Genomic DNA, 57,454 nt, shown 5'->3' with positions numbered 1-57,454 from the left:
CTGATGCCTATCAGGGCGCCACCCGCGCGCTTGTGGTGTCGCCACGGGCTCCGTACGGTGGGTGGCGCAGCGGTTGAGCCAACAGCCGCGCCGGGAAGTCCGGCTAGCGGGGAATTGTTTCCGCCACGCTGCGGTTCAGTGCTGCGCGCACACTTCGTGCGCCCGGGCTTCCCACCCAGCGGTTCCAGCTGAAGAGGAGTGCCTCGTGACGGTTCAGGATCCGGACGTCGTGGCGACGAGCGGAGCCGAGTCCGCCGCGGTCGACAGCCCGCGAGCCGGGCAGCTCGGACTCGACGTCCGCACGGCGGCCCAGGGCGTCACCGTGGTGTCGGTGAGCGGTGAGGTCGACATGCTCACCGCGCCGCAACTGCGGGCGTCCGCTTTGCAGCACCTCGACGCCGGCAGCACGCTGGTGCTGGACCTGTCGGGGGTGAGCTTCCTCGGCTCGGCCGGCCTGGCCGTGCTGGTGGAGGCGTCGCAGCAGGCCGCCCGCCGCGAGGCGGAGTTCCGCGTCGTGGCGGTGGAGCGCGCCGTGACGCGCCCGCTGGCCGCCACCGGCCTGGGTGAGGTGTTCAGCGTGTTCGAGTCGGTCGAGCAGGCGCTGGGGGCCGGCGAGTCCCGCTGAGCCGGGCGACGGAGCGCTAGACGTGCGGCACCAGGTCGACGACTTGGTCCACGCCCGCCGCGACGAGCGCGCGGCGGGCGTGGCCGTGCTCGGGTGCGCGCACCACGAGCCGGTTGCCGGCCGCGGCGGCGGCCTCGGCGACCGCGCGCAGGCTGCGGACCAGGCCCTCGCTGTGCTCGCCCAGGGCGAGCAGGTCCACGACCACGGGCACGGTCCCGCCCCGCGCGGCGGTGAGGATGCGCCGGCGGACGGCGGGCGCGGCGTGCGCCGGGACGTCGCCGCGCACGTGCACCTCGACCCAGCCGTCCCGGGCGGTGACGTCCACCGGGTCGAGCGGCGCGGGCGCGGCCAGGTACGTGCCGCCCACCGTGTGCCGCGGCGCGAGGACCAGGGTGACGGTGGTGCCGCCGGCGCCTCGGTCGACCAGCACCTCGTCGACGTTCTCGCGCATCAGCAGCAGCCCCCGACCGCGGGCGGTCAGGGTGGGCGGCGGCACGCGCCAACCGCCGTGGTCGGTGACGACCACGCGCACGCTGCCGTCGGGCCGCGCGCTGGCGTCGATGTGCACCAGACCCTGCTCGTCCGGCCCGTACGCGTGCTCCACGGCGTTGCTGGCCGCCTCGTTCACCGCGACCAGCAGGTCGTAGCGGTCGTCCTCGGACAACCCCTCGGCGGCCAGCCAGGCGTCCAGCCGGGCACGGACCGCCGCGAGCTGCCCGGCTTGGGCCGGGAACTCCACTCCCCAGTGGTGGTCCGCGAGTTGATCGGTCAAAGGGCCTCCCCCGTCGCACCAGTCAGTCTTCCCAGCCCGCGCGTCGCCTACACGTGTGAACGACGATCAATTCGGGTACCGATAGCTTCAGCAGCACAACGAGACAGAACGGACGACGAGGTGAGCGTGTCGCACACTGAGCCGCGAAGCGGTGAGTCGGATAACGCCCTGGCCGGGGTCGAGTTGCGGATGGCGGCCGACCCCACGCAGCTGTCGATCGTCCGTGCCGTGGCGGCGGACATCGCCATGCGGCAGGACTTCGACCTGGACTCCATCGAGGACTTGAAGCTGGCGGTGGACGAGGCGTGTTCGACGCTCATCTCGCTGGCCTCGCAGGGCGCTGTGCTCAGCGCCCAGTTCGTGGTGGTGGACGGGTCGGTCCAGGTGTTCACCAAGGTGGGGTCGCAGCGGTCCGCGCCGCCGGACCGGGACAGCTTCGGCTGGCGGGTGCTGAGCGCGCTGGTCGACTCGGTGACGACCTGGGTCGCGCCGCAGGCGGAGGCGTTCGAGGTGCACATCGACCTGGTCAAGAGGTCGTTGGGGACGGTGGATGCGTGACGGGGTCGGACGGGGGCACGACGCGGTCCGGCACACAGGGTGACTACGACCACCTGGCGCCGCTGTTCGTGCGGCTCGCCGCGACCGCGAAGGGCGACCCGGAGCGGGAGCGGCTGCGCGACGAGCTGGTGACCGAGCACCTGCCGGTCGCCAAGCACATCGCCCGGCGGTTCGGGCACCGCGGTGAGCCGCACGACGACCTGGTGCAGGTGGCCACGGTCGGGCTGATCAACGCGGTGGACCGGTTCGACCCGGAGCGCGGCAGCGACTTCCTGTCGTTCGCGGTGCCGACGATCATGGGCGAGGTCCGGAAGTACTTCCGGGACTCCAGCTGGTCGGTGCGCATGCCGCGGCGGCTCAAGGAGCTGCACCTGGCGATCAACGCGGGGTCGGCGCGGCTGTCGCAGGAGCTGGGCCGGGCGCCGACGCCGAGCGAGCTGGCGCAGCACCTGGGCCTGAGCCGGGAGGAGATCCACGAGGGGCTGGCGGCGGGCAACGCCTACCACAGCGCGTCGCTGGACGACCTGCTCGTGGCCGACGACAGCTCCATCTCGCTGGGCAGCACGCTCGGCGAGGAGGACCCGGAGCTGGAGGCGATCGAGCAGCGGGAGGCGCTGCACCCGCTGCTGGAGAAGCTGCCGGAGCGGGAGCGCAAGATCGTGGTGATGCGGTTCTTCGGGAACATGACGCAGACCCAGATCGCGCAGAAGGTCGGCATCTCGCAGATGCACGTGTCGCGGCTGCTGGCCAAGACGCTGCGGCAGTTGCGCGAGGGTCTGACCGAATAGGACGTGACGACGACGAGAGGCCGCCTGGCACGGGGTGTCAGGCGGCCTTTTCGCGTTCGGTGGGGCCCGGCGGCCGGTGGGGGTGGGAGCGGCTCGGCGGCGGGCCCGGTGGGGTCTCCGAGGGGTGCCGGTCGGTGGGGCTCAGCGGCAGGTCGGCCGGTCGGTGCGTCGGTCGGTGCGGGTGGCAGGGCGGGTCAGGCGGCGGAACGGCGGCGGTCGGCGATGATGCGGCGGCGCTCGTCCTCGCCCATGCCGCCCCACACGCCGTACGGCTCCTGGACCGCCAGCGCGTGCTCGCGGCACGGGTCCACCACGGGGCAGCGGGCGCAGAGCTGCTTGGCCTTGTCCTCGCGGGCGGCCCTGGCCGAGCCCCGTTCGTTGTCCGGGTGGAAGAAGACCGCGCTGTCACGGCCTCGGCACAGCCCTTCCTTCTGCCAGTCCCAGACGTCGGTCACGGGCTTGGGCAAGCGCGCGGTGCTGGTCATCGGATGAACCCCCTTGCGGTGTCACAGGTGCTTGATCACGGCTTACCCGCTGGTCCCCGGGGGGCAAACGTGGTGCGCCTCATCGGATGGATTACCGGGCGGGTGGATTCGGGCCCGCAGCGTCACGCGTCGCGCAGCGCGGGCGCCACCGACTCCGCCCAGAACGCGAAGAACTGCTCCTGGTCGGGCCCGATCTGGCTCACGTACACCTCGTCGTAGCCCGCGTCGGCGAACTCGCGCACCCGGTCCGCGTACGGCCGCGGGTCGGGCCCCACGGGCAGCGCCGAGGCCACCATCTCCTCGGTGACCAGCGTCGACGCCTGCTCGAAGTGCCTGGGCGTCGGCAGGACCTGCGCCAGCTCACCGGGCAGCTGCTCGTTGGCCCACAGCCGGTGCGCCGTCTTCACGCCCGCCTCGGCCGAGGACGCGTGGCAGACCTTGAACCCGGCCTGGGTCGGTTTGCCGCCGCCGCCCGCCTCGCGGAACTTCGCCAGCAGCGACTCGTCCGGGATCGTGGAGCACAGGCCGTCGCCGATGCGCCCGGCGACCTCCGCCGCCTTCGGCCCGAACGCCGACACGTACACCGGAACGGGTGACGGTGGCACGGTGTAGAGCCGCGCGTTCTCGACCGTGTAGTGCTTGCCGCGGTGGCTGACCTCCTCGCCCGTCCACAGCGCGCGCATCACCTCGACGGCCTCTTCCAGCATCTCCAGCCGTTGCGGCGCGGACGGCCACGGGTCGCCGAAGATGTGCTCGTTCAACGCCTCGCCGGAGCCCACGCCGAGGGTGAACCCGCCCTGGCACTGGACGGCGGCGGTCGCGGCGGCCTGCGCGACCACGGCCGGGTGAATCCGGACCGTCGGACAGGTGACGGCGGTCGTGATGGGCAGCGACGTGACCTCGGACAGCGCCCCGATGACGGACCACACGAACGGGCTGTTCCCCTGCTCGTCGTTCCACGGGTGGTAGTGGTCGGAGATCCACAGGCGCTCGAACCCGGCCTGCTCCGCCCACCGCGCCTGCCGCACCAGGTCGCGCGGCCCGTGCTCCTCGCTGGAGAGGAAGTAACCGATGCTCACCATGGCCCCCGGTTACCCGCGCAGGAACTCCTGAACCTTGGTGGCCACCCCGCGCCGGACGACGTCCCACGCGTCCGGGTCGCCCTTCAGCATCGCCTCGGCGGTGGCCTTGGCCTGCTCGAACGTCGTGTGCGGCGGGATCGGCGGCGTGTTCGGGTCGCACCGCACGTCCAGCACCGCGGGCCGGGGCGCGGACAGGGCGCGCTCCCACGCACCGCCCAGGTCCTCCGGGTCGTCCACGGCGACGCCGTCCAGGCCCAGCGATCGGGCGAACGCCGCGTAGTCCACGTCCGGCAGCACCTGCGACTGCTCGAACTTCGGCGCGCCGCCCATGGACCGCAGCTCCCACGTCACCTGGTTGAGGTCGTTGTTGTGCAACACGCACACGACGCAGCGCGGGTCGGCCCACTCCTCCCAGTAGCGGGCGATGGTGATCAGCTCGGCCAGCCCGTTCATCTGCATGGCGCCGTCGCCGACCAGCGCCACCACCGGCCGCCCCGGATGGGCGAACTTCGCCCCGATCGCGTACGGCACCCCGGCGCCCATGGTCGCCAGCGTGCCGGACAGCGACCCGCGCATGTCGCCGCGCAGCTTCACCAGCCGCGCGTACCAGTTCGCCGCCGACCCCGAGTCGGCGGTCACGACCACGTCCTCGGGCAGCCGCGGTGACAGCTCCCACATGATCCGCATCGGGTTCACCGGGTCGGCGTCCACGAAGGACTGACGCCGCAACGTCTCCCACCACTCCACGACGTCGCGCTCCACCTTGTCCCGCCACGACCGGTCTTCCTTGCGCCGCAACAGCGGAACCATCGCGCGCAACGTCGCCCCGGCGTCACCCACCAGGTTGACCTCGGTCGGGTAGCGCATGCCGATGAACCGCCCGTCGACGTCCACCTGCACCGCCCGCGCCTTGCCGAACTCCGGCAGGAACTGCGAGTACGGGAAGCTCGACCCGACGATCAGCAACGTGTCGCAGTCGCGCATCAGCTCGTAGCTCGGCCGGGTGCCCAGCAACCCGATCGCGCCGGTCACCCACGGCTCGTCGTCGGGCAGCACGTCCTTGCCCAGCAACGCCTTCGCCACACCCGCGCCGAGCAGGTCGGCCACCTGGCGCACCTCGTCGGCCGCACCGCGCGCGCCCTGCCCGACCAGCACCGCGACGCGCTCGCCGGCGTTCAGCACCTCCACGGCGCGCGCCACGTCGTCCTCGGACGGCACGGCCGTCGCCCACGACCGGCTGGGCGCGCTCGACGGCACGTGCTTGAACGCGTGCTCGGGCGGCGAGTACTCCAGCTCCTGCACGTCGGCCGGGATGATCAGCGCGGTGGGCGCGCGCTGCGCCTCGGCGGTGCGGATGGCCCGGTCCAGCGCGTTGGGCAGCTGCTCGGGCACGACCACGTCCACCAGGTACTCCGAGGCGACGTCCTTGAACAGCGCGTGCAGGTCGACTTCCTGCTGGTAGCTGCCCCCGATCGCGGTGCGCGCCGTCTGCCCCACGATCGCGACCACCGGCACGTGGTCCAGCTTGGCGTCGTACAGGCCGTTGAGCAGGTGGATAGCCCCGGGCCCGGACGTCGCCAGGCACACCCCGACCCGCCCGCTGAACTTCGCGTAGCCCACGGCTTCGAGGGCGGACATCTCCTCGTGCCGCGACTGGATGAACCGCGGCCGGTCGTCACTGCGCCCGAAGGCGGCCACCAACCCGTTGATGCCGTCACCCGGATAGGCGAACACGTGCTCGACACCCCAGTTGCGGAGCCGGCGGAGCACGAAATCGGCGACAGTGTCGGTCATGGCCGTCCTCCCTCGAAAGGAAGGGAGTACCCGACCGGAAACCCACCACACTTCTCCCCACTTCAACATATAGCGCACAGGGGGCCTTGCGGCAAGACCCCTGTGGTGCCGCAGAATCTCCGGCCTGAGCCCACTACCTGCGGAAATGGGCTGACGGAAAGGTGAGTGAATGGGACGCCACGTGCTCGGTCTCCACGAGGTCGACCGGACGGAGGTCGCCCTCGTCGGGGGCAAGGGCGCACACCTGGGTGAACTCTCGCGGATCGAAGGCGTCCGCGTGCCACCCGGGTTCTGCGTGACGACGGACGCCTTCCGCCGCGTCGTCGAACCGGCCATCGGCGGTGCGGGCCCGGTCGGCGCGGACCTCCGCCGGCGGATCGAGGAGATCCCCATCCCCGACGACATCGCGGAGGAGATCACCGACGCCCTCGCGCGGCTCGGCGACGAGGGGACCGCCTGGGCCGTCCGGTCGAGCGCGACGGCGGAGGACCTGCCGGGGGCCTCGTTCGCGGGCCAGCAGGACAGCTACCTGAACGTGGTGGGCCCGGAGGCGGTGCTCCGCCACGTCAGCCGGTGCTGGGCCTCGCTGTTCACCGAGCGGGCCGTCGCCTACCGGGAGCACCGCGGCTTCGACCACGCCGCGGTCCGCATGGCCGTCGTCGTGCAGCGGATGGTGTTCCCGCGGGCCGCCGGCGTGCTGTTCACCGCCGACCCGGTGACGTCCAACCGGAAGGTCGCCTCGGTCGAAGCGACCTTCGGCCTCGGTGAAGCCCTGGTGTCGGGGCTGGTCAACGCCGACTCCTTCAAGGTGCGCGACGACGAGGTCGTCTCCCGGGCCATCGCCACCAAGGAGATCGCCACCGTCGCCGCGCCGACCGGCGGCACCCGCACCGACACCGTCGACCCCGCGCGCCGGGACGAGCCCGCGCTGACCGACGCGCAGGCGGTCCGCCTGGTGCGCCTGGGCCGGCGGATCGAGGCCCGCTTCGGCCGTCCCCAGGACATCGAGTGGTGCCTGGTGGACGACGAGTTCCACATCGTCCAGAGCCGGCCGATCACCACGCTGTTCCCCGTGCCGGAGACCGACGACGCGGAGAACCACGTCTACGTCTCGGTCGGCCACCAGCAGATGATGACCGACGCCATGCGACCGCTGGGGATCTCCCTGTGGGGCCTGGCTTCACCGATGCCCCGCGCCGAGGCGGGCGGCAGGCTGTTCGTGGACGTCACCCGGGTGCTGGCGTCCCCCAAGAGCCGGGCCGACCTCATGCAGGTGCTGGGCAAGTCCGACCCGCTCATCGGGGACGCGCTGCGGACCGTGGTCGAGCGCGACGGCTTCCTCCCCCCGCCCGCCGACGACGGTCCGATCCGGCCGATCCCCGGCGCGGCGCCCGCCACCATCGAGACCGACCCGGCCGTCGTCACCGAGCTGATCGCCCGCGGGGACGCCTCCAACGCCGCCGCGAGGCGCGCCATCGAGGGCAAGTCGGGGCCGGAGCTGCTCGACTTCATCATCGCGGACCAGGAGGAGCTGCGGCGGTTCCTGCACGACCCGCAGAGCTACCAGGCGATCATGGCCGGGATGCAGACGACGTGGTGGCTCAACGACCACCTGAAGGAGTGGCTGGGCGAGAAGAACGCGGCCGACACGCTCACCCAGTCCGTCCCGCACAACGTCACGTCGGAGATGGGCCTGGAACTCCTCGACGTCGCCGACGTCATCCGCCCGCACCCGGAGGTCGTCGCCTTCCTGCACGACGTCGAGGACGACGACTTCCTGGACCGGCTGCCCGAGCTGCCCGGCGGCCGGGAGGCGCGTGACGCGATCCTGTCCTACTTGGACAAGTACGGCATGCGCTGCGTCGGCGAGATCGACATCACCAGGCCGCGGTGGAGCGAGCGCCCCACCACGCTGCTGCCGATCATCCTCACCAACATCAAGAACTTCGAGCCGGGTTCCGGCAAGCACCGCTTCGAGCAGGGGCTGCGGGAGGCGCGCATGAAGGAGGAGGACGTCCTGGCCCGCCTGCGCACGCTGCCCGACGGCGACCGGAAGGCCGAGGAGACCAAGCAGAAGATCGACCGCGTCCGCACCTTCACCGGCTACCGCGAGTACCCGAAGTACTTCCTGATCAGCCGCTACTTCATCTACAAGCAGGCGCTGACGGCCGAGGCCGACCGGCTCGTGCGCGCCGGCGTCCTCACCGACCGGGAGGACGTCTTCTACCTGTCCCTGCCGGAACTCCGGGAGGTCGTGCGCACCAACGAGGTCGACCACGACCTCATCCGCCACCGCCGGGAAGCCTTCGCGTCCTACCAAGCGCTCACGCCACCCCGCGTGCTCACCTCGGACGGCGAGGCCATCACCGGCTCCTACCGCCGCGACGACCTGCCCGCCGGCGCCCTCGTCGGCCTCCCGGTCTCCGTCGGCACCGTCGAAGGACGCGCCCGCGTCATCCTCGACGTCGCCGACGCCGACCTCGAACCGGGCGACATCCTCGTCACCGCCCACACCGATCCGAGCTGGTCACCGCTGTTCGTCGCCATCGCGGGCCTGGTCACCGAGGTCGGCGGCCTGATGACCCACGGCGCGGTCATCGCCCGGGAGTACGGCCTGCCCGCCATCGTCGGCGTCGAGCGGGCCACGCACCTGATCGAAGACGGTCAGCGGATCCGCCTCAACGGGACCGACGGCTACGTCGAGATCCTCGGCTGACCCGGCGACCGGTGTCCCGACCGGGAGGTCGGGGCACCCGACCCGGCGCCCTCACAGCGGCAGCAGCAACTTCCCGCCGAGCACCAGCGTCCCCACCGTCACCGCGGCGAACAGCAGCACCCACACCAGCCCCGGCACCCGCGTGATCCGGGCGAGCTGGTCGGCGTCCGACTGCCGCGCCAGGCCCCGCACCCGCCGCTGCTGCAACTCCCCCACCGGCCGCACGCCGCCCAGCAGCAGGAACCACGTCACGAACAACGCGAACGCCGCCTGCCACTGCGCGGTCGCGTACCAGGACACGGCGAACATCACCGCCCCGGTCAGCACCACCGACACCACGCCGAACACGTTGCGGATCATGACCAGCATCCCGACCAGCAGCGCCACCGTCGCCCACAGCAGCGGCCGGACCTGGTCGGCCGTCACCAGCGCCGCCGCGCCCAGCCCGAGCAACGACGGCGTCACGTACCCGGCGAAGTACATGAGCACCACGGCCACCCCGGTGGGCCGCCCGCGCGACACCGTCACCCCCGACGTGTCCGAGTTGAGCTTGATGCCCTCCAGCCGTCGGCCGGTGAGCAGCGCGACGAGGGCGTGCCCGGCCTCGTGCGCGATCGTGATGACGTGCCTGCTGTACCGCCACACGCCGGGACTGGCCACCAGGACCAGCGCCAGCACGGCGGGGGCCCACTTCGTCAGAGTCAGAGTCGACATCGACCGCCAGCATGCCACGCCACCCGGCGTGCCCGACCCGGGTGCGCGGCGGGGGCTTGACCTGGAGCGCGCTCCAGCACCCAGGCTGACCGCCATGAAACGACAGCGCATCGGATCACTGGAAGTCAGCGCCCTGGCCCTGGGCACGCTGCCGTTCGGCAAGTCGGTGGACCAGCGGACCTCGTTCGCGATCATGGACCGCTTCGCCGAGGCGGGCGGCACGTTCCTGGACACGGCGAACAACTACGTGTTCTGGGACGGCGGCACGGGCGACGAGAGCGAGCTGACCGTGGGCCGCTGGCTGGCCGAGCGCGGCAACCGGGACGCGATGGTGGTGGCCACCAAGATGGGCGCGCGACCGCTGACCCCCGGCACCGGGCTGGAGAACGCCGAGGGGCTGTCCGGCGACACGGTCCGCAGCGCCGCCGCGGCGAGCCTGAAGCGGCTCGGCGTCGACCACATCGACCTGTACTACAGCCACATCGAGGACCGCAGCGTCACGTTCGAGGACACGCTCGGCGGGTTCGCGTCCCTCGTGGACGCGGGTCGGGTCCGGGAGATCGGGGCCAGCAACCACGCCACCTGGCGGTTCGACCGGGCGCGGGCGGTGTCGCGGGCCAACGGCTGGCCGGTCTACCGCGCCGTGCAGCAGCGGTACAGCTACCTGCGGCCCCGGCCGAACGTGAAGCTGCCCGAGGGCGGTCACGTGCACATGACCGACGAACTGCTCGACTACGCCGCCGCGGAGGGTGACGTGACGCTGGTGGCGTACTCGGCGCTGCTCGCGGGCCGGTACCGGGACAAGCCGCTCGGCGAGGCGTACGACCACCCTGGCACCACGCGGCGGCTGAAGGTGCTGCACGAGGTCGCCGACGAACTCGGCGCGACGGTGAACCAGGTCGTGCTGGCCTGGTTGCTGCGCCAGGACATCGTGCCGCTGGTGGGCGCGACCTCCGTGGCGCAGCTGGAGGAGACGTTGGGGGCGCTCGACCTCAAGCTGGACGACGACCAGGTAGAGCGCATGGACGCCGCGGCCTGACCCTCCTCGCGCGAAGCGGTGCACGGCCCTTCACGGACCGTGCACCGCTTCGTCACCGCCTGTCTTCACTGCCTGTCTGTCAGCGCGTCACCGGCTGAACCGCGACTTGTGCTGCTCCGCGATGGCCGGGTCGATCGGCTGGGCCTGCCGCGGGTGCACGGTCGGGTCCATCGACTCGATGCGCTCGTCGGCGTGCGCGCCGTGCCGCGAGTCGTCGACCCGCTGCGTCGGCATCTCCTGCGTCACCGGGTCGGCCTTCGGGTCGCGGATGCTCGCTTCCCGCTCGTAGCGGGCCTGCTCGCGACGCCGCTGCACCAGGGTCTCGTCGTGGTCGGCCACCGGGGCGATCGGCTCCCCGGTCCGCTCGTCCACCGGGGCCTCGGTCACGATCTTGCGCCGCGCGGGCAGCACGGCGATCAGCAGGCCGACGGCGGCGAGGCCGAGGTGCAGCCAGTTGTCGTTCACGTTGAGCGCCAGGGGGTTGCCCAGGCCGGCGACCGGGTTGGTGGAGAACACACCGGCCAGGGCCAGACCCCACAGCAGCACCGCGCCGTAGGCGATGAACAGGAGCCAGCCGTACAGCCGGGCCAGGCCGGACGTGCTCGCCATGAGCAGGCCGAGCACACCGAACGCCAGGTGGACGACGTTGTGCAGCGGGTTCAGCGTGAACCCGAGCAGCATCGCGTGCTGGTCGCCCGCGAAGTCGCCGAACCCGGTGCGCACGAAGCCCAGCACACCCAACGCGAGGAAGACCAGGCCGACCAAGCCTGCCAGCACCTGGGCGGGTTGCAGGCCCGCGACCTTGACGCGACCGACGGTCGAGTGGTGGGTCATCTCGCCCTCCAACTGAGGACCACGAGCCCGTCTGACCGGGCTCCGGACGCCCACCGACTACCCGTCCGGTCCGAGCCGCAAACAGGACCGGGCCACCCGGACCGCGCGGGGCGGCCGAATGGGGGCGGGGGACGGGCGCACGAACCCGTCCCCCCTTTCCCGACAGGAGTCACACGCCCCGTCGTGCCGGGTTTTATCCGCCCCGACCCACCCCATGAAGGTCGGGCCGCCACACCGCGCCGAATGCGCGGTCGATCATCGTCGCCAATAGGTCGATACGATTTCCGAATAATTACCGACCGTATCGCCCAACTCGGCGTACGGGCAGGTCAGGAGCGCTGGCCCCGGTCACCGGACGCGCGCGTCGCGGAGCCGTTCCACTCGGTCTCCCTGCTGTTCACGAAGGTCCCCTTTGTGGTCGTCGCACACCACTGCGGTGTTGGCCGACACTATCTCCGAAGAGACCGCTCGCGGTCAAAGCAATTACGACGTCCGCTAATTGGTCGAACCGGCTCGCCAGACCATCGAGTAGCGCCAGAAGAGGTGCCGCCGGATGCGCGCGCCGGGCAGCACGGAGGCCGCCTCGGCCCGGATCTCGCGCAGCGTCAGCACCGCGTCGCGGGTGGGCGCGTCGCTCCTCGGGTCGTCGTGGACCAGGCGCGCGACGAAGTTCAGGGGCACCGACGCCAGGGTCAGCGCCCAGTCGGCGGCGCTCTCCTCCCGGGCCAACCCGAGCACCGCCACGACCCCGCCGGGCCGCACGAGCGACCGCATCCGCTCCAACGCGGGCCGGAGCGGCATGTGGTGCAGCGCGGCGAGGCAGGAGACGAAGTCGTACGGCCCGCCGACGTCGTCCACCACCGCGTCCGCCCGCCGGAACGCGACGCCCGGCACGTCGGCCTCCACCTGCCGGTCCACCGCCGTCACCGCGAGCCCGCGCGCCGCCAGCCTGCCCGCGAACACCCCGTGGCCGCAGCCGATGTCCAGCGCCGTTCGCGCGCCCGGCGGCACCTGCCGGAGCAGGAATTGGTGGTAGTGCGCGTTGTGGTCGAAGTGCTTCACACCCCAGGCGACGCCTAGGACGGGCGCCGGGTTGCCCGGGGACCGCGCGGAACCACGCCGACCAAGATCGCTTGACCTCCAGTTAACTCGAACTCCTAGCGTGGCGGCGGTAGACCTGAGAGGGGATCACGTCATGCACGCCATCGTTCAACACGAGTTCGGTCCGGCCGAGAACCTGCGCCACGAGCAGACCCCCGACCCCGAACCGGGCGCCGGCCAGGTGCGGATCGCGGTGTCCGCGGCCGGGGTGCACCTGCTCGACACGTCGATCCGACGTGGTGAGCACGGCGGGCCGTTCCCCCTGCCCGAGCTGCCCATGACGCCGGGGCGGGAGGTGGCCGGGGTCGTCACCGCGCTCGGCGAGGGCGTGGACGCGCACTGGCTCGGCAAGCGGGTCGTCGCCCACCTCGGGCAGGCCAGTGGCGGGTACGCGGAGCAGGCCGCGGCGAACGCCGCGTCGCTGCACGAGCTGCCCGACCACGTCTCCGACGACGCCGCCGTGGCCATGATCGGCACCGGTCGGACCGCCGTCGGCGTGCTGCGCGTCGCCGAGCTCACGCCCGACGACGTCGTCCTCGTGACGTCCGCCGCCGGTGGGCTGGGCTCGTTGTTCGTGCAGGAGGCCAAGGCGGTCGGGGCCAGGGTGGTGGGCGTCGCGAGCACCGCCAAGCTCGACCTGGTCCGCCGGTTGGGTGCGGACGTGGTGGCCGACTACACGCGGCCGGGCTGGGAGGACGGCATCGGCGAGGTCACCGCGGTGCTCGACGGCGTCGGCGGTGAAGCGGGCCGCAAGGCGCTGGAGCTGCTGGGCGTCGGCGGGCGCATCCTGCTGTTCGGCTGGACCGCGGGCGAGCCGACCCGGATCGAGACCGCCGACCTGTACCGCCTCGGCATCACCGCGTCGGTCGTCGTCGGACCCCGGATGATGAAGGGCACGACCCTGCGCGGGCTGGAGGAGCTGTCCCTCCGCGCCCTCGCCGACGGCCGCCTCACCCCGCTGACCACGACGTTCCCGCTCAGCGAGGCCGCCAAGGCGCACGCCGCGCTGGAGGGCCGCGCCACCGTGGGCAAGGTCGTGCTCAAGCCCTGACCGCGGGCGGCCCCCGTGCGCGACGACCGCGCACGGGGGCCGCGCCGGTCACACCGGCACCGTGACGATCCGCTCGTCGTCGAAGGTGCGCACCTCGACCGCCACCACGTCCTCGGGCGCGACGAGCGCCGAGCCGTCGAGGTTGGTGCCGTCCCGCTCCCCGACCGCCGAGACGAGCCAGCTGCCCGCCTCCTGCCTGCTGCCGTCCCTGGCCACGACGAACAGCCGGCACCTCTCGTCCTGAGCGACACCCGCCACCGACGCGTTGACCCGCACCCACCCGGCGGCGGGCCGGACCTGCACGGTCATCCGCGCGCCGGTCACCGGGTCGGTGGCCGACCCGAGCCTGGTCCCGGCGGGCGGCGCGGGCGGCGCGGTCGACGGCTGGACGACCGTCACGTCCGGCGCGGTGCCGCGACCGACCGCGAAACCGCCGCCGAGCACGACCGCCGCCACGGCCGCCGCGACCAACCCCACGCCGACCCGTCGGCGGCGCACCTGCCCGCCGCGCTCGGACCGCACCTGCCGCAACGTGCGTTGCAGCAGCAGGTCACCGCCCTCCGGCGGACCGTCGAGCACCACCTCGGACGGCACCTCGCCCATGGCCTCCTCCATCGCCCGCAGTTCGGTCGACTCGGCGCGGCAACGCGGGCAGGACGCCAGGTGCTCCTCCACGGCACGCGCCTCCCGCTCGTCGAGCACGCCCAGCACGTAAGCGCCGAGCAGCTGTGGTTCGTGGTTGGTGGTCATCCGGCCACCCCCTTCAGCGCGACCTGTTGCCCGACGAACGTCTCTCGCAACGCCCGCAGCGCGTAGTGGGACCTCGACTTCACCGTGCCCGGTGGCACCCCTAACGCCTCGGCCGCCTCGGTCACGCTGCGACCGCGGAAGTAGATCTCCATCAGCACGTCGCGGTGGTCGGACGACAGCCGGTCCAGGGCTTCGAGCACGACCACCGAGTCCACCACGGAGTCGGCGTGGTCCCGCTGCACCGGCGGGGTCGTCGGCGCCTCGGCCACCTCCTGCGGCCGGGCCGCCCTCGCCCGGAACCGGTCGGTGACGATGTTGCGCGCCACGGTGAGCAGCCACCCCCGGACCGAGCCCTTGCCGTTCACCAGGGCGTCCGGGTGCCGCCAGGCGCGCACGAGGGTTTCCTGGACGACGTCCTCGGCCGCAGCCCGGTCACCGGTCAGCCGCGTCGCGTACGCCAGCAGCGCCCGACCGTGCTCCTCGTAGAGCGACCGGATCAGGGCCTCGTCGGCCGCGGCCTCCCGTTTCCGGGACCACAGAGCCGCCATCCACCCACTCCTCTCGTGAACTCCCTCCCCGGACACGAGCACCGGGTGGTTCCGGTTCACCGAGAGGCGGGAAAACTTCCTAGGAGCAGGTCCGGCCGGTGTTCAGGCAGGCCGTGACGCGGTCCATCAGCTCGACCGGCATGACGTTGACGAACATCGCGTGGTCGGTGCGCGGGTCGTGGTGCTGCTCGGGGAAGCTGTCGATGGCGTAGGGCCGCCCGGCGGGCACGTCGTAGGCGACCCGCACCCGCAGCTTCGGCACCGGGAACGTGCCCGGCCGGCACACCCCGTTCGAACCGGGGAACTCGGCGTGCGCCCGGTGGCTCGGGCTGTCGGTGGTGCGGCCGTCCCAGCAGCTCGGGAAGTCGAACGTGCGCAGCACCCGCCCGCCCGGCTGGCACTCGGGGTAGCGGTCGGTGTGCCGGTCCTCGAACCCGGTGCAGCTCCACCGCGCCCGGCCCCGGCCGCTGGTCAGCGCCGCCGGGTCGCCGGTGATCATGCGCAGGAACCGCGGCATCGGCACGACCTCGCTGACCGGGCTGCCGGTGAAGGTGATCTCCACGCCCGCCGGCGGCAGCACCTCGCCGGTGTTGCCGTGCGCGCCGCCGCCGGGCTGGTGCGCGTCGTGCCCGGCCCGGTCGGTGAGCCGCAGCACCGGCCAGTAGAAGGTGGACCGGTCCCCTGCCGGGCACGTGGTCGCGGCGGCGGCCAGCGACGCGTCGGTGGAACCGGCGTCCGTGCTCAGGTTGCCGACGTACTCGTGGGTGTGGTGCGCCCCGTACGGCTGTCCGGGCGCGATGACCATGTTGTCGGCGTTGAGGTGGCGGTCCTCGTTGCGCCCGCAGTCGAGGCGGAACGTGCCGGTCGACGCGTCCGGGGTGGTGGTGAACGACTCGACCGCCACCGGCACGTCGCCGATGGCCACGGTGCGGTCGTCCGCGCAGCCGGCGGCAAGGACGAGCACCAGCAGCAGCGGCGACCACCTCACGTCCGACAGCTTATTGGGGATCGCGCCCCTGATCGCCCGACCGGGACGGCGGGGCCGCAACACTGCCCGAACGGGCCGAGTTCCACCCGGCCGGACCGGTCACCGCGACACCCCGGCGTTCGAGGACCGGGTCCGGCATCCCTTCCCGGTCAGCTCGTGCTCGGACGCGCCCCGAGGGGCGACGGGTTGCGGCGGGTGGCGTGCATCGGCGGGACCTTCCTCAAGGACTGGCGGCGGACACCCGTCACACGGACCCGTCGGACGTTCGGTTCACCCGGATCCGGACGAGCCGCGAGGCGGCCCCGGAACCCGGCACCGGGACCGCCTCGCACCCACCTCGCCGAACCGGTCAGTTCAACTGCACCCGCAGGATCCGGGAGTTCGAGTTGTTCGGCACGCTGTCCCGGTCGTCGCTGGTGGTCAGCCACAGGCTGCCGTCCGGCGCGGGCTCGACCGTGCGGAGGCGGCCGTACGTGCCCTGGAAGTGGGTCGTCTCCGACCCCACCGACGTGCCGCTGATCACCAGCCGGTACAGCCTGCTGCCGCGCAGCGTGGCCACGTACAGGGCGTTGTTGACGATGGTGATGCCGCTGGGCGAGGCGTTGGCCGTGCTCCACGTCCGCTTCGGCGCGATGTAGCCGGAGCAGGTGCCGGAGGTGCCCTCGCACGCCGGCCAGCCGTAGTTGCCGCCCCGCTCGGAGAGGTTCAGCTCGTCCATCACCGTGTTGCCCAGCTCGGCCTGCCACAGCCTGCCCTGGCCGTCGAACGCCAGGCCCTGCACGTTGCGGTGGCCGTAGGTCCACACGTACCGGGCGTTGCCGCCGTTGCCGTAGAACGGGTTGTCGGTCGGCGCGGAGCCGTCCGGGTTGAGCCGCAGCACCTTGCCGCCCAGGTTGGACAGGTCCTGCGCCCAGTTCGCGTTCTGGCCGTCGCCGGTGCCCGCGTACAGCTTGCCGTCCGGGCCGAACCGCAGCCGGCCGCCGTTGTGGTAGCGGTTGCGCGGGATTCCGGTCAGCAGCACCTGGAGCGAGCTCTGCACCAGGGCGTTGTTCTCCACCTTCATCCGCACGATCCGGTTGTCGTTCGCGGCCGTGTGGTAGATGTACAGGTAGTGGTCGGACGCGAAGTTCGGCGACACCTCGAGGCCGAGCAGGCCGCCCTCGCCGCCGGTCGTGACGACGTTCGGCACCGTGCCCAGGGTGGTCTTCGCCCCGGACGGCGACAGCTTGACGACGTCGAAGGCGTCGCGCCGCGAGTAGACGCCCGAACCGTCCGGCAGGAAGTCCAAGCCCCACGGCACGTCGTCGTCCGTCGCCAGCTGGGTCACCGCGCCGACCTGGTCGCCGCCCGAGGACGTGGTGGCGGTGACCCCGGTGCTCTGGTCGGAGACGTTGCCCACCGCGTCGAACGCCCGCGCGGTGAACAGGTACGAGGTGCTCGGGCGCAACCCGCCGATGGTGGCCGACGTGCCGGTGGCGTCACCGATCTTCGCCCCTCCCGCCAGCACTTCGTAGCGGGTCACGCCGATGTTGTCGGTCGACGCGGACCACGTCAGCGTCACGGAGTTCGCGGTGACGCCGGTGACGCGCAGCCCCATCGGCGGGGTGGGCCGCTCGGTGTCGGCCTGCGCGGGCGGGGTGCGCACCTCGGTGTTGTCGCTTGCCTGGGAGATGTTCCCGGCGGCGTCCTTGGCGTTGACGTAGAAGGTGAACGTGCCGTTCGGGCTCAGCCCGGTGACGGTGGTGGACGTGCCCGTGACGGCCTTGACGAACTGCCCGGACCGGTAGACCTCGTAGGACGTCACGCCGACGTCGTCCGTGGCCGGGTCCCAGGACAGGTCGACCGACGTGGGCGTGACGTTGGCCGACCTGAGGTTGGCGGGCGGTGACGGCGGTGTGGTGTCCGCCTGGCCCGTCTCGCCGAACACCTGGAACTCCTGCACCGAGTAGCTGTTGTAGGGAGCGGTGCGGCAGCGGGTCGTGCCGTACATCCGGACGTACCGACCACTTCCGCTCACCGCCAGGTCCTCCACGCCGCCCGCGCCGTTCGCGGTGGTGTGGACGGTGGTCCAGGTCCGCGCGTCGGGCGACGTCTCGACCCGGTAGGCGCGGGCGCACGACAGGTCCCACTGGAGCCGGACCCTCGTGATCGTCGCCGTGGCGCCGAGGTCGACCTGGAGCCACGACGGGTCCACGCCGCCCTGGCTGGCCCAGCGCGTGGACGAGTTGCCGTCGACCGCCATCGCGGGCGCGAGGCCCGAACTGCCCGAGGAGGACGCGGTCGCCGGTTTGCCCTGGGAGAGCAGGACGGGCGCCGCGCTCGCGGGTGCGGCGGAGACCAGGGCGGACGCCACCACGGCGAGCGCGGTGGCGAGCGTGCCGAGCGACCTCGGCCACGCGCGCCTTGTACGGGGTGCCACAGGTGCCTCCACAGTCGTTGACGACTCCCCCGGGAACTCCGGGGACTGGTGCGGCGGTGGGTGCGGCGGCGCGGTGGCGGCGGGAGGGGACGGGCTGCCTTCGGTGTCACCCGAAACGGTAAGTGCTTTCCCGGACAGCGTCCAGTGGTGCTCCCGGTCGGGGAAGGACACCGGCCTGGTCAGCCGGTGAACGGCTCGGCCACGAAGCGGCCCCACACCACGAAGGCCAGCAGGACCAGGTAGACCAGGTCCACCGCCACGAGCCTGACCTCGCCGCGGCGGAACCGGACGACCGCCGCGCCGAGCATGATCAGCATCAGGCCCACGCCCGCCACCGGCACCAGCACCGGCGCGACGCCGAGCACGGCGGGCAGGACCAGCCCCACCCCGCCCAGCACCTCGAAGGCCCCGATGGCCTTGACCCCGCCCGCGCTCCAGTCCTCGGTCCAGGCGGCGCTGGGCCCGAAGGCGGCGATCCGCTCCTTGGGCATGATGAGCTTGCCGGCGCCGCCGAAGACGTAAGCGGCGGCGAGCGCGCCGGTGATGATCCACAGGGCGAGGTTCACGGTGTTCCTCCTGGTCGAGCGCCTGTCAGGGCGGTTGGTCGGGCATAAGACGCCGGTGTGGCGAGCCCTGTGACAGGACCGCCGCATGACGGGCGTCACACGCGGCGGGAGAGACGGGGGCAGGCGATGGACGGCACGACGGGGACGCGCGCGGACGAGGACGGCCGCGCCACGGACGTGTTCGTCGCGCACCGGAACCTGCTGTTCACGGTGGCGTACCAGATGCTCGGCTCGGCCGCCGACGCCGAGGACGTCGTGCAGGAGACGTGGCTGCGGTGGACCGGCGTGGACCTGGACGAGGTGCGCGACCAGCGCGCGTACCTGGTCCGGATCACCACGCGCCAGGCGTTGAACCGGCTGCGGGCGCTGGGCAGGCGCAAGGAGTCCTACCTCGGGCCGTGGCTGCCCGAACCGCTGCTGACCTCGCCGGACGTGGCGCAGGACGTCGAGCTGGCCGACAGCCTGTCCACGGCCATGCTGCTGGTGCTGGAGACGCTCGCGCCGACCGAGCGGGCGGTGTTCGTGCTGCGGGACGTGTTCGACCTCGGGTACGACGAGATCGCGGGCGCCGTCGACAAGAGCCCGGCCGCGGTCCGCCAGATCGCCCACCGGGCCCGCGCCCACGTCGCCGAACGCCGACCGCGCGGCGCCACGTCCCCGACCGAGACGCGGGCCGCGCTGTCGGCGTTCCAGCGCGCCGTCGAGACCGGTGACCTGCAAACCCTGCTGGACGTCCTCGCGCCGGACGTCGTCGTGCTGAGCGACGCGGGCGGGCTCAAGCAGGCCGCGCGCAAGCCCGTGGTGGGCGCGGACAAGGTGGCCCGCTTCCTGGCCGCGCGGTGGGACGTCGTCGGCGCGCGGACCACCGTCGAGCCGACGCAGCTCAACGGTGGCCCGGCGCTGCTGCTGCGGGTGGACGGCGAGCTCGACGGCGTCGTGACGGCGCGGGTCGAGGACGGCGTCCTCACCGGCCTGTACTTCCTGCGCAACCCGGAGAAGCTGTCGCACGTCCGGCGCGAGACCGCCGTGAGCCGCTGATCAGGGCAGCAGCAGTCCCCAGTGGACGGCCCAGGGCACGAACACCGCACCGCCCGCGACCAGCAGCCCCGTGCGGAACGTGGGGCGGGAGCGCAGCTTCACCACCGTGACGACGGTGGCGGCGGTGACGGCCACGGCCAGGAGCTGGAGCGCGAGCCACGGCAGGGGACGCCCCAGGACCACCACGCCGAGGCTCTTCGCGCCGCTGGACGCGAGGTAGCCGAGGTAGGCGAGCAGGCCGAGCACGCTCACCAGGCCGGTGGCCGCCAGCACCCGCGCCGCCCGGCCGTGCCCCGGCACCGCGGCCACCCGACGCCCGCGTCGGACCAGCGCGCCAACCCCGTACCCGGCGAACGCCACCACCAGCAGCGCGGCCACCACGAGCTGCACCACCGGCGACCCGGCGGGCACCGGCGTGCTCTGCCGCTCCTGCTGCGGAGCCGCACCGACCTCCACCGCGCGCGACCCGTCACCCGTCACCCAGGAGGTGACCTGCTCCAGGTACGCGGGCGAGATCTCGTCGCCGCGCTGGAAGCCGTCCGGGGACAGGCGCATCGTGTGGTCCGCGCCGGGCACCGCGCGCAGCGCGTAGTGGCGGTTGCCGCCCCGGTCCAACGCCTCCCGGAACACGCGCATGCTCTCCGCACCGGGGATCACCCGGTCCAGGTCGCCCCACAGGCCGAGCACCGGCTGGGTGACCCGCTCCAGCACCGGCACCGGGTCGTAGCCGGACTCGGGGAACAGGCCCGCGCCGACGAGCAGCCCCAGCGTGGTGCGGGAGACGGTGTCCACCAGGGAGCCGGACACGCCGGCGGCGGCGAGCCGGTTGACGAGGTTCCACGACTGCTGGCGCTCGGGCGCCACGCCGGGTGCGCCGACCGTGACCACGAACGCCACGTCGGTCGAGCCGGCCGCGGCGATCGGCGCCACCCAGCCGCCCTCGCTGACGCCCCACAGACCGGTCCGGGCCGGGTCGACGTCCGGTTGTGCCTTGAGCGCCCGCACCGCGGCCACCGCGTCGTCCGCGAGGAGCTCGAAGTCGACGTCCGACTTGGACCGCTTCGGCCGCTTGTCGTAGATCAGGGTGACGACGCCGGCCCGCGCGAACGCCTCCGCCTCGGGCCGGTAGCCGTCCCGCGACACCCGGCCGGAACCGTGCACCATCACCACGGCCGGGTGCTTGGTGCCGGTTGCCGGGGCGATGACGGTGCCGCGGAGGGTCAGTTCTCCACTCGAGAAGGTGATGTCGTGCTCGACCAGCCCGGGTTCCGCCTGGGCCTGCGGCACGACCGCCAAGGCCAGCGCGAGTGCCGCGAGCAACCGGAAAAGGGCATGCCGAAGACGCGAAGTGCCGATCAAGGGTGTGCCCTCTTTCAGGAAGGGTCGCCCGGGGTGGTCCCGGGCACGGGGAAGGCGAAGAAGCGCACGGCGACGTGCCGCGCGTCCGCGGGCGTCTCGTCGGCCGGTCGCTGGTAGCGCTTGAGCAGCGCCATGTACTCGTCGAAGAACTCGTGCAGCTCGGCCAGCGTCACCCGCACCGAGCCGCGCGAGTACGGCAGCGCGTCGGCCCACTCGCCCAGCTCGGACCGCTGCGCCAGGAAGCTCGCGAACAGCTCCTGGTCGGCGGCCAGCTTGAGCTGGTTGAGCTGCTCCACGAGCGCCCGCATCTCCGGGTCCTGCGGCGAGCGCGGCGAGCGGAGGTCCTGCACCGGCGCGCGCCACCACCGTTCCCGGCCCTGCGCGCGCTCGGGCACCTCCTCGACGAAGGCGTGCTTGGCGAGCATGCGGAGGTGGTAGCTCGTCGCGCCGCTGCTCTCACCCAGCGCCTTGCCCAGGATGCTGGCCGTCGCCGGCCCGTGCTGCCCGAGGTGGCGCAGGATGCGCTGGCGCAACGGGTGCGCGAGCGTGCGCAGTTCGTCGACGTCGGAGATCTCGCGCGGTGCGACCATGTTGCAAAGCTACCGTTGCAAAGGGTCCTTTGCAACCTCGTCGAGCTCGTCGTGCAGGCGCGACCAGTCGTCGCGCCTGCCGCGCCACGCCGGGCTCCGGAAGATCTCCGCCTTCGCCTCCGCCAGGGAGAGGCCGAGCACCTTCGACGCGACGTGGATCGTCTCCAACGGCGACCGGCCTCGGTCGCGCAGCTCGCGGAACACCTGCTCCCGCGTCGAGCCGGCCAGGCTCGCCACGAGCGCGTCCACCGCAGCCCGGTCCACCGGCCCCGCCTCCCCGTCGTCCGAAGTCCTGCGAAGGGGATCAGGCGGGACCGGCGGCCGGCAAGCCGGTTCAGCCGTACAGCTCCTCGTAGCGGGCGGCGTGGGTGGTGTGGACGGTCTTGCGCTTGACCTTCAGGGTCGGGGTCAGCTCGCCGTCGTCCTGGCTCAGGTCGCGGTCCAGGAGGGTGAAGCGCTTGACCTGGGAGACGTGGGCGAAGTGCGAGTTGGCCTCGTCCACCACGTCCTGGATCAGGGCGCGCACCTCGGGCGTGCGGGACAGGGTGGGCAGGTCCGTCGGCAGCCCCCGCTCCTCCGCCCACGGCACGATCTCGTCCCGGTCCAACGTGATCAGCGCGACCAGGTACGGCTTGAGGTCGCCGTAGACCACCGCGTGCGAGATCCAGCGGGACTGGCGGAGCTGGTTCTCCACGTTCGCCGGGGCGATGTTCTTGCCGCCGGCGGTGATGATGATGTCCTTCTTGCGGCCCGTGATGGTGACGAAGCCGTCGTCGTCGATCTCGCCCAGGTCACCCGTGTGCAGCCACCCGTCGGTGAGCACCTCGGCGGTGGCGGCGGGGTTGTTCCAGTAGCCCGCGAACACGTGCGGGCCCTGCATCAGGATCTCGCCGTCCTCGGCGATCTTGAGCTGCAACCCCGCCACGCCGAACGCGCCGACCGACCCCAGCTTGTGCCGCGCCGGCGTGTTCACCGTGCCGACACCCGTCGACTCGCTCATGCCGTACCCCTCCAGCACGGGCACGCCGGCGGCGGAGAAGAACTCCAGCACCTCGACCGCGATCGGGGCCGCGCCGGACAGCGCCAGCCGCAGCCTGCCGCCGAAGATCGCCCGCACCCGCGCGAACAGCGGCTCCACCTGCTCGAACGCGGCGGCCAGGTCGGGCGGCAGGGGCTGCCCGGCGGCCTGCCGCTCGCGCGCCGCCAGCCCGACCCGCACGGCCTGCCGCAGCCCGTCCTCCGGCACACCCGCCGTGGCCGCGGTGTAGATCTTCTCGAAGATCCGCGGCACCGACGGCAGGAACGTCGGCCGCACCTGCGCCAGCTCGGCCACCACCCGGGACGTGTCACCGCCGTAGAACGCGACCGCGTGACCGGTGTAGAGCGCGCCCAGGTGCACGATCTGCGCGAACACGTGCGCCAGCGGCAGGAACAGGTACGCCACGTCACCCGGCAGCACGTACGACAGCTCCTCGCTGAGCCGGCACATGGTCAGCCAGTTCCGGTTGGTCAGCACGCAGCCCTTGGGCGGCCCGGTGGTGCCCGAGGTGTAGATGATCAGCGTCGGGTCGTCGGGGTCGATCGCGGCGCGGCGGTCGTCCAGCTCGCCCGGCACCGGCGCGGTGCGCCCCTGCGACCGCAGCTCGGCCAGCCCGCCGTCCTCGATGACGACCACGTCCCGCAGCGCGGGCACCCGCGCGCGGATCGACTCGACCTTGGCCCGCTGCGCCTCGTCCTCCGCGACCACGAGCACCGCGCCCGAGTCGCCGATGATCCACGCGCACTCCTCCGGCGCGCTCGACGGGTAGATCGGCACCACCACCCCGCCCGCCGCGAGCACCGCCAGCTCCACCGCCGACCACTCGACCCTGGTGTCGGACAGCACGCACACCCGCTCGCCCGGCCGCACGCCCAGGTGCACCAGCCCGGACGCCAGCTCCATGACCCACTCGGCGACCTCGGTGAACGTCAGGTCGTGCCACTGCCCGTCGCGCAGGTGGCGCCACGCCACCCGGTCGTCGTGCGCCTGGGCGGCTACGAAGGGCAGGTCGGCGATGACGCGCGCCGTGGTCACGGGCATGGCGGTGCTCCTCACTGGACTGCGGACGAGGTGACGCGCACGTGGACGCCGTTCAGCACGGCGGTGCCGGACAGCGGGTCCACGGCCAGGTCGTCGGTGAGCAGGTTGACGTTGACGCCGGGGTGGGCGCGGGCGGTGGACAGGCGCGTGCCGGGCCGGTCGTGGCCCCAGCCGTGCGGCAGGCTGACCACGCCGGCGGCCATGTCGGCGCTGACCTCCACGGTCGCCTCGACCTCGCCGACCCGGGACGTCACGCGGGCCGTGCCGCCGTCGACCAACCCGAGCCGGGCGGCGTCGTCCGGGTGCACCAGCAGCGTGCACAGCTGCTTGCCCTTCACCAGCGCGGGCACGTTGTGCAACCACGAGTTGTTCGACCGCAGGTGCCGCCGCCCGACCAGGACCAGCCCGTCCCGGGGCGCGCGCAACGCCGCCAGCACCCGCGGCAGGTCCGCCGCGATCGGCTCCGGGCACAGCTCGATCCGGCCGGACGGCGTGCGCAGGATCTCGGGCACCCGGCTCGTCAACGGCCCGAGGTCGACGCCGTGCGGCTGGTCGAGCAGGTCGGCCAGGGTCAGCCCGTACGGGCCGGACCGCAGCCGCGCGTCCAGCAACCGCTCCTCGCGGCTCAGCTCCGACTCCCCCGACAACCCGACCAGCGCGTCGAGGTCGGCGTCCGGCCCCTGCCCGGCGAGGATGCCGGTGAGCCGCAGCAGGATCTCGCCCTCGTCCACCTCGCCCGGCGCCGGCGGCACGGCGGGCCGCGAGTACTTGGCCACGTTCCGCACGGTGAAGGACAGGAACGCCAGGTCGTAGTGGGCGCGCCTGCTCGGCGGCGGAGGAGGCAGGATCACGTCCGCGTGCCTGGTCGTCTCGTTGAGGTACGGGTCCACCGACACCATGAAGTCCACGGTGGACAAGGCGGCGTCCAGCCGGGCCGAGTTGGGCACGGACAGCGCCGGGTTCCCGGCCACCGTCACCAGCGCCCGGACCTGCCCGTCGCCGGGCGTCCCGATCTCGTCGGCCAGCGTCACCACGGGGAACTCCCCCGCCACCTCGGGCAGTCCGCGCACCCGGCTGCGCCACCGGCCGGTGGTGAACCCCTTGCCGGTCCCCGTGCCGCGCTTGGCGTGCGCGGGCAGCGGGAACATCGCGCCACCGGGCCGGTCCAGGTTCCCGGTCAGCACGTTCAGCACGTCGACCAGCCAACTGGCGACGGTGCCGAACTCGACCGTCGTGGTGCCGATCCGCCCGTACACGGCCGCCCGGGGAGCCGCCGCGAGCCGGTGCGCCAGCGCCCGGATCACGCCGGCTTCGACACCGCACCGCTCCGCCACCGCCTCGGGCGTGAACGGCGCGCTCAGCTCCCGCACCTCGGCCACGCCGTTCACGTGCGGCGCGAGCTCCCCGAGGTCGACCAGGGACGCGGCGAACAGCTCGTGCACCATGGCCAGCAGCAGGAACACGTCCGTGCCCGGCACGATCGCCAGGTGCTGGTCGGCCGCCGCCGCCGTGCGGCTGCGCCGCGGGTCGACCACGACGAACGCCCCGCCGCGGCGGCGCAGCGCCTTGAGCCGCCCCGGCGCGTCCGGCACGGTCCACAGGCTGCCGTTGGACGAGAACGGGTCCGCGCCGAGCAGCAGCAGGAAGTCCGTGCGGTCGATGTCGGGCACGGGGATGGAGAAGATGCCGCCGTAGAGCAGGCCGCACGCCACGTGCTTCGGCATCTGGTCGACCGTGGCGGCGGTGAAGAAGTTGCGCGAGCCCAGCGCCTTGCGCAACGCGCCCGAGTACAGGCCGCCGGCCAGCGAGTGCACCGTCGGGTTGCCCAGGTACAGCGCCACCGCGTCCCGGCCGCGGGCGTCGATGACCGCGTTCAACCGCTCGTCGACCAGCGCGAACGCCTCGTCCCACGACACCGGCTCGAACGACGTGCCCCGGCGGACCACCGGTTCGCGCAGCCGGTCCGGGTCCGCGTCCAGCGCCCCCAGCGAAGCGCCCTTCGGGCAGAGGAACCCGCCGCTGAACGAGTCCTGCCGGTCGCCGCGCACGGCCGTGATCCGATCGCCCTCGACCGTCAGCTCCAGGCCGCAGGTCGCCTCGCACAACGGGCACGTCGTCCAAGCGGTGCGCATGCGTCTCCCGGCGGTCCGGCCCCAACGTCGACGTCGGCCAGCCAACACGCCGGGGTTACCGGCCGGTTAGTGCGGAGTCCACAACAACTAAGCGCGGCGGCTAGGCCCGCCCGTCCAGCACCCGCGCCAGCTCCAGCCGCGACGACACCCGGAGCTTCGCGTAGATCCGCGACAGGTAGACCTCGATCGTGCGGGGGCTGTAGTGCAACGCGGCCGCGATGTCCCGGTTGCGCATCCCCTGCTGCACCAGGCGGGCGACGTTCTCCTCCGCCGCCGTCAGCACCCCCGGCGCCCGTCCCCTGGCCCGCGGCACCTTCGCGCCCAGCTCCTTGAGCCGCGCCCCGACCTGCCGGCGCAGCCCGTGCGCCCCCACCCGCTGGAACACGCCGTAAGCCTCCAGCAGCCCGGCCACCGCGGTCGCGTCCACCTGCCCCAGCGCCCACTGCGCCCGGGCCCGCTCGAACACCAGCCCGCCGGCCTCGGCCTCGCGCACCGCGTCCCGCAGCACGTCCGCGTCCTGCTCGACGGCCCCCACCACGCGCCGCACGGTCGTCCGCGTCCACGGCGCGACCCGGTCGGCCGCCACGGCCCGCAGCCGCGCCGCCGTCCGCCGCGCGTCCTCCACCCGTCCGTGCGCGAGGTCCAGCTCGACCAGCCGGCCCAGCAGCACGCAGCTGTACGCGGTCATCCCGTCGTCGTCCACCGCGTCCACCAGCACGGCCCGGGCGCCCTCCGCGTCACCGCGCGCGGCCAGGTAGCCCGCCATCGCGAACGCGTGCAGCCGGGACATGTTCGGGCTGGTCGGCGGCTCCAGCGCGGCCAGCCGGGCGGCCACGTCCAGCTCGCCGCGCCACGTCCGCACCTCCAGCTCGATCGCGCGCAGGCCGTCCAGCATCATCAGCTCCTGCCGCGACTCCAGCTCCGCCGCGGCCCGCCCCACCCGTTCCAGGCAGGCGTCCCACGCGCCGCCGAACCAGTCCAGCGCCACCCGCGCCATCTCCAGCTCACCGCGGAACGCGTGCCCGCCCGCCCGTTCCCGCAGCTCCTCGACCCGGTGCAACCGCCACGACGCGTCGTGCACGAGCCCGGCCAACGCCCCGGTGGACGCGCCCACGGCCAGCGCCTGCAACTCCAGCCCCGGCTGGCCGTCCGCCGCGGCCAGCGCCCGGTTGGCGTAGTCGACCGTCTTGTCGTGCCGGAACAGCATCAACGTGATCACCGCCAGCCGGTCGAACACCACCACCCCCTCGGCGGCCGACGTCAGCGGCATGGCCTCGATCCGCTCGGCGGCGGCCAGCGCCTCGGCGTGACGCCCGGTGAACAGCAGCAGCAGCGCGCGCTGTGCGTGCAACGCGGCCGGCGCGGCACCGGCCCGCACCTCCGCGTCCGCCAACCGCAGCCCCTCGGCGAACCGCCCGACCAGGAACATGCTGGTCAGCACGATGACCGCGCACCGCGACCGGTCCGGGCCGGCGGGCAGCTCCGCCAGCGCGGCCAACCCCGGCCCGATCGCCGCGCCCGGCCGGGACGCGTGGGCCAGCGCGCGGCACTGCGAAGCCAGCAGCGCGGCCCTTTCCGGCGCGGCCACCGGCAGCAGCTCCAGCGCCCGCGCGCACAGCGCCGCCGCCGTCTCCGGCGCGGTGGCGCGGTTCGCCGCGGCGGCCTGCGCCATCACCCGCACCGCGCGCAGGTCGCCCGGCGGCGCGGACTCGGCCAGGTGCCAGGCCAGCTCCATCTCGTCCACGGCCAGCCCGCGCGCCCGGTCGTCCAGCAGCCGCGCGCTGATCAGGCTGTGCAGGTGCCGCCGCTGCGCCGGGCCGATCTCCTGGTACAGCGCCTCGCCGACCAGCGCGTGCGAGAACCGGTAGCCCCGGTCCTTGTCGCGCACCACGATGTGGGCCCGCAGCAGCCCGTCGAAGGCGTCCACCACGGTCTCCTCGGGCAGCGACGACACCCGCGCCAGCAGCCCGATCTGGTCCAGCCGCACCCGCCGGAAGATCGACACCGCGCGCGCCACCGCCCGGGTGTCCCGGTCCAGCGGCGCGACCCGCCGCAGCACCGCCTCACGCCTGGTCAGCCGGATCGCCGACGGCGACACGGCCAGCCGCGCCCGGTCGCCGTCCACCGCGACCAGGTCCAGCTCGCGCAGCGACCGGGCGATCTCCACCGCGAAGAACGGGTTGCCGTCGGCCCGGTGGTGCACCTCGTGCGCCAGCCCGTCGTCCACCGGCGTGCCCAGCACGGTCTCCACGATCCGCGCCACGTCACCGCCGCTCAACGGCGCCAGCCGCACCCGCACCACGTCGGCGTGCCGTTCGAGCCGGTCCAGCAGCTCCTCCACACCGGGGTTGCGGTGGTGCTCGCGCACCGCGGCGATCAGCACCAGCGGCGCGGCCGTGACGCGGCGCAGCACCACGGCGAGCATGGCCAGCGAGTCGTCGTCCACCTGGTCGACGTCGTCCAGCACGAGCGCCGCGGGCCGGTCGGCGGTCAGGCCCGTCAACGCCCGCGCCACCAGCTCGCAGGACCGGCCGAACCAGGTCGCGTCCGGTGTCACGGTCAGGTCCAGCGCCTCCAGCGCGGCCCGCACGTCACCGGGGCCCGCGACCGACCGCAGCGCCGTGGCCACGGCCGCGTACGGGATGCGCCTGCTCACGTCGTCCGACTCGGCGGCGGCCACCGCGCAGCCGCGCTCGCGCAACCGGCGGCCCGTCTCGGCCAGCAGGCTGGACTTGCCGATCCCCGGCTCACCCGACACCACGACCACCACCAGCCCGGCGGCGGGCACGCGCTCGACCGCGTCGAACACGGCCGCCAGCTCGGCCTCCCGGCCGAAGAAAGGCGACACGGACGACCTCCCCTGGTTGGGCACACCACACTACCGATCGCGGTGCGCCGGACCGCCGTCACGGCCGCGCCGCCCTACCGACTGAGGAATCCCTACTCACGTGGCGCGGCCCGCGGTGGTGCCATGGCGGCGGACAACTGCCGCACCTGGAGGGTCGATGACGGTCGAGGGCACCTGCGCCGACGAGTTCGCCGAGGTCCGCACCGAGTTCGAGCGCAACTTCGCCGAGCGCGGCGAGGTCGGCGCGGGCGTGCACGTGACGGTCGACGGCGTCACCGTGGTCGACCTGTGGGGCGGTGACGCGGGCGGGCGGCCGTGGCGGGAGGACACGATCACGCACGTCTGGTCGTGCACCAAGGGCGCGACGGCGTTGTGCGCGCACGTGCTGGCGTCGCGGGGCGAGCTGGACCTGGACGCGCCGGTCGTCGAGTACTGGCCGGAGTTCGGGCGCGACGGCAAGGCGGGCACGCTGGTGCGGCACCTGCTGGCCCACCAGGCCGGGCTGACGGCGGTGCGGGAGCCGGTGCCCGCCGGCGGGATGCTCGACTGGGAGCTGATGACCGGGCTGCTGGCCCGGCAGGAGCCGTTCTGGGAGCCGGGCACGCGGCACGGCTACCACGCGCTGACGTTCGGGCACCTGGTCGGCGAGGTGGTGCGGCGGGTGTCCGGGATGGGGCTGGCCGAGTTCTTCGAGAAGGAGGTGTCCGGTCCGCTGGGGCTGGACTTCTGGCTCACGCTGCCCGAGGACCTGGAACCGCTGGTCGCCCGGACCATCCCGGCCGAGCGCGGCGAGGCGGTGCCCGCGGTGTACGTGGCGGCGATGGGCAGCCCCGGGTCGATGCAGTCGCTGCTGATGGGCAACTCCGGCGGGTACGTGGCGGCGTCGGACACGCGCGAGGCGCACGCGGCGCAGTACGGGTCGGTCGGCGGGATGAGCAACGCGCGCGGGCTGGCGCAGCTGTACCGGCCGCTGGCGCTGGGCGGCGAGTACAACGGGGTGCGGCTGGTGGACGAGGCGCAGGTCCCGCTCATGTCCGGGGTGGTGTCGGCCGGGCACGACGAGATGCTGCTCGCGCCGACCCGGTTCGCGCTGGGGTTCATGAAGTCGGCCGCCAACCGGCACCTGCCCGCCGTGGAGCGGGGCGTGGCGATGGCGGACGGCGCGTTCGGGCACTCCGGGATGGGGGGCTCGCTCGGGTTCGCCGACCCGGGCGCGCGGATGTCGTTCGGGTACGCGATGACGAAGATGGGGCCGGGCCTGGGCGTCAACGCGCGCGGACAGTCCCTTGTGGACGCCGTGTACCGCGCGCTGGGCCACCGCCAGGCGTCGGACGGCACCTGGTTCCGCTGAGGCCGGGCGGCCTACCCGGCGATGCCGTAGACCGAGCGCAGCCAGACGCAGGTCAGGGTGTCGACCAGCTCGCGGTCCCGCGCGGCCGACCGGCGGGACCGCGAGCGGCCCAGGAACGCCTGCTCGTTCAGCGACACCAGGACCGCGGCCAGCGACTTGGCCGCCGGGCCCGGCGGTGCGACGCCCGCGGCCCGCTCCAGCTCGATCTGCGAGGCGGTCGCGTCGACGAACCGGCGGGCGACGCCGGCCCAGAACTCGCGCATCAGCGGGTCGGTGTCGCGGGCCCGGACCGCGGCGCGCAGCACCGGCCCGTGCTTGCGCCACAGCGCGAGGCTCGCGCCCAGCGCCCGCCGGATCGAGTCCTCGGGCGGCTCGCTGCCGCGCCGCAACCACGACGACGCCGACTCGTACAGCTCGTCGACGACGCCGCCGGCCAGCGCGTGCAGCACCGCTTCCCGTGACGCGAAGTGGAAGTAGAAGGTCGACCGCGAGATGCCCGCTCCCGAGGCCAGCTCGTCGACCGCGATGTCGTCCAGGGAGCGCGTCTGGAGCAGCCGTTCGGCGGTGTCGAGGATCGCCTGCGAGGTGAGGTCGCCCTTGCTGGGCCTGCGCCGCGACCCGACCGTGCCGGCACGTGGGGACATGGCGCACATCCTCGGTTCCGCGCACCGGCAGCCGCAAGCGTTTCGCGCGCACCGCGGCCAAGTCGAGAGCTCCGTCGACGCGCACCAGCGGGCGCGGCGGGGTAGACAAGGGGTGTGGATCCACTCTGGGCACTGCGGCAGGTGGCGTTCCAGCTGGAGCGCGCCGGTGAACCCACCTACCGGGTCCGGGCGTTCCGCAAGGCCGCCGAGGTGGTGGCGGCGCTGCCGGACGGCGAGGTGGAGCGGCGGGTCGCGGCGGGCACGCTGACCGACCTGCCCGGCATCGGCAAGGCCACCGCCGGCGTGATCGCGGACGCCGTGGCCGGGCGCGAACCGACCTACCTGAGCCGGTTCCGCGAGCCGGTGGTGGGCGGTCAGGCGTTGCGGGCGCTGCTGAAGGGCGACTGCCACACGCACTCCGACTGGTCCGACGGCGGCAGCCCGATCCGGGAGATGGCCGAGGCCGCCCGCGACCTCGGGCACTCCTGGATGGTGCTGACCGACCACTCGCCCCGGCTGACCGTGGCCAACGGGCTGTCCGCGGACCGGCTGCTGCGCCAGCTCGACGTGGTCGCGGAGCTGAACGCCGACCTGGCGCCGTTCCGGATCCTGACCGGCATCGAGGTCGACATCCTGGACGACGGCTCGCTCGACCAGCGGCCGGAGCTGCTGGCCCGGCTGGACGTCGTGGTCGCCAGCGTGCACTCGAAGCTGCGGATGCCCGCCCCGGAGATGACCCGCCGCATGGTGGCCGCCGTGGCCAACCCGCACGTCGACGTGCTCGGCCACTGCACGGGCCGGCTGGTGGTCGGCAAGGGCCGGCCGGAGTCGACGTTCGACGCGGAGGCCGTGTTCTCGGCGTGCGCCGAGCACGGCACCGCCGTCGAGATCAACTCCCGCCCGGAGCGCCGCGACCCACCGGGCCGCCTGCTGCGGCTGGCGGTGGAGCTGGGCTGCACGTTCTCGATCGACAGCGACGCCCACGCACCGGGTCAGCTGGACTGGCTGTCGTTCGGCTGCGAGCGGGCCGAGGAGTGCGGCGTCACCCCGGACCGGGTGATCAACACCCTGGAGGCGGACGAACTGCTGTCGCGCTGACCGCTCAGCGGCCCGCGGTGGCGGGGCGGGAGGTGCGGGAGGCGCGGACCAGGTGGCCGTACCACGGGACCAGCGGGCCGGTGCGGCCCTCGACCAGGCGTTGCCAGGTGGCGCGGCACAGGGCCAGGAACGGTGCGGCGTCCCAGTAGCGGGCCAGGTCGGACAGTGGGCGGTCCTGGACGTTGCCCAGGCCGTAGCGGCGGTCGAAGCCGTAGGACACCGGGACCGCGGCGCCGTTCGCCTCGATCACCAGCGGGGTGAGCCAGCGGCCCAGCGGTTGGGCGTCGTCGACCGGGGCGGCCATGAACGCCTCCGGCTTGCGGGCCAGCATGGTGCGAGGCACGGCGTCGAGCTGGACGGCCAGGCCGTGCTCCTCGGCGATGCGGCCCAGCTCCACCGCCGCGTAGGCCAGTTCCACCGCGTCCGGCCGCTCGCCGACCATCAACCGGTTCGCGGCACCCTCCGGTTCCAGCGGGTGCACCTGGAGCAGCAGCGCGCCGGACTGGACGGCGGCCAGCGCGACATCACCCAGTTGGGTGGCGTTCCCCTGGGTCAGCGTGGTGATCACGCCGACCGGGATGCCGACCTCGGTGAGCCTCCGGATGCCCGCCAGCGCCTTCTCGAAGCACCCCTCGCGGTCCCGGATGCGGTCGTGCGTGTCGCGGTCGCCGTCCAGCGACACGGCCACCAGGTCGACCAGGCCGCGCACCAGCCCGATGCGCCGCTGCGTCAACGCCACCGCGTTCGTCGTCACGGTCGTCCGCATCCCGGCCGCGCGGGCGGCGCGCAGCAGCGCGGGCAGCTCCGGGTACAGGAACGGCTCGCCGCCGGACACGTTCAGCACGTCGTAGCCGAGCCGGGCCGCGTCCGCGACCACGGCCGCCAGCACGGAGATCGGGATCGACTCGGCGACGTCCGGCCCCGAGCTGGAGTAGCAGTGCAAGCAGCGCAGGTTGCACAGCCTGGTCGGGTGGACCTGCAGGACCGCCCGGCCACTCATCTGCCCCATGCCACCCTCCTGTGGTGCTCGCTACTCCTATGGAGCACGCAGGGAGCCGGGTGATACGTCGATCCGCCACCACTCTTGGTAGCCATTCCCCCCAACGTGGGAACCTCGCCGGTAATTGAAACGCCACGTGACGACCCGGCGACTCTCCATACAGGCGAGGCGGCCCGGCGTCACGGCGAGGCGGCCCGCGCGCTCACCCAGTGGGGGAGGGGACATGCGCCGCGAGTTCATGGTTCCCGACGACGCCGCCGACGACCCGGCCGACGACGCCAGACGCCGGCTGCTGCGGGACCTGCACGACGGCCTGGGGCCGGCGCTGGCGGCCATCGCGCTCGGGCTGCGCGCGGCCAGGCAGCTGACCGCGCACGACCCCGCGGCGGCCGGCCCGCTGCTGGCGCGGCTGGAGGAAGAGGTGCACACCGCGGTCAACGACGTCCGCCGGCTGGCCGCGGGCGGGAGCCCGGTGGTGCTGGCGCGACTGGGGTTGGCGGGCGCGGTGCGGGAGCACGTGGCGTCGCTGGCCGACCGGCACCCGGTGCGGGTGGACGTGCGGTGCGACGGCGTGCCGGAACTGCCGGTGTCCGTGCAACTGGCGGCGTACCGGATCATCTGCGAGGCGGTGACGAACGTCGTGCGGCACGCGGGCGCGCGGCACTGCTCGGTGCGGTTGCGGTTCGACGGCTGCCTGCACGTCGAGGTGGTGGACGACGGCGTCGGGCTGGTGCCGGGCCGGGGCGTCGGCGTCGGGCTGGGCTCGATGCGCGACCGGGCGCGCGAGGTCGGCGGCACGTGGCGGGTGGAGCACGCCGCCGCGGGCGGCACCCGGATCGCGGCGGACCTGCCGCTCGCGGGCGGGGTGTGAGCGTGCCGGCGCTGCGGGTGCTGGTCGTGGACGACCACCCGCTGTTCCGCTACGGCCTGGCCGCCGCGCTGGCCGCCGCACCCGACACCGAGGTGGTCGGCGAGGCGTCGGGCGGCGCGATGGCGGTGTCGCTGGCCGCCACGCTGCACCCGGACGTGGTGGTGATGGACCTCAACATGCCCGACCTGGGCGGTGTCGAGGCGACGCGGCGGATCGTGGCGCACGACCCCGCCGTGCGGGTGCTGGTGCTGACCATGTTCGACGACGACGAGTCGGTGTTCGCGGCGATGCGCGCGGGCGCGCTGGGCTACCTGCTCAAGGCGTCCCGGCCGACGCAGATCCTGCGGGCGGTGCGGTCGGTCGGCGAGGGTGAGGCGATCTTCAGCCCGGCCATCGCGGTGCGGCTGCTGGCCTACTTCGGCACCGCGCCGCGCGAGCGGGTGGAGGCGTTCCCGGAGCTGACCGCGCGGGAGCGGGACGTGCTGCGGCTGATGGCCGACGGCCGGGGCAACTCCGCGATCGCCCGGTCGCTGGTGCTCAGCCCGAAGACGGTGCGCAACCACGTGTCGAACATCCTGCGCAAGCTGCACGTGGCCGACCGGGCGCAGGCGGTGTCCCGGGCGAAGCAGGCCGGTCTGGGCGACGACCCGGGACAGTTCGGGACGGTGCGCCCGTAGTGCCGGGACGCGCCGGGAAGCCACGATTGCGGTGGCACACCGGGGCACTAGGGCGGGAGCACGGACATGGACGCACACCACCGGATCGCGGTCGTCCTGCACGCGACGGACTCCATCACCAGGGCCGGGGTGACCGCGGCGCTGCGGTCGCGGCCCGAGATCAGGCTGGTCGAGCCGACCGAACCGGCGACGGTCGCGCTGGTCGTGCTCGACCGGCTGGACGGCGAGGCGCGCCAGTTGCTGCGCCGGCTGCAAGCGCCCGGCAGCGCGGGCATCGTGCTGGTGGCGGGCGACATCGCCGACCCCGAGCTGCTCAACGTGGTCGGCAGCGGCGTGTCCGCGGTGGTCCGCCGCTCGGACGCCACGCCGGACACGTTGGTGCGCCTGGTGAAGGCGACCGCGGCGGGCCAGGGCGCGCTCCCGCCGGACCTGCTCGGCCGGTTGCTGGACCGCGTGTCGCGGTTGCAGCGCACCGTGCTCAACCCCCACGGCTGGTCCATGGCCGGCATGTCCGACCGGGAGACCGAGGTGCTGCGGCTGATCGCGGACGGCTTCGAGACCCGCGAGATCGCCGAGAAGCTGTGCTACTCGCAGCGCACGGTCAAGTCGATCCTGCACGACATCACCAACCGGTTCCAGCTGCGCAACCGCGCGCACGCCGTGGCGTTCGCGCTGCGCGAGGGCCTGATCTGAGTCCACTCCCCGCCCCGATCCCGAAGCACGCGCGAGGCCGGAGGCAGCGCGGTCCTACACCGCCCGGCCGGCGAACGACACCGCCGGCCGGCAGTTGCCCTTCCCGTCCGGGTTCTGGCAGCTGACCTGCACCACGATCCGCTCGCCCGGCTTGAACCGCAGCGGCTCCACGTAGTGCCGGTCGAGGTCGCGGAAGTTGGCCAGGCCGACCTCCAGCAGCACGCCGCGGGTGCCGTTGGCGTCGCGCAGCACCCGCACCGTGCCGGCGTCGCCGCGCGGGTTCTGGAGCACGATGTCGGTGATCAGCAACGTCTTGTCGGCAGGCGGGGTGAACGTGAAGTCGGTGAACACGTCCGGGTCGGCCACGACCGCGGCGTCGGCGGCCACCCGGAAGTCGGTCGGCTCGCCCGGTTCCCCGGCGGGCTGACCGGGCTTCGCGGTGGGCGGCGAGCCGGGAGGGGCCTGCGGGTCCAGCCCGGCCGCCTTCATGGCCTCCTCGGACTTCGCCTCGGCGTCCTCCGCCTGCTCCCGCGCCTCGCCCGCGCCGAGCTGCGCCTGGTCCACGGCGGTCTTGACCTCCTGCACCTGCTGCTCGGCGGCCTCCCGCGCGGCGGACTTCACCGCCGGCCGCAGCACGGTGAACCACAGCCCGACCAGCAGGGCCGCCAACGCGAGCAGCGCGATCAGCGCGGGCAGCAGCCACCGGGGCAGCAGCTGCCGCTGCACGAGCGTGCCCGCGGCCGACAGCGGCGGCCCGGAGCTCGGCACCACCTCCACCCGGAACGGCCGCGGCTGCGACGGTCCGCGCAGGAACGTGTCGCGCGGCTTGGCGACCAGCTTCACGAACGCCGCCGTGCCGGGCGCGAGCACCACGTCGGTGCGGTCGAGCCTGAACTCCAGCTCGCCGTCCGGGTCGGTCGGGCTCAGCCGCACCGCCACCGGGTGGTTGCCCACGTTGTCGACGGCGACCTCGAACCGGCCCCGCGCACCCGCCTCCACCTTGGCCGGCACGAGTTCGGCGGACAGGTCGGTGAACGTGCCGACCTCGACCACGCCCTCCTCGACCACCGACCCGTACGGGTCCTCGCGCGAGGTGACCCGCACGCCGAACGCCACCGGGCCCGCGGCCACCTCGGCGGCGCGCGGCGGCGCGAACCGCACGACCACCGAGGCGGACGCCCGGGGCACGAGGTTGACCGAGGCCGGTTCGGCGGTCGCCCACGCGCCCGCGTCGCCGACCACGTCCACGGTGAACTCGTCCACCAGGTCTCCGGTGTTGCGCACGACGACCGTGCAGGTGGCGTCTTCGCCGGGGGCCACGGCCAAGCCGGTGGCGGACAGCGTCGCGGTTGCGCCCATGACGTGAATCCTCCGGTGGTCGGGCCGGCGCGGCAGGTGGCGGAAGGGTGGGGCGGGGTGCGTCCGGTGCTGCCCCAACGGGCAGCCGCCGGGCGTCACTCCCGGGACGCGAAGTCGGGTGGTTGCAGCGTCCTGGGCACGACGAGGAAGTCCCCGGACCGCACCGGGCCGAACGCCGGGCCCACGACGGGCGCCGCTTCGAGCTGCCGCACGCCGATGCGGTCGTTGTGGAACACCAGGACCTGCGCCTCGAACGTGCCGTCGGGCCGCACGACCACCTCGCCGGGTGTCGGCGAGAGGCCGGCCGTCCAGCCGAGCCGCACGGTCGCGCCGGGCGGGAACGACCGGCCGGTGGCGCGCGGCACGAACCCGGTCGGCCCGGTGCCGGGGTCGACGGCGAGCACGGGCTGCCGCACCAGGACGCGGGTGGCCGCGGTGTTGTCGGCGGCGTCGGTGTCCGGGCCGACGCCGAGCACCGAGCCGCCCGCCGTCGTGTCCACGGCGGCCTTGGCGGGCAGCGCGACCCGCACCTCGGCCTCCTGGCCGGGCGCGAGCGTGCCGAGCGGGCACGTGGCGCCGTCGGCCGCGCAGCCCGTGACCGCGCCGACCGGGAGCAGTAGCGGCGGCAGGGACGTGACCACGCGGACGTCGGTCATCGGCACGGACGCCCCGTTGCGCACCCGGTAGGACAGCACCAGGGCGTCACCGCCGACATAACCGTCCTGCGGCGTCAGGGCGACGGCCAGCGACAGCGAGCCGGGGTGGTCGGGCGGCCGGACCTCGTCGGCCACGCCCACCCGCACGTCGACCCGGTTGTCGCCGGGGTTGACGTCCGGTGACGTGCTCGCCCGCAGGACCTGCGCCCCGGCCGCGGTGCCCGTCACGGTCACCCGCACCTCGGCGGTCGCGTTCGGGGCGAGCCGGCCCAACGCGCACCCCGTCGCGGCGCACGTGCCCGTGTCGGTGGTGATCCCCTCGACCGCCAGCCCGGCGGGCAGCACCAGCGCCAGCTCGGCGTCCACCGCCGGCGCGAAGCCGCGGTTGGTCACCCGCAGGAGCACGGTGGTCGACCCGCCGAACGGGACGGCGGCGGGCGCGGCGGACCCGGTCACCACCAGGTCGGGCAGCCCGCCGAACGCGGGCAGGTCGGCGTCCTGCTCGGCGAAGGAGACCAGTTCGGCGGGCGTGCCGCCGGGGGGCGGGACGGTCCACACCCGCAGGTGCTCGTCGGGACCGCTCATGGTGAACGCGACGGACGCGCCGTCGGGCGACCACGCCGGGTCGTCCGGTGTCTCGCCGCCCGAGGTGATCGGGGTGGCGTTCGCGCCCGTGGCGTCGGCCACGCACAGGACGTCGCCATGCCGGTAGACGAGCCGGTTGCCGTCCGGGGACCAGGCGGGCGCGGAGTCCTGCCGGCCGCACGGCGTGGCGAACGAGGGTGACAGGTCGATCTGCTGCACGAGGTCGCCGCCGTCGAGCCGGGCGAGCCAGATGTCGTCGGTGGCCCCGCTTTCCGGCACGTACACCGTGATCGTGCTGCTCCCCCGCCCGGTCCGGCCGGCGCGGTCGGTGGCGGTGCACGTGACGGTGGTGAGGCCGACCGGGAACGGCGAGCCGGACGTGGCGTCGCACGTCGGGGTGAGCGGTGCGCCGGCGGCGTCGGTGGCGGTCGCGGTGAACGCCACCGGCACGGGCGTCCGGTTCGGGCTGGGTGCGGCGTGCGCGCCGACCACCACGGTCGGCAGTGCGGCGTCGGCCCGGTCGATCCCGATGAACTGCTCGTGGTTCTCGGCGGGCAGCTCGTCGTCGAACCTGAACCGGACGTGGCACTCCAGGTCGGTCGCCGCCCGCGCGCTGGGCACCTCGCCCAGCGTCACGGTCTCGGTGAAGGTGACGTCCGTGTCGCCCGGGACGCGGGCCGTGGGCGGGGTGAACCGGACGGTGACCCCGGGCGGGCAGGATGCTTCGGGCGTGACGGTCACCGGCAGGCGGGTGATGCCGTGCTCGATGCCGGCCACGATCCGGTCGGGCTCGTGGCCGTCGGCCGACACCCCGCCGGTGGCGGCGGCGAGCCGGGTGACCTGCTGCCGGCTGTCCAGCTTCTCCGGGTACGACGGCGGGAGCAGCACGGGCACGCCGACGAGGTGGATGTCGCGGTCGGTCAGGTCGGTGGTGATCTCCTGCTCGGTCCGGTAGGGCGCGCTGCCGGGGCAGTCCGGGTAGAGCACGAGGTCGCACGTGTCGGGGCTGTTGTGGCTGGCCGCGTCACCGACGAGCACGACGATCCGGGTGACGCCGGCGTCGTCGCTGAACGTGGTGTGGCGGCCGTCGGCACCGCGGTCCGCGGCGAGGTGGTGCAGGGCGTTGAACCAGTCCTCCGGGAAGTCGCCGCCGTCGCCGATCGGGAAGTTCGTGCCTTCGTCGAGCACGGTCTGGAGCACGTCGCGGGTCGTCGGGTTGCGCACCAGGCGGTAGCGGCCCGGGCCGTCGGACGCGTCCTGGTAGGTGGCGACGCCGAAGAGGGCTCCGGGTTCGGCGGTGGCGACCCGCTCCATCACCGTGCGGATGGTGGTGCGGATGGTGTCCACGGTGGTGGTCATGGAGGACGTGGTGTCGAGCAGGAACACGATCTCCGGGCGGGCGGGCACGAACGGGGTGCGGACGGTCGCGGTCGTGGTGAACGTGCCGGTGGCGGAGGTGGACGCGCCCACGAGGTAGGGCTGGACCCGGGGTGTGAGCAGGACGTCGGTGTGGCGGCCGAACGCGATGACGGCCCCGGTCGGCGACCAGGACGGCTTCTCGTCGTGGCCGAGGGTGTGGCGAGGTTTGGGGACGGTGGTCAGCTCGGCCCCGTCGGACACCCGGACCACGCGGATCTCGACGCCGGAGAGGAGTGCCACCATGGTGCCGTCCGGCGACCAGGACGGGTGGCGGCCGTACGCGAGGACCCGCTCGTCACCGCCGTCGGCGTCGGTGATGACGATGTCGGAGCCGTCACCGTAGGACCGGGTGAACGCGATCCGGGTGCCGTCGGGTGAGAAGGCGGGTTCGGACTCCCCCTCGTCCGGGGTGTTCGTGAGCTGCCGGGCATCGCCGCCCCCGGCGTCCGTGGTCCAGATGTCCCCGGGGTCGCCCCGGGTGACGGCGATCCGGTAGGGGGCCAGGGCTCGCGGCTGTGCCGTCGCGGGTGGGGCGACGACGAGGCCGGCCAGCAGGAGCGCGACGAGCGCCAGGTGCCTCACGGTTCACCTCACCGCGAAGAGTTCGATCTCGGCGAGCGCGATCTCGTTGCCGCGCAGGGAACCGTGCCACTCGACCACGTGCACCTCGACGGTGCTCGCGACGCCTTCGAGCCGGACGGTCTGCGGGTCCGGGGTGTCGGCGAGGTCGACGTCGAAGGTGCGGCCCGTCGGGTAGACCAGGTGCAGCTTCTTGGGTCGGTGCGCGGCTTGCAGGTCGGCCGGGTCGCCGACGCGGACGATGGCCTCGCGCAGGTCGACCTCGCGGCCGAAGTCCAGCACCAGGGCGGGTGGGCGCGGTGCGACCGGGGCGAGCCAGAAGGTGTCGGTGGCGTTGTCGAAGGCCAGGGCCGGTGGGTGGTCGGGTGATTCGGCGGTGGCGGCGATGCCGGTGGGGCGGACGGGGGTGAGGTCGGTGCCGACGATGTCCTTGACCTCGTGGACGAGGGCGATCGCGCGGGTGTTGACCAGGCTGCGGAACGACGGCACCAGGCCGTACGCGCCGACGACGGTCAGGAGGGCGGCGACGAAGGACCAGCGGAGCACCCGGCCGACCCGGCGGCGGACGACGCCGACGCGGCGGTTGGGCCGGCTGCCCGCCGTGGGCGGCTTGCGCCGGGGCAGGAATCTGCGCCACCACTTCTCCTCCACGACCGCGGCTTCGACCAGCGCCGAGCCGCAGCGGGCGCAGAACTTGCGGGTGGGCGGGTTCGCCTCGCCGCACTGGCCGCAGATGAGATCGCCGGGCCGGGCCGTTCGGCGCTCGGTCAGCCTCGGTCGGTGGTGGGCGGTGGATCGCCGCTCGGCGGGCTGCATGGCCCCGGGCTGCATGGCTTCGGGTTGCATGGCTTCGGGTTGCCGCTGATCGGGCTGCCGCGATTCGAATTGCAACCCTTCCGATTGACCCGCACCACCCTGCGGCGACTGGAAATGCAACGCTTCACAATTCACCGCACCAGCCCACGCTCCTCCACCGCCTGCTCCCGACGACGCCGACGCCGCCCCCGCAGCCTTCGCTCCGCCGGCCCCGGAATCCGCAGGCCCCGCCCCAGCCACCCCCGAACCGCCCGCCCCCGAGTTCACACGCCCTGAGTCGCCCGGTCTCAAGCCCACAGGACCCGGGCCGCCGAGTCCAGACCCGGCCGATCCTGTTCCGCCTTGCCCGATGTGCCCGCCCTGCCCTGCTTGCCCTGCCCGACCGGCTTGCTCGACCTGCCCTGCCCATCCGGCCTGCCCCGCCTGCCCCGGCTCACCGACGACCTGGCCGGGCACCGGCGCGGACTGCGGTTCCCACTCCAGGTACGTCCCGCAGGCACCGCAGAACTCCGAGCCCGGGGCGTTGCCCTCCCCGCACTGCGCGCACACGATCATTCCCCCACCACCTCCAGCTCAACCGCGACGTGCGCGGGCACCGCGGCGGCGATCGCGGCGGCCAGGCGGGGCCGGTCCACGTCGACGGGGTGGGCCACGCGCACCCGGACGTGCACGCTCGGCGGGTCGTCCGCCACCGCGAGGCCGGGCCGGTCGGTCGACGTGCAGCCGCCGCTGTCGCGCACCTCGACGTCTCCCCCGGTCAGCAGCGCCACGTGCTCGGCCAGCCCGCGCCGCGTGCCCCGCCACCGGTGCAGTTCGACCGCCCGCGCCACCAGCGCCCGCCGTTGCGCCACCGGCCAGCCCTCGCCGACGTCCAGCGCCACCCAGTGCGCCAGCCACTCCAGGAAGTCCTCCGGCGCGAGCCGCGGGTCGAGGTAGCCCGGAAAACCGTCCAACGCGGTGAACACCGGGGCCAGCACCTCGTCCAACGCCACCAGGAACCGCTGCGTGAACCCGTCCTCCAGGTACACGGCGGGCAGTCGCTCGGCCAGCGGGTGCGGTGTCGTCATCGCGCCACCCGCACCTGGTGGCCGTAGGAGAACGCGAGCCCGTTCACCGGCAGGTCGAGGCGGGCCACGGCGGTGCCGCGCTCGCCGGTGACCGGGTTCGCCCCGAACAGCTTGATCTCCTCGACCAGCTCGACCCCGGCCAACCGCTGCAACACCGCGAACACCTCACCGGACTGCACGGGCCGCCCGAACGGCCACCCGTCGCCGTCCGGCCCGCCGCTGACCGGGTTGAAGTAGTCGTACAACGCCTGCACCGACCGGGCCCGCAGCACGTCCTCGGGCGTCCCGGCCTTCGCCCGCAGCTGCGCCACCACCGTGACGCCCTGGTAGTACGGCGGCTCGACGGACACGCGGGCACCGACGCACCGGCGTTCCTCCAGGAACCGCTCGATCCGCTCGCGCACGTCCGCACCGGGCTGCAACGCGGCGAAGTCCGACTCCTCGTGCGCGCCCACGGACGGCACGACCAGCACCCGCACCGCCGCCGACCCGGGGCTCGCGGGCACGCACCGCACGCGTGCGATCTCCGGCGCGGCCTCCCGCGTCAGCACCTCGTAGTCCTCGGCGGTCACGGCCCGGTCCCGGGTCCGCAGCAGCAACGGCCCGCGCACCGCCGCGTCGCGCACCGACTCCCCCGCCACCCCGCCGGACGCGGGCCGCCGGTTCGCCACCGCCGTCACGAACGGCACCGGGTCGCGCTGCACCTGCAACAACCCGCGTGCCACGTTGCCGCGCAGCCCGCCGCCGGTGCGGTACTCGGGCACCCGGATCGCGGCCGACTTCGCCGGGATCGCCCCGTACAGCCGCACGCCGCCGCCGGGTTGCCGCACCGCCGGCCCGAAGATCACCTCGCCGCCGACCCGGTCCAGCACCACGTGCCGGTCGGCGGGCCCGGACTCGGCGAACGACCGCACCTCGGTCCACTGCTCCCAGCCGTCCGGCGTGGCGACCTCCACCACCAGCGCCCCGTCGTCCACCACGACCGGCGTGCGGGCGAGCGGGAACCGCTGCCCCGGCACGCCTTCGGACACGCCGACCGTCTCGCCGCGCACGACGTCCGCGTGCGTGGCGCCGATCGTGCCGCCGATGGTGGCGGCGGTGACCGACGCCAGCTTCGGCGGGCGCTGGTAGAACGGCCGGTCCGGCGCGGGCGCGACGGCCCGGCAGCGCAGCCACCCGGCGCGGTGCCGGGCGATGACGGACACGGCGTGCGAGTGCGGCACGTGCAGCACCACGTCACCGGGCTGGTTGAGGCCGCCGGTGGTGTCGCGGTCCACCTCGCACGGGCTCCAGCCGGAGCCGTTCCACGCCTCCCACGCCCACGGCGGGTCACGCGGGTCGACGCCGCGGCCCTCGGCGTGCGCCTCGACGCGCAGCAGCACCGCGCACCCGGGCACGGCGTCGGACAGCCCGAACAGGACGGCGTCGCCGGGCGCGGGCGGTGACGCGAACACCTCGGGCGACTTGCCGTCGCGCAGCTCGTCCGTTCGGTCGGCGGGCGGGATCGACACGTCCTCCACCGCGGTCACGAGGTGCGTCAACGCGCACGGCACGATCGCCAGCTCCCGGTCCACGGTGAACACCACGGGGTCTTCGACCTCGCTGCGCTCGGTGGCCACCTGCGCGCCCGCGGGCACGACCACCGGCACGTCGCGCGGCGCGGACAGCCAGAACGTGACGTCGCCGCGCGCCGCGGTCGGCGGGAACAGCGTCACCCCGATCAGGTCGAGAAACCGCAGGTAGTGCAGGTCGGGCACGCGGTTGAGCCGGTACAGCAGCTCGTCGGTCATGTGCGCGAACGCCTCGATCAGCGTGACGCCGGGGTCGGACACGTTGTGGTCCGTCCACTCGGGACAGTGCTGCTGCACGCGGCGCTTGGCCTCGTCCACCAGGTCCTGGAAGCGGCGGTCGTCCAGGTTGGGCGTGGGCAGGGACGTCACGGCGTGCCCTCCTCGTCGGCCTCGTGCGGCGGGATGACGTAGAAGGGGAACACCAGGTTGCGCGGGTCGTTCGTGCCGCGCAGCGCGAACCGGATGTCGATGAGCAGGGTGCCCTGGTCGACCTCGTCGAAGCCGACGGACACGTCGGTGAGCGCGATGCGCGGTTCCCAACGCTCCAGCGACAGCCGCACCTCGTAGGCGATGCGCCCGGCGGTGGCCGCGTCGGCGGGCGCGAACACCAGGTCGTGGATGGCGCAGCCGAACTCCGGCCGCATCGGCCGCTCGCCCGGCGCGGTGGCCAGGATCAGGCGGATGCTCTCCACGATCTCGCGCTCGCCACCCACGAGGGCGACGGAACCGGTGGCGTCGGTGTGCACGGGGAACGCCAGCCCGCGGCCGATGAAGTCCACGTCACCCTCCTATGAGGACGGTCGGGCAGCCGACGAGGACCGGCGCGCCGCAGCCCGCCAGGTCGCCCACGCGGGCCGCGGGCCTGCCGCCGATGAGCACGGTCGGGCAGCCGGGCGGCAGCACGGGCGTCGGCGGGTGCGGCGGCAGGCCGGGGAACGAGCAGGTGTGCGGGTTGCCGACGGTGGCGGCGGGCAGGCCGCCGATGAGCACGGTCGGCACGCCCGGTGGCGCCAGCACGCCGGGGTGCCCGGTCGGGTCGCCGACCCTCGCCGCTGGTGGCACGTCCCCTCCTAGTTGATCCGGACGACCGCGCCGCGCACGGTCACCGGGCCGCTCGCGGTCAGCTCCGCCTGCCCTTGGCCGGTCACGGCCACCGTCGCGCCCTCGACCTTGACGCCGGCCGTGCCGGACGCCTTGAGCTGCGCGCCCGCCTCGATCGCCACGTCCGCCCGCGCGGTGGCGGTGATCTGCCGGCCCTTCAGGTCCAAGGCGCCCGTGCCGGCGTCGATCGTGACCCCGTTCCGCGCCTTGATCGTCACGGCGTTGCCGCTGGTCACCTCGACGACCTGGTTGCGCTGGTCGAGCCGGACCACGAACTTCCCGTCGCCGCTGGCGATCGTGATGCCCTCGTCCTCCACGAACTCGACCCGGTGGTGCTCGCGCGAGACGAACCCGCGGGCGGCGACCTCGCCGCTGTTGGCGTCCACCGGGTCCTTGGCGAGGGCGGGCGGCTTGTCCTTGCCGTTGTAGAGGCCGCCGAGCACGTACGGCGCGTCGAAGTCGCCGTGCTCGAAGCCGACCAGCACCTCGTCGCCCACCTCGGGCAGCACGAGGTCGCCGTAGCCGTTGCCCGCGCTGCCGTGCACGGTCCGGGCCCAGCCGCTGACGAAGTCCGGCGCGAGCCACGGGTAGGTGAGCTTGACCCGGCCGGCCCCCGCCGGGTCGCGCACGTCGCTGACGATGGCGGGCACCAGGCCGCGGCCCGGCGCGCCCGCGCCACCCGTTCCGCCGCTGGTGAGGCCGTACAGGGAGCGTTCCTGGCGGCCGGACACGGTGAACTCGGTGGTGTAGCCGACCTGCTCGGTGAACAGGTGCCGGGTGCCGGTGAGCGTGTACCTGCCCGCGAACGGCTCGCCGATGTTGGTCAGCGCCACCGCCGTGCCCGCGCGCAGCTCGGGGTTGCCGCGGGCCACGCCGACCAGCTCCGCGCACGCGCCGCCGAGCTGGGTGGCGAGCGAGGCGGCGACCGCGTCGACCACCGCCTGCGTGCGGTGCGGGCCGCCGGCCAGGAACGGCGGGCCGGCGAACCTGTTCGCCAGCGCCACCGGGTCCACGCCGGTGACCTCGGTGCCCAGCGCGTCCGCCGGTTTCACGGCCACGACCGCCTGCTTGTTCTCGTCGTCCCAGCCGCGCACCCGCACCTCGGGCACCTGCTCGGCGGCCGTGATCGCGGCCCGCAGCGACAGCAGCGTGCGGTGCATCTCCAGCACCAGCGGGCTCGTCCTGGCCCTGGCGTTCGTGGCGGGCGCGGACGTCGGCTCCTCGGGCAGCCGGAACTCGAGCTTTCCCCCCACCACCGCGATCTGCGCGCCGACCAGCGCGGCGAGGCGGGACAGGAACTCCCAGTCGCTCACGCCGTCCTGGCTGAGCTGGGTGTGCGGCCGGCCGAAGCCGCGCACGTCGTCGAGCCGCCCGACCGGGATGTCGGCCCGCTGCGCGACCTTGCGCACCACGTCGGCGACGGTCATGTTCGGGTAGGAGGCGACCCGCCGGCCGCGGAACAGCCGGTGCCCCAGGTCGTAGCCGCGGACCTCGGTGAACGTGCCGCCCGCGTCCAGCTCGACGCCCACGGCGGTGACCTCGCCGGTGAGCAGCGGCCTCGGGCCGCCCGGGTCGGACGTCTGCACCTTGAGCACGATCTTCGCGCCGATGGAGAACCTGCCCTTGCCCAGCACCACGTGGCCGGGGTCGCGGAAGCGCAGCACGAACACGTCGGGCAGGTTGCGGCTGTCGTCCACGTAGGCGTGCGTGAGCAGCGCCTTGACGTCGGCGGCCAGCGGCGCGGACCCGACCTCGACCACGAGGGAGTTGGCGAAGGTCTCACCGGCCATCGCGGACCTCCTCCAACGCGGGCACCAGCAGCCGGGTGCCGGGCCGCAGCCGCATCGGGTCGTCGATGTCGTTGGCCTCCGCGATCTCGCGCCACAGCTCGGGGTTGCCGTAGACCTTGTAGGCGACGGACTGCAACGTGTCGCCCGCGACGAGGACGTGGGAGTCGCGCGCGGCGAGCGCACCGGAGGTCGGGTTCTGGCCGCCCTGCTCGCCCGCGATCTCCTCCAGGTTGACCGTGCACGTGGCGCGGACCGGGACGCCCGCGGGCGTGAACAGGGTGTACTTGGCGGCGACGCTCGCGACGAACGCCGGGAACCCCGTCATGCCGCCCCACTTGAAGATCACCCACGGCGGCGAGCCCTTGCCGTGCTGCCGGCTGTCCTCGGTGGGCACGCAGCAGGCGAACAGCTGCTCGACCTTCTTCACCACGCCGTCGTCCATGTGCTCGGTGGCGTCGAGGAAGACTTCGAGGGCGAGCTTGACCGGGTCGGAGCCCTTGAACTCCGGGGTGCCGCTCTTGGCCACGTTGGGTTGGCGGCTGCGCTCCCACTTGGCGTTCTTGCTGAGCGACAGCTCCTTGGGGTTGAACTGGAAGGTGATCTCGTGCAGCAGGTCACCGGGTTTCGCCGCGCCGCCCGCCTTGGGTGGGCGGTGCACGCTGAGGAGGGCCTTCTGGAGGTTGGTGGGCGCGGCGTAGCTCGCGGCCTTCGGGGAGCCCGCCGAGGTGAAGGTGATCGGGGAGGCCATGGCGTCACTTCGCCGTGCTCAGGAAGCCGTGGTGGGCGAGTTCGAGGGTCTCGGTGGCGACCTTGGGCGAGTCGGCGGACAGCTGCGGGCCGCTCCACCTGACCGGGACGACGCCGGAGAGCGCCCAACTCGCGATCACCGTGCCCGCCGGCGTCCGCGCCTCGATGATCGCGGTCTTGCGCGTGACGCCGGCCGCCATGCCCGCGATCCACTTGAGGATCTTGGCGCTGTCCTTGGTGACCGGGCGGGAGAGCTTGACGTTGGAGTACTTGATCCGGGTGGGCAGCTGCCACACCATCCCGTTGTTGCCGCCCTCTTCGTGCTGCTCGACGGTGAACTCCACGCCGAGCCCGTCACAGCTGTCGAAGGAGCCGAGGCTCTCGTCGTCGATGCGCACGACGAAGCACACGGACACCGCCTCATCCACCTCGGCCATACCGTCTCACCTCCACCGATCGGTCAACGCCCCGCGCCGTTCGCGGTCGAGCCACAGGTCTGCCTTGAGCCGCCGGACGAGCGGGTCGTAGAGCTTCTTGAGCAGCTCCTCGGGCTCGATCCCGGCCACACCACCGTCCGCATGCGTTTGCGCCGGGGCCGTCGCCGCTGTTCCGGCCGGATGGGCCGGTGCATGGGCTGACGGAGGGGCCGGCGGTTCGGGCGTGAGCTGGGACGCGACCACTTCCACTTCCCGCTGCACGACCCGAACCGCGTCCGGTTGCTCCACCACGACGGTCCCGGGACGTTCGACAGGCGTGACCGGCATGCCCAACCCGACGCCCCGCCGAGCCCGCCCCGACTCCGCCACCACCCGCTGCACCCCGACCACCGACCGGCCCTCGCCCACCGACCGACCCTCGCCCACCGCCGCCCGTTCCGACCTCGCAGCCTGTTCGACCACACCCGTCACCGGTGTCGAGCCCTGCCCCACCGACCGCGAGACCGTCGAACGCGACATCGCCGGCCCCAGCCCCACCAACCCCCGAGCCACCACTGGCCGAGGGCCGGCCGAAGTCCCCACCGCCGCATCACCCGCAACGTCGTGCAAAGCAACCCGCTGAACCACCGCTCCTTGACCTACCGGCCCACTACCGGCCGAGCTCTGCCCCACCGAACCCACACCCACCGGCCCTTGGCCTATCGGCCCCAGACTCACCGGTCCCGGGCTCACCGAACCCGAACCCGGACCCACCGGATCGGAGCTCACCGGTCCTGGGCTCATCGGGCCCGAACCGACCGGCCGCAGTCCCACCGGACCCGAGCCGATCGAAGTCGAACCGACCGGCTCCTGACTCACCCTGCTCAGCCCCAGCACCGGTTCTCCCCCCACCCGGCTCGAACCCACCGCCGAGCTCTGTCCCACCGCCCGGCCCTGCCCCACCGACTCCCGGCCCACCGACTCCCGGCCCACCGACTCCCGGCCCACCGACTCCCGGCCCACCGGCCCCGGACTCACCGGGTCCGGACTCACCGACTCCGGGCTGACAGGGCCTGAACTGACCTGCCCCGGACTCACCGGCTCCCGACTCACCCGGCCTCGACCCACCGGCCCCTGCACTGTCGTCACCTCGGCGACCCGGCGTTGCACTGCCGGTTGACCTTCGCCACCCGAGCCCTGCCCTGCCGCAACCTCGCCCCCTCGGCGCTGCGCAGTCGGCACCTCGACCGCTCCGACCTGGACGGTCGGCGACTCAACCACCCCATCCCCTGCGGCTGGCAGCTCACCCGCCCGGTTCCGCGCAGTCAGCGGCGCGCGTCCGGCCACCAGCCCGCGTCCGGCCACAATCCCGCCGACCGCCCTCTGCGCCGTCGCGACCTCACCGACCCGGCCTCGCACCACCTCGTGAGCCTCGCCGGCCAGGCCCCGCTCTACCTGCCCCTCGCCCACTCGGCGTTGCGCAGTCGGCAGCTCACCAACCCGATCCGGATCAGCCGGCGTCTCACTCACCCGCTCCTGGGCGGTCGGCGACTCGCCCTCCAGCCCTCGTCCTGCCGGGCCATGCGCTGCCGGTGCATCAACGACCGGTCCTGTGCCATTCGAATCGCCACTTGGCGACTTGATTGCGACGTTGCGATAAGAGTTGTTCTCGCCCACATGAACTCGACCGGTCCGGCGCGCCACTGCCGACCCCTCGCTCGCCGAGCGCTGCACTACCGGATGCGCGCTCACCGGACTCGGTGCCGAGGCGTCCCGGCGACTCACCGGCTCCGCAGACACGACACTTCCCGGCGTCTCCCCCTTCAACGAAGGCGTGTGTGCAGGGTCTATTGCAGAGTTGCGAATTTCCGGTGGGTTTTCGGCGGCGACCGGGTCGGAAACCAACTGCTGCACCGGTTGGCCGACCTCGCGCTGCACCGCGGCGGCTTCACGACGTTCGCCTGACCGGGCCTCTGGCCGGACCTCCGGTTGAACCTCTGGCCGAACCTCCGCACCGACGACATCGCGGATCCGCGACCACAAGCCACCCCGCGCACTCCGCGCACCCTGCGAACCCCGCCCCTCCACACCCTCAGACCGCACGACGGGCATCTCCACCACCCGCTGCACCACCCCGTCGATCACCCCCGACGGCTCCTCCACCCCCACCCGGTGCCCCAACGGGGCCAAGTACCCCGGCGACCGCCACGACGTCAACGACCCCGAGAACCGCTCCACCGGGTTCACCAGCGGGTGCGCGCGAACCACCCGCTGGATCGGCGGCAACGCCCGCCACTCCCCCCGCCGCACGGGCAGGGGAGCAGCACGCGCCGCCTCACGCCGCCAAGGCCACATCACAACCCTCACCGCCCCTGGCTGATCCGGGTGTTGATCCGCCCGATCTCGCCCACGTACCGCAACCGGTCCGCGTGCTCCAGGTCCAGGATCGAGTCCCACGACCAGTGGAAGTGGTACGCCACGTACGCGACCTCCTCGTGCAGCCGGTCGGTCCCGTACGTCACGATTCCCCCAGGCGGCCACCGGCCACGTCGACCTCGAACCCGTTCCCGCACGACGGGCACGCCACCGCCGCGCGCGTGTGCCCCTCGCTGTTCACCCGCCGGTACATGTCCTGGAGGAACGCGAGGTCCGACGCGAACAGGTTCTCGACCACCCCGGCGTGCACGTCGGTCACCGACCCGATCCGCACGATCACCCGGGCCAGCAGCACCACGGTCAGGTACGCCGAGTTCTCCCGCACCCGGTCGTCCCGCAGCGGCACCAGCTCGTCCCGCGCGGTCGCCAGGCGCATCACGCCGGAGCGGTGCACCTCGCCGTTGTCGTCGACGTACCCGCGCGGCAGCTCGAAGGCGAACTCCGTGCGCATCGGCGAGACCGGGACCGAGGACGTCGGAGCCTCGGCCGCCACCGCCGCCATCACCCTGCGCATGGCGTCACTCGACTTCCATCATCTCGTACGTCACGACCAGCTTCTCGGTGAGCACGCTGGTGTCGCCGGCCTTCAACGTGCCGATCTCCAGCGACTTCGGCCACGCGTTGGTCAGCTTGTAGCGCTTGATGGGCTGGCCCTCGTAGTCGTAGACGATGATCGCCCCGCCCTTGCGCGCGTTGCCCATCCGGCCGAAGTGCGCGTCCTTCACCCACTTCTCGAAGCTCTGGTCATCGGTGAGCCCGCGGGTGAGGGTGACCTCGCCCGCCTTCGGCTTGCCGGGCAGCTTCTTGATGACGTACTTGCCGTCCGCCGTGTTCGTCTTCAGCTCGATGACGTCCTGCTCCATCTTCAGCCCGGACACCTCGGAGATCTGCTTGATCGCGACACCGTCGACCTCCAGGCCGAACGAGTGGCCTACCGAGGTGTCGAGTTCGGGAAGAGCCATGACCAAACCGCCTTTGACCTAGGACTCGGCTACTCGTTGACGAGGCTGGTGCCGCCGGAGACCTGCGCCAGCCGGAACACCACGAACTCCGCGGGCTTGACCGGCGCGATGCCGACCTCGCAGATGACCTGGCCGAGGTCGATGCTCTCGGCCGAGTTGGTCTCGCGGTCGCACTTGACGTAGAACGCCTCGTCGGGCGTCAGCCCGAACAACGCGCCCTTGCGCCACTCGGTGACCAGGAAAGCGCTGATGGTGCGGCGGATCCTGGCCCACAGCGCGTCGTCGTTCGGCTCGAACACGACCCACTGGGTGCCGTCGAGGATGGACTCCTCCAGGTAGTTGAACAGCCGCCGCACGTTCAGGTACCGCCACGCCGCGTCGGAGGACAGCGTGCGCGCGCCCCACACCCGGATGCCGCGACCGGGGAACGACCGCACGCAGTTGACGCCGATCGGGTTCAGCAGCTCCTGCTCCGCCTTCGTCAGCTGCGTCTGCAACGCCACCGCGCCGCGCACCACCTCGTTCGCCGGCGCCTTGTGCACGCCGCGCGTGGCGTCGGTGCGCGCCCACACGCCGGCCATGTGCCCGCTCGGCGGGATGAACGCGTGGTCGTCGCTCGCCGGGTCGAAGACCTTGATCCACGGGTAGTACAGGGCCGCGTACTTCGAGTCGTAGCCCGCGCCGTTGAGCCGCCAGTCCTTGACCTGCTGCGGGTTCAGGTCGGGGGGCGTGTCGAGCACGGCGATCCGGTCGCCCATCAGCTCGCAGTGGGCGATCATCGCGAGTTGCACGGCCTTCACCGACTCCAGCGAGATCGCGCCGCGCTGGTAGCTGCTCATCAGGTCGGGCACCGCGACCATGGTGATCTCGTCGATCGCCTCCAGCCCGCCGAACCCGGTGCGGTCGGACACGTCGCCCACGTAGTCGTCGGCCGCGACCTTGCGCGGCACCGGCGCGGCGTCCGCCGGCTCCTTGAGCGTGACGCTGCCCTTGTCGGGTCTGGCCACCGCGTGGGACGACGTCTCCTCGACGGTGATGAGCTTCGACTTCTCCTGCACGACGGTGACGACGTTGTCCTTGGTGCGCTTGGTGCTCACCTGGTGCGTCTCGACGACCTTGCCGTCCTGCTTGACCAGCAACGCGAACCGGTCGTCCGGCTGGTTCTCGCCCGCGGGGTCGGCGACCTCCACGGTGATCTCGCCCGCGCCGAGCTCGCGCGCGGTGACCTGGTAGCCGCCGAGCGCGGCCTGAGCGCCGCCCGCGGGCAGTCGGCCGTCGTCCTTGGCGCGCTCGCCGCCGATGCGGACGACGTAGCAGTTCGAGCCGCCGTTGAGGAAGTACCCGTACACCGACTGGGCCAGGTAGCAGTCGGGCACGAAGTCGCCGAAGACCTGCGTGTACTGCGCCCAGTTCGACACCAGCGTCGGCGTGTTGAACGGGCCTCGGGCGGCGAAGCCGACGAAGGCGGCCACGGCGGTGCCCACGCCCTCGATGGGCCGCGCACCAGCCTCCACCTCCTCGACGTACACCCCCGGGGAGAGATAGGTGGGCATCCGTTGCCTCCCAAGTCGAGCGGAACCAGCTGTGCCGTCGATGCTGCTGCGCTCCGACTCCGGGCGAAACGACCGCGAGGCTGTGCCGGTGTACGCGGTTGGCTGCCCAAAGGTGCAGCCGCGGATCCGTTGCCGGGAAACGAGAACCCCGCCGCGCGGGAGGCACGGCGGGGTTCGGCGGGGCGGGGTTCGGCGCGGCGTCGGTCAGACCGCGTCTTCCTCGTCCTCGTCCCGCTGCACGGTCGGCTCGACGTAGGTCTGCGCCGTCGTCCCGTTCCCGGCCTCTTCCTCGGCCGGATCGTCTTCCCTCTGCACGGAAGGCGCGGCGGGTGCGACGGGTGTCGTCATGATCCGGTCCGCGTTGGTGCTCGCCTCGCGCTCGAACCGGTCGGACGGGTCGCTGACCTTCACGCCGCCGCCCGCGTCGGTGCCGTCCACGGGTCCGTTGCGCTGCTGCACGACGTGCGTCAGCTCGTGCGCCAGCATGTGCCTGCCCGAGTCGGACGCCGGGTCGTACCTGTCGTTCTGGAACACGATGTCCGAGCCGACCGTGTACGCCTGCGCGTTCACCGACTTCGCCGACTCGTGCGCCGCGCCGCCCGTGTGCACCCGCACGTCACCGAAGTCCTGCCCGAACCGGGACTCCATGTCCTCGCGCACGCCCGCGTCCAGCGGCGCGCCGCCCGAGCGCACCACGTCGTGCACCGGTGACTCGCCCGCCTCGTCCACCAGCGTGCTCGCGCCCGCGTTGCCGACCGCCCGTTGCAGGTCCAGCAGCCCGGCCGCCCCGAGGACGTCCGGCCGCCCGGCGGCAGCCGCCCGTCCCACCAGGTCGTGGTCGGTCTGCTCGACGCGGTCGCCCCTGGGTCGGGCACCGCCGTCACCGTCGTGGTCGTGCTCGCGCATGGTCGCCCCTTAGAACGGAGTCCGCGTCCATCGTGCAACCGCGGCGCACCCGCGATCCAGGACCGGCGGGGCGGTGGTGGCTGCCCGAAAGGGCGGCTCACCGGCCCGCGTCCGCCACCGCCAGCCCCAGGTACCGGCCGAACTCCCGCTCGCCCACCAGCCGGCCCAGCTTCCGGTACTCGCGCGCCACCGCGCCGACCACCTGCGCCATCCCGACCGGGCCGCCGGTCTCGGCCGCCAGGTACGCGGCGGTCACCGCGGCCGACCGGATGTGCCCGCCGGCCAGCTCGAACGCCGCGGCGAGGAAGTCCAGGTCCACCTCGGCGCGCGGCGCGGTCACGCCCAGGCAGCGGTCCCACAGCAGGCGGCGCAGCGGCTCGTCGGGCAGCGGGAAGTCGACCACCACGTCCAGCCGGCGGGTGAACGCCTCGTCCAGGTTCGCGCGCAGGTTCGTGGCCAGCACCGCGATGCCGTCGAAGGTCTCCATGCGCTGCAACAGGTACGCGCTCTCGATGTTGGCGTAGCGGTCGTGCGCGTCACGCACCTCGGACCGCTTGCCGAAGATCGCGTCGGCCTCGTCGAACAGCAGCACGCCGTTCACGCCCGCCGCCTCGGTGAAGATCCGCTCCAGGTTCTTCTCCGTCTCGCCGACGTACTTGTCCACCACCGTCGCCAGGTTCACCGTGTAGAGGTCCAGGCCCAACGACGCGGCGATGACCTCGGCGGACATCGTCTTGCCGGTGCCCGAGTCGCCCGCGAACAGCCCCGTGACGCCGCGACCCCGGCCACCGCCCGGCCGCATCCGCCACTCGTCGATCACGCGGTCGCGGTGGCGGGCCCGGGCCGCCAGCTCGCGCAGCAGGCGCGCCACGCCGGAGGGCAGCACCAGGTCGTCCCAGCCGACGGCGGGCTCGATCCGGCGGGCCAACCGGTGCAGGCCGGCCGCGTTCTGGCTGCGCGCGCCCGCCCGCAAGTGCTCGGTGGTCACCACACCGCCGTCGACCAGCGCGGACACCGAGGCGGCACGAGCGGCACGGGTGATCTGGCCGGGTCCGAGGACGAAGTGCGCCGTGGCGGCGGCCGGGTCGACGCCGGGCGCGAGGCCGCCGTCCAGCCTGGCCCGCCACAGCTCGGCGCGGTCGGCGGCCGGCAGCGGCGAGGCGTCGTGCGGCAACGGCGGGTCGGCGCTCCAGCGCGGGTCCCACACGTTCGGGCCGAACACCACCAGCGGGATCGCGGGGTGCGTCAACTCGGCCAGCGGCGGCTCGTCCTCGACCGGGCCGAGCACCACCCCGGCGTGCCGCAGCACGGCCTCGCGCAGCACGGCGGCGGTCGACGCCTGCCGGTCCGGTTCCGCGCGCAGCCGGGCCGCGTCGACCTCCAGCACGGCGAACCCGGCGTGCCGCAGCGCGGCGGCGGCCAACTCGCGCGCACCACCACCGGGCCGTTCCCGCAGGTAGACCAGTCGGATGTGGGCGCGCAGCGCGCGGTGCAGCCGGCCGACGTCCACCGCCGTGACCTCGTCCACGACCTGCGCGACGCCCGCGAGCGTCGCGTCCGGCAGGTCGTCGCCCAGCAGGTGGCCCACCACCCGGTCGGGCACGCGCAGCGACCGCGACAGGAACGGCCGCTCCCGGTCGTCCACCACGAGCAGCCCCGACGACCGCAGCGGTGACGCGGGGTCGAGCCGCGCCCGGCCCGCCGCGGACGCCTCGGGCAGCCCGCACAGCCGCAACGCCAGGCCCGCGGTCGCACGGCGGCGCGTCACGTCGTCGTTGAGGTAGCCGTAGAACTGCTCGAACCGGCTGTCCACGTCCGGCGCGAGCGCGACCAGCAGCAGCTCGACGTCCAGCCCGGACAGCGCCGCGGTCTCGGCGAGACGCCCGAGCCTGCCCGACGCGGGCGACTCCTGGAACGGCACGAACGGCTCGCGCGGCGCGGCCAGCAGGGCGTCGATCGCCTCGTCGGACAGGTACAGGCCCCGGAACGGGTCGTCCGGGTTGGTGTCGGCGCGGCGCCGCGCCGCGACCGCCGCCCGGATGCGCCGCTCCAGCGCGGCGAGCCGGGTGAACAGGTGGGGCAGGCTGCCGGTGTTCACGGGCGCCTGCGGCTCATGGCCACGCGGTGGCCGACCGAGTCGCCGCCCATGGCCAACCGCAAGCCGTCCTCCACCGGCGGACCGGCCGCGAACACCCGGCCGGAGTCGACCGGCGCGGACACCACCACGTCCAGCGACGGTTTCAGCTCGCCGCCCAGCGCGGTCCACACGTCGGCGAACGCCCGGTCCTCCGGCGGCGGCAGCGCGACCGTCATCGGCACCGGCAGGCCCAGCTCGGCCAGCGTGCCGGTGAGCAGCCCGACAGGCACGGACTCGTGCCGCAGGAACCCGATCAGCAGCTCGGACAGCAACCGGTGCTCGTCCTCCGACCGCTGGGTCCAGGCCGTGACCAGGTAGGACAGCTTGATGTGGCGCGGCGGCAACCGGCGTGCGGTGACCTGCCCGTTCTCGTATTCGTTGAGCAGACCCCGCTGCCTGCGGCGGAGGTCTTCGCGGATGTCGTAGAGGTAGACGTCGACCGTGGGCGCGTTGCGCCGCGCCGCCCAGTCCTTCGTGGGCGCGTCGAACGCCACCTCGACGTCCGTGCCGCGCAACGCGTCGTCCCGGACCAACCGCCTCAACGCCTCGTCCACCTCATGGATCACACCCCCACTGTCACCCGGCCGCGACCGCGCGACCACCGAGCGGCAGGCGTTCCTTGGGGCAGCACCGGTTGCCCCTGTGGGCAGTGGCGGCGGGTCACCGAGGCTCGAGGTCCTCCGCCCACCCGGGCGGTTGCCTGCCCAGCTCCGTCATCATCTCCAGCATCTCCCGGTAGTCCTCGACATCGGGGTCCATGGCCGCGAACCACTCCGTCGTGCTGCCCCAGTCCCGCACCACCTCTTCGTGCTCGGTGACGACCCAGACCGGCGGGTCGTCCATGCCGAGGTCCGCCCCGTCGATGAAGTGGTAGGTGTGCCCCTGGTGCGCGCTGAGCACGAAGATGCCGTCCGGGGACCGGACCTCGTGCGAGAGCCCTTCGAGCGCCGCCCGCGCGTCCTGCTTGGTCCGCCCGGTGACCAGCCCGACCCCGAAGTCCGTGCCGGGGAACCACAGCCCGCTGCGCCGACCGATGAGCCGCAACACCTCGCGCACAGCCACCGGCACCGCCGCGACCCCCTGATCAGCGGCCATCCGGTCGATCTCCCGGTCGTCCGCACCGGCCACCGATTCGCGTCGCAGGCCGTCCCGCACGACCTTCTCGAACGTGGCGCGGATGGCCGCCTCCACGCCGTGCGGCTGGTTCATACCGGGAGCCTTTCGCCGTCGAGGTTGACGATGTCGATCCGCATGTTGGGGAACACGCGCTGGTAGTTGAGGATAATCTTCTGGCACGACTTGCAGATCGTGTACTGGGCGGGAATGCCGTGCTCCCTCGCCGACGGCAGGTCGACCACCATGCGGAGGTCACCGGAGATGTCCGCCGCGGTGAACGGCGTGTACGGCCTGCCCTCGGCTTCCGCTCTGGCCGCCGCACGCCGGTTCAACTCCTCGATGGCCGCCTCGACGCGGTCCTTGGTGCGTTCCGCCATGCCCTTGGTGCCCTCCGAGTACACCCGTTCGTGCGGGTAGGCCCTGGCGTCGCGGGCGCTCGTCTCGTGGATGGGCTTCAACTTCTCGCGGAGCACCTCGTCCACCTCGTCCCGCGGAAGACCGCTGTGCTCGGCGAGCTGGTGCCTGGTGAGGTCCTCGAAGAACTTCGCCTCCGAGTCGTTCACCCGGTTGCGCCCCTCGCCGTCGCTTCGCCGGTTGGTCACAGGGTCGTTCGAGGTGGCCCTGGAGGTTTCGAAGATCTGCTCTTCCCTCGGTGGTCGCTGCGGCCCTTCGGCGGCCGGGCTCCACCAGAGGTCGCCGGGGTGCCCGCTGAAGGAGTAGAAGTCCGCCGCCTCACCGGTGTTGTCGCTGCGGTACCGCGCGGTGGTCAACGCCCGGTTCTCGGGCATCGCCCGGCTGCGATCCGAGCCCGGTGGCGGATCGTTGGCGATGAAGGACTCGATGCCTTCCCGGCGCAGATCGCGGTTGCGGTCGCGGAGGTCCCGGTAGTCCTCGTCCCAGTCGGGACCATCGTGACGGGCCGCCCTGTCCCTGGCGTCGGTGGGGTCGAGGTCGGTTTTGTCGGTGTCGTGGGTGCCGGGGGCGAAGCCGTCGTTGCCGGCTTTGGTGGTGGTGCCGTCGGGGTGGT

51 protein-coding genes and 1 pseudogene are annotated in these 57,454 nt (G+C 73.3%); 12 read left to right on the top strand and 40 right to left on the bottom strand.

Features of this window, described 5'->3' with window-relative positions; genetic code table 11:
• Positions 1-205 precede the first annotated feature (205 nt).
• On the top strand, positions 206-625 hold the full coding sequence (locus ACIQMJ_RS30425) for an STAS domain-containing protein (RefSeq protein WP_499764436.1): 420 nt from the start codon (positions 206-208) through the stop codon (positions 623-625).
• 16 nt (positions 626-641) lie between these two features.
• Here the strand turns inward: ACIQMJ_RS30425 and ACIQMJ_RS30420 are convergent, their stop codons facing one another.
• Positions 642-1,397 carry an ATP-binding protein gene (locus tag ACIQMJ_RS30420; protein WP_499764435.1) on the bottom strand — a complete coding sequence of 252 codons (756 nt, stop codon included), beginning with the start codon at positions 1,395-1,397 and terminating at the stop codon, positions 642-644.
• Positions 1,398-1,523: 126 nt separating this feature from the next.
• Between ACIQMJ_RS30420 and ACIQMJ_RS30415 the strand changes: the two genes are divergently transcribed.
• The gene (locus ACIQMJ_RS30415) at positions 1,524-1,955 is read left to right on the top strand and encodes an ATP-binding protein (RefSeq protein WP_499764434.1); all 432 of its coding nucleotides are present in this window, start codon (positions 1,524-1,526) and stop codon (positions 1,953-1,955) included.
• Positions 1,952-2,743: a SigB/SigF/SigG family RNA polymerase sigma factor gene (locus ACIQMJ_RS30410; protein WP_387499712.1), complete on the top strand. Its 792-nt coding sequence runs from the start codon at positions 1,952-1,954 to the stop codon at positions 2,741-2,743. The genes ACIQMJ_RS30415 and ACIQMJ_RS30410 overlap by 4 nt, the downstream gene beginning before the upstream one ends.
• 194 nt (positions 2,744-2,937) lie before the next feature.
• Here ACIQMJ_RS30410 and ACIQMJ_RS30405 read toward each other — a convergent pair whose 3' ends face one another.
• From ACIQMJ_RS30405 to ACIQMJ_RS30395, 3 genes are all read right to left on the bottom strand, one after another.
• Positions 2,938-3,228 carry a WhiB family transcriptional regulator gene (locus ACIQMJ_RS30405; protein WP_141982085.1) on the bottom strand — a complete coding sequence of 97 codons (291 nt, stop codon included), beginning with the start codon at positions 3,226-3,228 and terminating at the stop codon, positions 2,938-2,940.
• Positions 3,229-3,350: 122 nt separating this feature from the next.
• Complete coding sequence (locus tag ACIQMJ_RS30400; RefSeq protein WP_499764433.1) at positions 3,351-4,310, bottom strand: TIGR03557 family F420-dependent LLM class oxidoreductase; 960 nt, start codon at positions 4,308-4,310, stop codon at positions 3,351-3,353.
• A 9-nt stretch (positions 4,311-4,319) separates the two neighbouring features.
• Positions 4,320-6,104 (bottom strand): thiamine pyrophosphate-requiring protein, encoded by a 1,785-nt coding sequence (locus ACIQMJ_RS30395; protein ID WP_499764432.1) that lies wholly within the window; start codon positions 6,102-6,104, stop codon positions 4,320-4,322.
• 169 nt (positions 6,105-6,273) lie between these two features.
• On the opposite strand from ACIQMJ_RS30395, the gene rph reads away from it, so the two are divergent.
• On the top strand, positions 6,274-8,820 hold the full coding sequence (gene rph, locus ACIQMJ_RS30390; protein WP_499764431.1) for a rifamycin-inactivating phosphotransferase: 2,547 nt from the start codon (positions 6,274-6,276) through the stop codon (positions 8,818-8,820).
• A 51-nt stretch (positions 8,821-8,871) separates the two neighbouring features.
• On the opposite strand, the gene ACIQMJ_RS30385 is transcribed toward rph, so the two are convergent.
• On the bottom strand, positions 8,872-9,534 hold the full coding sequence (locus ACIQMJ_RS30385; RefSeq protein ID WP_499764430.1) for a M50 family metallopeptidase: 663 nt from the start codon (positions 9,532-9,534) through the stop codon (positions 8,872-8,874).
• A gap of 94 nt (positions 9,535-9,628) precedes the next feature.
• Between ACIQMJ_RS30385 and ACIQMJ_RS30380 the strand changes: the two genes are divergently transcribed.
• Positions 9,629-10,573, top strand: coding sequence for an aldo/keto reductase (locus ACIQMJ_RS30380; RefSeq protein WP_499764429.1), 945 nt, complete (start codon positions 9,629-9,631; stop codon positions 10,571-10,573).
• Positions 10,574-10,660: 87 nt separating this feature from the next.
• Here ACIQMJ_RS30380 and ACIQMJ_RS30375 read toward each other — a convergent pair whose 3' ends face one another.
• Positions 10,661-11,407, bottom strand: coding sequence for a DUF4383 domain-containing protein (locus ACIQMJ_RS30375; protein WP_499764428.1), 747 nt, complete (start codon positions 11,405-11,407; stop codon positions 10,661-10,663).
• A 495-nt stretch (positions 11,408-11,902) separates the two neighbouring features.
• Complete coding sequence (locus tag ACIQMJ_RS30370; RefSeq protein WP_499764427.1) at positions 11,903-12,469, bottom strand: class I SAM-dependent methyltransferase; 567 nt, start codon at positions 12,467-12,469, stop codon at positions 11,903-11,905.
• Positions 12,470-12,602: 133 nt separating this feature from the next.
• Here ACIQMJ_RS30370 and ACIQMJ_RS30365 point away from each other — a divergent pair, with 133 nt between their 5' ends.
• On the top strand, positions 12,603-13,559 hold the full coding sequence (locus ACIQMJ_RS30365) for a zinc-binding dehydrogenase (protein ID WP_499764426.1): 957 nt from the start codon (positions 12,603-12,605) through the stop codon (positions 13,557-13,559).
• A 48-nt stretch (positions 13,560-13,607) separates the two neighbouring features.
• Here ACIQMJ_RS30365 and ACIQMJ_RS30360 read toward each other — a convergent pair whose 3' ends face one another.
• From ACIQMJ_RS30360 to ACIQMJ_RS30340, 5 genes are all read right to left on the bottom strand, one after another.
• The gene (locus ACIQMJ_RS30360; protein WP_499764425.1) at positions 13,608-14,309 is read right to left on the bottom strand and encodes an anti-sigma factor family protein; all 702 of its coding nucleotides are present in this window, start codon (positions 14,307-14,309) and stop codon (positions 13,608-13,610) included.
• On the bottom strand, positions 14,306-14,857 hold the full coding sequence (locus ACIQMJ_RS30355; RefSeq protein WP_499764424.1) for a sigma-70 family RNA polymerase sigma factor: 552 nt from the start codon (positions 14,855-14,857) through the stop codon (positions 14,306-14,308). The genes ACIQMJ_RS30360 and ACIQMJ_RS30355 overlap by 4 nt, the downstream gene beginning before the upstream one ends.
• 79 nt (positions 14,858-14,936) lie before the next feature.
• The gene (locus ACIQMJ_RS30350; RefSeq protein WP_499764423.1) at positions 14,937-15,845 is read right to left on the bottom strand and encodes a DUF1996 domain-containing protein; all 909 of its coding nucleotides are present in this window, start codon (positions 15,843-15,845) and stop codon (positions 14,937-14,939) included.
• Positions 15,846-16,194: 349 nt separating this feature from the next.
• A complete protein-coding gene (locus ACIQMJ_RS30345) occupies positions 16,195-18,264 on the bottom strand; it encodes a PQQ-dependent sugar dehydrogenase (RefSeq protein WP_499764422.1) in 2,070 nt (689 codons plus the stop codon).
• A gap of 179 nt (positions 18,265-18,443) precedes the next feature.
• Positions 18,444-18,830, bottom strand: a complete 387-nt coding sequence (locus tag ACIQMJ_RS30340) for a DoxX family protein (protein WP_499764421.1) — start codon at positions 18,828-18,830, stop codon at positions 18,444-18,446.
• A gap of 126 nt (positions 18,831-18,956) precedes the next feature.
• Between ACIQMJ_RS30340 and ACIQMJ_RS30335 the strand changes: the two genes are divergently transcribed.
• Positions 18,957-19,868, top strand: a complete 912-nt coding sequence (locus ACIQMJ_RS30335) for an RNA polymerase sigma-70 factor (RefSeq protein ID WP_499764420.1) — start codon at positions 18,957-18,959, stop codon at positions 19,866-19,868.
• Here the strand turns inward: ACIQMJ_RS30335 and ACIQMJ_RS30330 are convergent, their stop codons facing one another.
• The 6 genes from ACIQMJ_RS30330 to ACIQMJ_RS30305 all read right to left on the bottom strand — a co-directional run bounded on the left by ACIQMJ_RS30330 (position 19,869) and on the right by ACIQMJ_RS30305 (position 28,877).
• A complete protein-coding gene (locus ACIQMJ_RS30330) occupies positions 19,869-21,188 on the bottom strand; it encodes an alpha/beta hydrolase family protein (RefSeq protein WP_499764419.1) in 1,320 nt (439 codons plus the stop codon).
• Between the two features lie 53 nt (positions 21,189-21,241).
• Positions 21,242-21,817, bottom strand: a complete 576-nt coding sequence (locus tag ACIQMJ_RS30325) for an ArsR/SmtB family transcription factor (RefSeq protein ID WP_499764418.1) — start codon at positions 21,815-21,817, stop codon at positions 21,242-21,244.
• A 9-nt stretch (positions 21,818-21,826) separates the two neighbouring features.
• Positions 21,827-22,081 carry a hypothetical protein gene (locus ACIQMJ_RS30320; RefSeq protein WP_499764417.1) on the bottom strand — a complete coding sequence of 85 codons (255 nt, stop codon included), beginning with the start codon at positions 22,079-22,081 and terminating at the stop codon, positions 21,827-21,829.
• A gap of 70 nt (positions 22,082-22,151) precedes the next feature.
• The gene (locus tag ACIQMJ_RS30315) at positions 22,152-23,897 is read right to left on the bottom strand and encodes an AMP-dependent synthetase/ligase (RefSeq protein ID WP_499764416.1); all 1,746 of its coding nucleotides are present in this window, start codon (positions 23,895-23,897) and stop codon (positions 22,152-22,154) included.
• A gap of 11 nt (positions 23,898-23,908) precedes the next feature.
• The gene (locus tag ACIQMJ_RS30310) at positions 23,909-26,029 is read right to left on the bottom strand and encodes a molybdopterin oxidoreductase family protein (protein ID WP_499764415.1); all 2,121 of its coding nucleotides are present in this window, start codon (positions 26,027-26,029) and stop codon (positions 23,909-23,911) included.
• A gap of 100 nt (positions 26,030-26,129) precedes the next feature.
• Positions 26,130-28,877, bottom strand: coding sequence for an ATP-binding protein (locus ACIQMJ_RS30305; protein WP_499764414.1), 2,748 nt, complete (start codon positions 28,875-28,877; stop codon positions 26,130-26,132).
• A gap of 157 nt (positions 28,878-29,034) precedes the next feature.
• Between ACIQMJ_RS30305 and ACIQMJ_RS30300 the strand changes: the two genes are divergently transcribed.
• On the top strand, positions 29,035-30,228 hold the full coding sequence (locus ACIQMJ_RS30300; RefSeq protein WP_499764413.1) for a serine hydrolase domain-containing protein: 1,194 nt from the start codon (positions 29,035-29,037) through the stop codon (positions 30,226-30,228).
• A gap of 11 nt (positions 30,229-30,239) precedes the next feature.
• Here ACIQMJ_RS30300 and ACIQMJ_RS30295 read toward each other — a convergent pair whose 3' ends face one another.
• Positions 30,240-30,872, bottom strand: coding sequence for a TetR/AcrR family transcriptional regulator (locus ACIQMJ_RS30295; protein ID WP_499764412.1), 633 nt, complete (start codon positions 30,870-30,872; stop codon positions 30,240-30,242).
• A gap of 114 nt (positions 30,873-30,986) precedes the next feature.
• Here ACIQMJ_RS30295 and ACIQMJ_RS30290 point away from each other — a divergent pair, with 114 nt between their 5' ends.
• Positions 30,987-31,970 (top strand): PHP domain-containing protein, encoded by a 984-nt coding sequence (locus ACIQMJ_RS30290; RefSeq protein ID WP_499764411.1) that lies wholly within the window; start codon positions 30,987-30,989, stop codon positions 31,968-31,970.
• A 4-nt stretch (positions 31,971-31,974) separates the two neighbouring features.
• Here ACIQMJ_RS30290 and ACIQMJ_RS30285 read toward each other — a convergent pair whose 3' ends face one another.
• Positions 31,975-32,979: a radical SAM protein gene (locus tag ACIQMJ_RS30285; protein WP_499764410.1), complete on the bottom strand. Its 1,005-nt coding sequence runs from the start codon at positions 32,977-32,979 to the stop codon at positions 31,975-31,977.
• A 214-nt stretch (positions 32,980-33,193) separates the two neighbouring features.
• Here ACIQMJ_RS30285 and ACIQMJ_RS30280 point away from each other — a divergent pair, with 214 nt between their 5' ends.
• From ACIQMJ_RS30280 to ACIQMJ_RS30270, 3 genes are all read left to right on the top strand, one after another.
• On the top strand, positions 33,194-33,841 hold the full coding sequence (locus ACIQMJ_RS30280; protein WP_499764409.1) for a sensor histidine kinase: 648 nt from the start codon (positions 33,194-33,196) through the stop codon (positions 33,839-33,841).
• A 2-nt stretch (positions 33,842-33,843) separates the two neighbouring features.
• Complete coding sequence (locus ACIQMJ_RS30275) at positions 33,844-34,518, top strand: response regulator (RefSeq protein ID WP_499764408.1); 675 nt, start codon at positions 33,844-33,846, stop codon at positions 34,516-34,518.
• A gap of 66 nt (positions 34,519-34,584) precedes the next feature.
• Entirely contained in the window at positions 34,585-35,211 is a 627-nt protein-coding gene (locus tag ACIQMJ_RS30270) for a helix-turn-helix transcriptional regulator (RefSeq protein WP_499764407.1), read from the top strand.
• A 54-nt stretch (positions 35,212-35,265) separates the two neighbouring features.
• Here ACIQMJ_RS30270 and ACIQMJ_RS30265 read toward each other — a convergent pair whose 3' ends face one another.
• From ACIQMJ_RS30265 to ACIQMJ_RS30170, 20 genes and pseudogenes are all read right to left on the bottom strand, one after another.
• A complete protein-coding gene (locus ACIQMJ_RS30265; protein ID WP_499764406.1) occupies positions 35,266-36,570 on the bottom strand; it encodes a COG1470 family protein in 1,305 nt (434 codons plus the stop codon).
• A 95-nt stretch (positions 36,571-36,665) separates the two neighbouring features.
• The gene (locus ACIQMJ_RS30260; RefSeq protein ID WP_499764405.1) at positions 36,666-39,812 is read right to left on the bottom strand and encodes an HYR domain-containing protein; all 3,147 of its coding nucleotides are present in this window, start codon (positions 39,810-39,812) and stop codon (positions 36,666-36,668) included.
• A 3-nt stretch (positions 39,813-39,815) separates the two neighbouring features.
• Positions 39,816-40,655, bottom strand: a complete 840-nt coding sequence (locus tag ACIQMJ_RS30255; RefSeq protein WP_499764404.1) for an NADase-type glycan-binding domain-containing protein — start codon at positions 40,653-40,655, stop codon at positions 39,816-39,818.
• A 521-nt stretch (positions 40,656-41,176) separates the two neighbouring features.
• Entirely contained in the window at positions 41,177-41,692 is a 516-nt protein-coding gene (locus ACIQMJ_RS30250) for a phage tail protein (protein WP_499764403.1), read from the bottom strand.
• Positions 41,689-43,632, bottom strand: coding sequence for a putative baseplate assembly protein (locus ACIQMJ_RS30245; RefSeq protein ID WP_499764402.1), 1,944 nt, complete (start codon positions 43,630-43,632; stop codon positions 41,689-41,691). The genes ACIQMJ_RS30250 and ACIQMJ_RS30245 overlap by 4 nt, the downstream gene beginning before the upstream one ends.
• Positions 43,629-44,042, bottom strand: coding sequence for a GPW/gp25 family protein (locus tag ACIQMJ_RS30240; protein ID WP_499764401.1), 414 nt, complete (start codon positions 44,040-44,042; stop codon positions 43,629-43,631). The genes ACIQMJ_RS30245 and ACIQMJ_RS30240 overlap by 4 nt, the downstream gene beginning before the upstream one ends.
• Position 44,043: 1 nt before the next feature.
• Entirely contained in the window at positions 44,044-44,325 is a 282-nt protein-coding gene (locus tag ACIQMJ_RS30235) for a PAAR domain-containing protein (protein WP_499764400.1), read from the bottom strand.
• Positions 44,326-44,333: 8 nt separating this feature from the next.
• Positions 44,334-46,154, bottom strand: coding sequence for a VgrG-related protein (locus ACIQMJ_RS30230; RefSeq protein WP_499764399.1), 1,821 nt, complete (start codon positions 46,152-46,154; stop codon positions 44,334-44,336).
• The gene (locus tag ACIQMJ_RS30225; protein WP_499764398.1) at positions 46,144-46,902 is read right to left on the bottom strand and encodes a CIS tube protein; all 759 of its coding nucleotides are present in this window, start codon (positions 46,900-46,902) and stop codon (positions 46,144-46,146) included. Before ACIQMJ_RS30225 ends, ACIQMJ_RS30230 begins: the two co-directional genes overlap by 11 nt.
• 4 nt (positions 46,903-46,906) lie before the next feature.
• A complete protein-coding gene (locus ACIQMJ_RS30220) occupies positions 46,907-47,338 on the bottom strand; it encodes a phage tail protein (RefSeq protein ID WP_499764397.1) in 432 nt (143 codons plus the stop codon).
• 6 nt (positions 47,339-47,344) lie between these two features.
• Entirely contained in the window at positions 47,345-47,467 is a 123-nt protein-coding gene (locus ACIQMJ_RS30215; protein ID WP_499764396.1) for a hypothetical protein, read from the bottom strand.
• 2,213 nt (positions 47,468-49,680) lie between these two features.
• Positions 49,681-49,839 carry a DUF6760 family protein gene (locus ACIQMJ_RS30210; RefSeq protein WP_499764395.1) on the bottom strand — a complete coding sequence of 53 codons (159 nt, stop codon included), beginning with the start codon at positions 49,837-49,839 and terminating at the stop codon, positions 49,681-49,683.
• A complete protein-coding gene (locus ACIQMJ_RS30205) occupies positions 49,836-50,267 on the bottom strand; it encodes a hypothetical protein (protein WP_499764394.1) in 432 nt (143 codons plus the stop codon). Before ACIQMJ_RS30205 ends, ACIQMJ_RS30210 begins: the two co-directional genes overlap by 4 nt.
• Positions 50,268-50,271: 4 nt before the next feature.
• Positions 50,272-50,715, bottom strand: coding sequence for a phage tail protein (locus ACIQMJ_RS30200; protein WP_106618463.1), 444 nt, complete (start codon positions 50,713-50,715; stop codon positions 50,272-50,274).
• A gap of 29 nt (positions 50,716-50,744) precedes the next feature.
• On the bottom strand, positions 50,745-52,268 hold the full coding sequence (locus tag ACIQMJ_RS30195; protein WP_499764393.1) for a phage tail sheath family protein: 1,524 nt from the start codon (positions 52,266-52,268) through the stop codon (positions 50,745-50,747).
• A 204-nt stretch (positions 52,269-52,472) separates the two neighbouring features.
• A complete protein-coding gene (locus ACIQMJ_RS30190; protein ID WP_499764392.1) occupies positions 52,473-53,174 on the bottom strand; it encodes an eCIS core domain-containing protein in 702 nt (233 codons plus the stop codon).
• A gap of 97 nt (positions 53,175-53,271) precedes the next feature.
• Positions 53,272-55,272 carry an ATP-binding protein gene (locus tag ACIQMJ_RS30185; RefSeq protein ID WP_499764391.1) on the bottom strand — a complete coding sequence of 667 codons (2,001 nt, stop codon included), beginning with the start codon at positions 55,270-55,272 and terminating at the stop codon, positions 53,272-53,274.
• Positions 55,269-55,877, bottom strand: coding sequence for a Pvc16 family protein (locus ACIQMJ_RS30180; protein ID WP_499764390.1), 609 nt, complete (start codon positions 55,875-55,877; stop codon positions 55,269-55,271). The genes ACIQMJ_RS30185 and ACIQMJ_RS30180 overlap by 4 nt, the downstream gene beginning before the upstream one ends.
• A gap of 94 nt (positions 55,878-55,971) precedes the next feature.
• Complete coding sequence (locus tag ACIQMJ_RS30175) at positions 55,972-56,520, bottom strand: hypothetical protein (protein ID WP_499764389.1); 549 nt, start codon at positions 56,518-56,520, stop codon at positions 55,972-55,974.
• Positions 56,517-57,454 (bottom strand): annotated as a pseudogene (locus ACIQMJ_RS30170) (hypothetical protein); the annotation flags it as partial. The pseudogene ACIQMJ_RS30170 and the gene ACIQMJ_RS30175, both read right to left, overlap by 4 nt.

It is taken from the genome of Actinosynnema sp. NPDC091369 (assembly GCF_044757065.1).
In the GTDB taxonomy this organism is placed as follows: Bacteria; Actinomycetota; Actinomycetes; order Mycobacteriales; family Pseudonocardiaceae; genus Actinosynnema.
This window is presented reverse-complemented; position numbering and strand designations above follow the sequence as displayed.

Bases quoted from the DNA above. Each gene is read 5' to 3' on its own strand.
- ACIQMJ_RS30405 (WP_141982085.1), bottom strand. From the start codon at position 3,228: ATGACCAGCACCGCGCGCTTGCCCAAGCCCGTGACCGACGTCTGGGAC.
- ACIQMJ_RS30400 (WP_499764433.1), bottom strand. From the start codon at position 4,310: ATGGTGAGCATCGGTTACTTCCTCTCCAGCGAGGAGCACGGGCCGCGC.
- ACIQMJ_RS30395 (WP_499764432.1), bottom strand. From the start codon at position 6,104: ATGACCGACACTGTCGCCGATTTCGTGCTCCGCCGGCTCCGCAACTGG.
- rph (WP_499764431.1), top strand. From the start codon at position 6,274: ATGGGACGCCACGTGCTCGGTCTCCACGAGGTCGACCGGACGGAGGTC.
- ACIQMJ_RS30385 (WP_499764430.1), bottom strand. From the start codon at position 9,534: ATGTCGACTCTGACTCTGACGAAGTGGGCCCCCGCCGTGCTGGCGCTG.
- ACIQMJ_RS30380 (WP_499764429.1), top strand. From the start codon at position 9,629: ATGAAACGACAGCGCATCGGATCACTGGAAGTCAGCGCCCTGGCCCTG.
- ACIQMJ_RS30375 (WP_499764428.1), bottom strand. From the start codon at position 11,407: ATGACCCACCACTCGACCGTCGGTCGCGTCAAGGTCGCGGGCCTGCAA.
- ACIQMJ_RS30365 (WP_499764426.1), top strand. From the start codon at position 12,603: ATGCACGCCATCGTTCAACACGAGTTCGGTCCGGCCGAGAACCTGCGC.
- ACIQMJ_RS30360 (WP_499764425.1), bottom strand. From the start codon at position 14,309: ATGACCACCAACCACGAACCACAGCTGCTCGGCGCTTACGTGCTGGGC.
- ACIQMJ_RS30355 (WP_499764424.1), bottom strand. From the start codon at position 14,857: ATGGCGGCTCTGTGGTCCCGGAAACGGGAGGCCGCGGCCGACGAGGCC.
- ACIQMJ_RS30335 (WP_499764420.1), top strand. From the start codon at position 18,957: ATGGACGGCACGACGGGGACGCGCGCGGACGAGGACGGCCGCGCCACG.
- ACIQMJ_RS30325 (WP_499764418.1), bottom strand. From the start codon at position 21,817: ATGGTCGCACCGCGCGAGATCTCCGACGTCGACGAACTGCGCACGCTC.
- ACIQMJ_RS30315 (WP_499764416.1), bottom strand. From the start codon at position 23,897: ATGCCCGTGACCACGGCGCGCGTCATCGCCGACCTGCCCTTCGTAGCC.
- ACIQMJ_RS30310 (WP_499764415.1), bottom strand. From the start codon at position 26,029: ATGCGCACCGCTTGGACGACGTGCCCGTTGTGCGAGGCGACCTGCGGC.
- ACIQMJ_RS30300 (WP_499764413.1), top strand. From the start codon at position 29,035: ATGACGGTCGAGGGCACCTGCGCCGACGAGTTCGCCGAGGTCCGCACC.
- ACIQMJ_RS30295 (WP_499764412.1), bottom strand. From the start codon at position 30,872: ATGTCCCCACGTGCCGGCACGGTCGGGTCGCGGCGCAGGCCCAGCAAG.
- ACIQMJ_RS30285 (WP_499764410.1), bottom strand. From the start codon at position 32,979: ATGGGGCAGATGAGTGGCCGGGCGGTCCTGCAGGTCCACCCGACCAGG.
- ACIQMJ_RS30280 (WP_499764409.1), top strand. From the start codon at position 33,194: ATGCGCCGCGAGTTCATGGTTCCCGACGACGCCGCCGACGACCCGGCC.
- ACIQMJ_RS30270 (WP_499764407.1), top strand. From the start codon at position 34,585: ATGGACGCACACCACCGGATCGCGGTCGTCCTGCACGCGACGGACTCC.
- ACIQMJ_RS30265 (WP_499764406.1), bottom strand. From the start codon at position 36,570: ATGGGCGCAACCGCGACGCTGTCCGCCACCGGCTTGGCCGTGGCCCCC.
- ACIQMJ_RS30255 (WP_499764404.1), bottom strand. From the start codon at position 40,655: ATGCAACCCGAAGCCATGCAGCCCGGGGCCATGCAGCCCGCCGAGCGG.
- ACIQMJ_RS30250 (WP_499764403.1), bottom strand. From the start codon at position 41,692: ATGACGACACCGCACCCGCTGGCCGAGCGACTGCCCGCCGTGTACCTG.
- ACIQMJ_RS30230 (WP_499764399.1), bottom strand. From the start codon at position 46,154: ATGGCCGGTGAGACCTTCGCCAACTCCCTCGTGGTCGAGGTCGGGTCC.
- ACIQMJ_RS30225 (WP_499764398.1), bottom strand. From the start codon at position 46,902: ATGGCCTCCCCGATCACCTTCACCTCGGCGGGCTCCCCGAAGGCCGCG.
- ACIQMJ_RS30220 (WP_499764397.1), bottom strand. From the start codon at position 47,338: ATGGCCGAGGTGGATGAGGCGGTGTCCGTGTGCTTCGTCGTGCGCATC.
- ACIQMJ_RS30205 (WP_499764394.1), bottom strand. From the start codon at position 50,267: ATGCGCAGGGTGATGGCGGCGGTGGCGGCCGAGGCTCCGACGTCCTCG.
- ACIQMJ_RS30200 (WP_106618463.1), bottom strand. From the start codon at position 50,715: ATGGCTCTTCCCGAACTCGACACCTCGGTAGGCCACTCGTTCGGCCTG.
- ACIQMJ_RS30195 (WP_499764393.1), bottom strand. From the start codon at position 52,268: ATGCCCACCTATCTCTCCCCGGGGGTGTACGTCGAGGAGGTGGAGGCT.
- ACIQMJ_RS30190 (WP_499764392.1), bottom strand. From the start codon at position 53,174: ATGCGCGAGCACGACCACGACGGTGACGGCGGTGCCCGACCCAGGGGC.
- ACIQMJ_RS30175 (WP_499764389.1), bottom strand. From the start codon at position 56,520: ATGAACCAGCCGCACGGCGTGGAGGCGGCCATCCGCGCCACGTTCGAG.